The organism is Streptomyces silvae, assembly GCF_016745505.1.
Lineage (GTDB): Bacteria > Actinomycetota > Actinomycetes > Streptomycetales > Streptomycetaceae > Streptomyces > Streptomyces silvae.
Genome location: NZ_JAERUC010000092.1, coordinates 1 through 44,477 on the forward strand (window position 1 = coordinate 1; position 44,477 = coordinate 44,477).

A 44,477-nucleotide genomic window follows, 5' to 3' on the forward strand; every position below is an offset into this window, starting at 1 on the left:
GCCCGGCTCTCCGCAATGAGCCGTACGCCCGGCTCTCCGCCCCACCGCACGAGGAACCTCTGTGAATCTGCTGCTGCTCTCCAACTCCACCCAGTACGGCCGCGGTTATCTGGAACACGCTCTGGACACCGTCACCGCGTTCCTCCCGCCGGAGGCGCGGCTCGCCTTCGTGCCGTACGCGCTGGCCGATCACGACGCGTACACCGCGCGGGTCCGCGCCGCTCTGGAACCGTCCGGGATCCGGGTGCGCGGCGTCCACGAGAACGCCGACCCGGTGGCCGAACTCGCCGCCTCGGACGCCGTGTTCATCGGCGGAGGCAACTCCTTCCGGCTCCTCGACGCCCTCTACCGCACCGGCCTGCGCGAGGCGGTGCGGGACGCCGCGCGCAGCGGGCTGCCGTACATGGGGGCCAGCGCCGGCACCAACATGGCCGCGCCGACCCTCCGGACCTCCAACGACATGCCCATCGTGCAGCCGCCGTCCTTCGACGCGCTGGGCCTGGTCCCGTTCCAGATCAACCCGCACTACCTGGACCCGGACCCGGCCAGCACCCACAAGGGCGAGACCCGCGAGGAGCGGCTCACCGAATTCCTGGAGGAGAACGACGTCCCCGTGCTCGGGCTGCGCGAGGGCTCCTGGCTCCGGGTCCGGGAGGGCGCGGCGACGGTCCAGGGAGCCCGCCCCGCCCGGCTGTTCGCCCGCGGCGCCCGGCCGCAGGAGCTCGCGGCCGGGACCGATGTGTCGTGGCTGCTGGCTACTGAGCCGAGGTTCGACGCTCCGGCGCGCTGACCCGCACCGCCACGGGGGCGGCCTCCGCGGCGGCATGCGCGTCACCGGCGCTGCTGGCCAGCAGCACCGGGCGCGGCTGCCGCTGCGCCGGCAGGAACGCGGCCAGCACCAGGCCGATCAGCACCGCCCCCGTGGCGATCATGAACGAGGTCCGGAAGCCTTCCATGGTGGGGACGTCGACCGCCCCCATCCGCACCGAGGTGTTCGCCAGCACCATGCCGATCACCGCGCTCGACAGCGAGGTGCCGATCGACCGCATCAGCGTGTTCAGACCGTTGGCCGCACCCGTCTCCGACGCGTCGACCGCGCCGATGATCAGGGCGGGCAGCGAGGAGTACGCCAGCCCGATGCCCGCCCCGAGCACCACCGCGATGATCACGGTCTGCCAGGCGGCGCTCATCAGGCCGAGCCCCGCCCCGTAACCGACGGCGATGACCAGCATGCCGAGGATCAGGGTGGTCTTGGGGCCGCGGCGGGCGGAGAGCCGGGCGTACAGCGGGGCCACGAACATCATGGTCAGGCCCAGGGGCGCCACGCAGAGCCCGGCCACCACCATGGACTGCCCCAGGCCGTACCCCGTCGCCGCGGGCAGCTGGAGCAGCTGCGGCAGGACCAGGGAGACGGCGTAGAAGGCCACCCCGACCATGATCGAGACGAGGTTGGTGAGCAGCACCTCGCGGCGGGCACTGGTCCGCAGGTCGACCAGCGGTGCGGACGAGCGCAGCTCGAACAGGCCCCACAGCACCAGGATCACCAGGGACGCGGCGATCAGGCCGAGGGTCAGCGGAGAGGTCCAGCCCCAGTCGCCGCCCTTGGTCACGGGCAGCAGCAGGCAGACCAGGCCGAGGGAGAGCCCCAGCGCCCCGGCGAGGTCGAAGCGCCCCGGCGCGCGCAGCGGCGGCTCCGGCACGACGAGCACGGTCAGCGTCATGGCCAGCACCCCGAGGGCGGCCGAGGCGAGGAAGAGCGCGTGCCAGTCGGCGTGCTGGGCGACGAGCGCGGCCGCGGGCAGCGCGAGTCCGCCGCCCACGCCTATGGAGGAGCTCATCAGGGCCATCGCCGAGCCGAGCTTCTCGCGCGGCAGCACATCGCGCATGATGCCGATGCCCAGCGGGATGGCGCCCATGGCGAAGCCTTGGAGCGCCCGGCCGACGATCATGATCACGAGGTTGTCGGTGGAGGCGCAGATCAGCGAGCCCACCACCATCACGGCGAGGCTGGCCAGCAGCATCCGCCGCTTGCCGTTCAGATCGCCGAGCCGCCCCATGATCGGGGTGGCGACGGCCCCGGCGAGCAGGGTGGCGGTCATGACCCAGGTGGCGTTCGCCGGGTCGGTGCCCAGCAGGGACGGCAGGTCCTTGATGACGGGGACGAGCAGGGTCTGCATGACCGCGACGGTGATCCCCGCGAACGCGAGTACGGGGACGACGCCCTTGCTCCCGCCCTCCCTCTTGCCGCGGCCCGGGTCGGGGAGCTCCCCCGCCTGCGGTTCGTTCGTCGTCCGTTGCATACGTGAGGCCTCCGGGCAGGGAAAAGATGCGGCAGTCAGAGCGGGGTGGAGCATGCGGCAGCGCGCCGAGCGGGCAGCGCCGACCGCCAAGTGTGTGCATGTTGAACGCTTCCGTACGTCCGCGATATTCCGGTGAACGCGGCGTAAAAACAGGGAAGTCGGCGGAGGTCCTACGCCGGGGGGCGGAGAAGTGTCGGGACCGAAGGGGGAGCGGAAACGGATGTACGGGGCACGAGTGGCCTGCGAGTATGACACCCATGGTTGACGTCACCCCGCCCCCGCGGCCTCCCGCCCGATCGAGAACCCGTACGAGAACCCGTACCTGGGCCGTGGTCGCGGCCGCCTGCACCGGCCAGTTCCTGGTCGTCCTGGACGTGTCCGTCGTCAATGTGGCGCTGCCGTCCATGCGCACCGACCTGGGCCTGAGCGCCCCCGGGCTGCAGTGGGTCGTCAACGCCTACTCCATCGCCTTCGCCGGCTTCATGCTCCTCGGCGGGCGGGCCGCGGACATCTACGGCCGCAAGCGGATGTTCCTGACCGGGCTCGCCCTCTTCACCGCGGCCTCCCTGGCCGGAGGCCTGGCGCAGGAGGGCTGGCAGCTCCTCGCGGCGCGGGCCGGGCAGGGGCTGGGCGCCGCCGTGCTCTCCCCGGCGACCCTCACGATCCTCACCGCCGCCGTCCCCGAGGGCCCCGCGCGGAGCAGGGCGATCGGCACCTGGATGGCGGTCGGCGCGGGCGGTGGAGCGGCCGGCGGGCTGATCGGCGGGGTGCTCACCGACGTCCTGTCCTGGCGGTGGGTCCTGCTCATCAACGTGCCGGTCGGCGTCCTCGTCATCGCCGGCGCGGCGGTGTGGCTGGCCGAGGGCCGGGCGGGCGACCGGCGCCGCGTCGACCTGCTGGGCGCGGTGCTCGTCACGGCGGGCCTGGCGACGACGGCGTACGGCATCGTGCAGACCGAGGCCGCCGGCTGGGCCTCGGCCGCCACCCTGGTGCCCCTCCTGGGCGGACTGGCGCTGCTCGGCGTGTTCGTCCTGGTGGAGTGGAGGACTGCCGCACCGCTGATGCCGCTGCGGGTGCTCGGGGTGCGGGCCGTCTCGGCGGCGAACGTGTCGATGCTGCTGCTGGGCTCGGCGACGTTCTGCATGTGGTACTTCATGACCGTCTACGCGCAGAACGTGCTGGGCTACACACCGCTGGAGGCCGGCTTCGCGCTCGTACCGAGCTCCGTCGCCGTCTTCGTCGGCGCCAAGGCCGCGCCCGCCCTCATGGCGCGGACCGGCGCCAAGGCCCTGGCCGTGGTAGGCGCCCTGGTCGCCGCCGCCGGTTTCGGCTGGCAGTCCACCATGGGCGTGCACGGCTCCTACCTCACCTCGGTCTGCCTCCCCGGCGTCCTGATGATGGCCGGGGCCGGACTGGCCTCCACCCCGCTGGCCACGCTCGCCACCTCCGGCGCGGCACCCGGCGACGCGGGACTCGTCTCCGGGCTGGTCAACACCTCCCGCACGATGGGCGGCGCGCTGGGCCTCGCGGTGCTCTCCACGGTCGCGGCGGCCCGCACGGCGGGCTCCGGGGGCGCCGCGGAGATCACCGCCGGTTACGCCCTGGCCTTCCGCACCTCCGCCGTGGTCCTGGTCGCCGGGGCGCTGATGATGCTGGTCTGGCTGCCCGGACGCGGGGAGAGGCCCACGGGCACCCGGGCCGGAGGCCGCCCGGGAAGCGCCGGGAAGGAGACGGCGCCCGCGCTGCACTCCCCGGAGGCCTAGGGCGTGTTGTGGAAGTCCCGCCCGCCCGGCGACGCCTCGTCCGCCCCGGGTTCACCTCGTGGGCGGGAACTCCGGCAGGGTGAGGGCCGAGTGGGCGGAGCGTCCCTCCCCGGAGGGCAGGGCGGTGAGACCGCGCAGCCTGTCGTTGCGCTGTCGCAGGGCCTCGGCGGTGGTGGGGAAGAGCGTGGCGCCGCCCTCGCCGACCAGCCCCTGGTTCGCGGTCACGAACGCACGGGTGGCGTGTTCGTAGGCGGCGAAGCCCGGGGCGGGGGCCCGGCCGGCCAGCGAAGCGGCGAGCATGTACGCGCCGACGAGTGCGAGGCTGGTGCCCTGTCCGGTGAGGAACGAGGGCGTGTAGGCGGCGTCGCCCACCAGCGCGACCCTGCCGCTGGACCAACGGGGCATGCGGATCTGGCTGACCGCGTCGAAGAACAGGTCGTCCGTGTCGTCCAGGGCGGCCAGCATGCCCGGGACCTCCCAGCCCGCGTCGGCGAAGACCTCGGTGAGCAGGTCGCGTTGGGCTCCGGGGTCCCCGAACGCGTCGAACGGCGGTTCCGGCCGGGCGAAGTTCAGAAAGGCGTGAACCTCCTCGCCGGCCCCCACGGCGTAGAGCGCCGCGGCCCTGCCCGGGGTGTTCCACATGACGGTCTCGTGGGAGAGGCCGAGGGTGTTGCGCGCGGTGAACACGGCGAAGCAGTAACCGAGGTACCGGTGGAACTGCTCCTCGGGCCCGAACAGCGCCTCCCGGGTACGTGAGTGCGTACCGTCCGCACCGATCACCATGTCGAACGTACGGCTGCCGCCTCCTCGGAAGGCGACGTCGACCCCGTGGGCGGACTGGTCGAAGGTCTCGATGGAGTCGTCGAACACGAACTCGACGTCGTCACGGACCGCCGCGTGGAGCGCGTCGGTCAGATCCCCGCGCCGTACCTCCAGGTCCTGTCCCGCGACACCCCCGGTGACGGCATGCGGGTGGAGCGAGGCCACCACCCGGCCGTCGCCTTCGAGGAAGGTCAGCCGGCGCAGGTCGACGTGCGCCTCCCGGAGCCGCGGCAGGATCCCCATCCGCCGGACGACCTCCAGAGCGGTGCCGCGCACATCGATGGGGTAGCCACCGCTGCGCGGCGTGCCCGCCTTCTCCACCACCGTGACCGCGTGGCCGCACCGGTTCAGCCAGAAGGCGAGGGCGGGGCCCGCGATGCCGGCCCCGGATATCAGGACGGTGCGCCCCGTTGCGTGACGGATGTCCGTCGGCTGATCGGTGCGGGTCATTCGTTGACTCCTTTGCTCATGGTGCGGACGACAAGCAGGGACAGCGCCGCGACGACGCCTGCGATGAGGAAGCCGGTGACGAAGGCCGATTCGGCCGGGACGTCCGAGCCGGAGGGGACCCCGGAGGTGAGGAGCGCGCCGCCGAGCATCCCGCCCACGGCTGACCCCAGCACACGGGTCACCAGGACCAGGCTGGTGGCGATGCCGGTGTCGCTCTCGTCGACGGAAGAGGCGATGCTCGTCACCATGGCCGTGACGCACAGGCCGTTGGCGAGCGCGATCAGCGCCTTGCCGACGACGATGTGCCAGATCTCGGTGTGCGCGACCGACAGGGTGAGCAGGGCGACGGCCATGAGGACGGCGGCGGTCGTGACCACGGCACGAGGGCCGAAGCGCCGCTCGCCGATCCCGCCGGCCGGTCCGGCCAGCGTCGCGGCCACGGCGCCGGGCAGGAGGACGAAGCCGATCGCGGTGGGGCCGGCCCCGAAGCCGTATCCGTCGCCGGACGCGTCGAGCAGCTGCGGAACGAGATAGACCCCCATCGCGGTACCGAGGCACATCACGAACGTCACCACACATGACTTCCAGATCACCGGCCGTGCCAGCATGCGCAGATCGACCAGGGGCGCGGCCGCTCGGCGTTCGACGGCCAGCCATCCGGCCACGAAGGCGGCCAGGAGCACGAGGAGGGCGCCGAGCACGAGCGGCTGCGAGCCGGCATCGGGCGCCAGCGCGAACACGAGCATGAGCGTGACCAGAATCCCGCTCAGGAGAAGCAGGCCGGGCCAGTCGATCCCGGCGCCGTCCGGCCTGCCCGGCGCGTCCGGCGGCATCAGCCTGTTCACCAGCAGGGTGAACCCGATGACCGCGAACGTCGGCAGCGCGAACATCCAGTGCCGCGAGAGTGCTTCCGCCACGGGCCCGGCCGACAGCATCCCCACCATCGAGCCGCCCACGAACATTCCGCTGACCAGCCCGATGGCCACCTTCGACTCTCCGATGGGCAGGTGCTTGCGCACCACGATGAAGGACAGGGGCAGCGCGCCCACCATCGCCCCCTGGAGAATCTGACCGAGCAGCAGCACCGGCAGGCTGGGCGCCAGGGAGGAGACCAGGCCACCGGCCGAGACCACCGTCATCAGCCGGATCAGGACCCGCTTTCCGCCGTAACGGTCGCCGAACTTGCCTGCGAGCGGCGTGACCAGCGCGCCGGTGACGGCGAGCACGATGTTGAGGAGCGCCCCTTCGGCCGGAGTCATGTCCAGCTCCCGTTGCAGGAGCGGGAGCGTCGGCGACACGACCGACTCCAGGGCGCCGGTGGAGACGGCCAGCATGCCGAGGGCCCAGACAGCGGCCTTCCCCATGCGGGCCGGAGGCGCCGGGCCTGTGGTCATGAGCGTCGTTACGGACTCGATGCGGCCGGCCGGTCCGGCGGGCTCGTGCCCGTCCTGTCGCGCCGTCACCCCTGGCCTCCCTGCCGATGGCTCGCTGATCCCATGGGTGGAGCTCCCCTCCGTCTGATGCGGGCCGGACGGGACGGAGTGTGCGGGCACGGCTGCGCGCCGGGCGTCATACCCGGGAGCCAAAGTGGAGGTGCTACCGCGGTAGGGGGTGCGGGAGACGTGCCGGAACGCCGTCGGGCGTCAACTCCGCTCCAGGGACCCGTGATTCAGCGATGGCCGGGGGCGCCTGCGCGGGGGCGGGCCGGACTGACGGCGTCCACCGGGACCGGTCTCGGAGCCGGTCCTGCCGGCGCCCACCGGGACGGTCTCAGAGCCAGCCCTGCCGGCGTGCCGCGCGCATCGCCTCCATGCGGTTACGGGTCCCCGTCTTGCCGATCGCCGAGGAGAGGTAGTTCCGGACCGTCGACTCCGACAGGCTCAGCTTCGCGGCGATGTCGGCGACCGTCGCCCCGTCCACGGACGCGTTGAGCGCGTCCCGCTCCCGCGGGGTCAGCGGGCTGGGGCCCGCGCCCAGCGCGGCGGCGGCCAGCGCCGGATCGATCACCGTCTCGCCGCCCAGCACCTGCCGGATCGCCTTCGCCAGGTCCCCGACCGGCCCGTCCTTCACCAGGAAACCGGACGCGCCGGCCTCCATGGCGCGTCGCAGATAGCCCGGCCTGCCGAACGTCGTCAGGATCAGCACCCGGCAGTCCGGCACCTCCGTACGCAGGTCGGCGGCCGCGTCCAGGCCGCTGCGGCCCGGGAGTTCGATGTCCAGCAGCGCCACGTCCGGGCGCGAGACGAGCGCCTCGTCCACGATCCTGTCCCCGGCGGCCACCTGGGCGACCACCTCGAAGTCCGGCTCCATGCCGAGCAGCAGGGCGAGGGCGCTGCGCATCATCCCCTGGTCCTCGGCGAGCAGGATGCGTACCGGACCCGTGGGCCGGTGGTCCTGCGGCATCTCGTTCACGGGCTCAGATTAGGCCGCCGGGGCCCCGCGCGGGGGCCCGACGGCGCCGCCCGCCCGGTGGGCCGCTGCTCAGCTGCCCGGTCCCGCCCGCCCGGCAGGCCGTTCCTCAGCCGCAGTTCCGCCCGCCCGCACCGTCCCCCGGCCAGGCCGGCAGTTCCGCGGTCACGACGAAGCCGCCGTCCGGGCCGGGGCCCGACTCCAGCGAGCCGCCCGCGGCGGCCAGCCGCTCGGCCAGTCCCCTGAGCCCCGTACCGCCGGCCGTGCCCGCAGGCTGCTCCGGGCCGGGACCCGCGCCGTCGTCCGTCACGGTCAGCCTCACCCGATCGGGTGTGGAGCCGAGCTCGAACACACAGCGGGTCGCGCCACTGTGGCGTACGGCGTTGGTGACGGCCTCCCGGGCGACCCAGCCCAGCAGCGTGTCGGTCTCCGGGTCGGGCGGTGGCCCCGAGCGGTGCACGACCGCCTCGATCCCGGCGGCGCTCAGCACCGGCCCGGCCCGGTCCAGCTCGGTGGCCAGGCTCCCCTCGCGGTAGCCCGTCACCGCCTCACGGATCTCGGTCAGCGCCTGGCGGCCCACCGACTCGATGTCCGAGACCTGGGCGAGCGCCGCGTCGATGTCGAGCGGAGCGATCCTGCGGGCCGCCTCCGACTTGACGACGACGACCGACAGGGTGTGGCCGAGCAGATCGTGCAGGTCGCGCGAGAAGCGCAGCCGCTCCTGCTCGACGGCGCTGCGGGCCAGCTCCTCCCGGGTCGCGCGCAGCTCCATCACCGTCTCGGACAGGGTGAGGATCGCGGCGGTCACACCCCCGGAGATGAAGGTCCCGTAGCCGATGGTCCACGGCTCCGAGACATGGTCCCCGCGCCACACGGCCACCGCGCACGCGCATCCGGCGAGGACGATCAGGCCGACGCCCAGCCGCCGGCCGCGCAGGATCGTCCCGCAGGCCAGCGAGAACAACGGGAAGAACAGCAGCCAGTTGCCGCCGTACCCCATCGCGAGCCCGAACGTGAGGGCCCCCATCGCGGCCAGCAGCACGTACGACGTGACGCTCTCCCGCTTCCTCCGGTCGAAGCCCCGGAACACCACCGAGATGTAGAGGGAGTTGAAGGCCAGCAGCCCGAGGCCGCCGACCCAGGGGTTCGACGTCTCGCCCTGGAGGAGGTTGGAGAACGCGCCGAGCCCCATCAGCAGCACGGGCAGCAGGGCGTACGGGCCGGGCGGGCCGGGCCGCCTGTTCCTCTTCCTGGTCTTCTTCGGCTTCAGCGTCTTCCTGGACACGGTCACTCCACTCACACGGTCCTCGCCGACCGACGGTAGGACATCACGGCGTAACCGCCGAACAGCAGCAGCCACCCGGCCAGTACGGCCAGGGATCCGGCCCCCGGGGCGTGCCCGGCGATCGTCGACCAGCCCAGATCGGCGAACCCGTGCGCGGGGGTGAACCCGCCGACGGCGCGCAGCCACCCGGGGAACACGCCGAGCGGGAACCACAGCCCGCCGACGAGCGCGAAGCCCATCAGGCAGGCCACGTTGACGACACCGGTGCCCTGCGGGGTGAGCCGGTACCCGTTGCCGATGCCCAGCAGGGTGAACGGCAGTGCGCCGAGCCACAGCAGCAGCACCAGCGCGCCCCACTGCCAGGCCGCCAGCCGTACGCCGTTGACGAGCCCCCCGGCCAGCAGGATGGCCAGCACCGTCGGCAGGACCGTCACCGAACTGCTGATCGCGCGGCCGGTCACCGCGCGCCACGGGTCCAGCGGTGTGATCCTCAACTGCTGCAACCAGCCGAGGGACTTGTCCGACGCGATGCCCGTCCCGATCGCCATGGCGGAGCCGAGCGCCCCGTACGCCGCCATGCCGACCATCGACGCGGCCTTCCAGTCGTCGTAGGAACCGCTCCCGCCGAGATTGGTGAAGAGCAGATACATCATCAGCGGCATGCCCGTCCCGAAGACCAGGAACGTGGGGTCACGCAGGGTCCGCCGGATCTCCAGTGCGATGTAGGGGAACATCACGCGGCCTCCTTCACCTGGTCGGCTGCTGCTGTCGGTGCGGTGAGCGAGAGGAACGCGTCCTCCAGGGTCGCCCTGCCGACCTGGAGCCCGCGTACGGCCCCGATCCGTGCCAGCTCGACGACGGTCGCGTCCGAGTCGTCCGTACGCAGCAGGGCCCGGCCGCCGCGCACCTCGACGCCCACGACACCGGGGAGCGACTCCAGCCCGGCGGTGGAACGGCCGGCCAGGTCGATGGAGACCAGGCCGCCGCCCGCAGAGCGCTTGATCGCCTCGCCGCTGCCGTCCGCGACGACCCGGCCGCGGTGCAGGACCACGATCCGGTCGGCGTTGCCGTCGGCCTCCTCCAGATGGTGCGTGGAGAACAGGACGGTCCTGCCGCGTTCCGCGAAGGACCGGATCGAGACCCAGAACGCGCGCCTCGCCTCCACGTCCAGCGCGGCCGTCGGCTCGTCCAGCACGACCAGTTCGGGGTCCCCGGCCAGCGCGACGGCGAACCGGACGCGCTGGACCTGGCCGCCCGACAGCTTGTCGACGCGCCGGTCCGCGTACTCCGTCACCCCCGCGAGGGCGAGCGCCTCGGCCACCGGCAGCGGGCGCGGGTAGAGAGCCGCGACGAAGCGGATCAGCTCACCCACCGTCACCCGGGGGATCGGGCGCCCGTCCTGGAGCATCGCCCCGGCCAGCCCGGCGCGGACCGCCCGGTCGGGCGCCCGGCCGAGGAGGCGCACCGTGCCGGAGTCGGGATCGTTCAGCCCCAGCAGCAAGCTGATGGCCGTGGACTTCCCCGCGCCGTTGCGGCCCAGCAGCGCGACGGTCTCGCCCCGCCCGACCGTCAGATCCATTCCGTCGACCGCCCGGACGGTGCTCCCCGCCCGGCCGAACGTCTTGACCGCCGCGGTGAACTCCACCGCCGGTCCGTTCCCCTTGCTCCCCGTTGTCCGTGTCATGCCGATGACGCTACGGACCCGGCGGATCCCGCGGCAGGGGCGTGCGTACGGACTACGCGGTGACAAATGTCCTGGGTGCGGTCCCTGTCGGGGGAGGGGCGAGCCCGCCGCAACGCCGAGGGCCGCCGCTGCCGGACGGCTGCGACGGCCCTCGTGTCGTGCGGAGCGGTTCAGGCCGCCGCGCTGCCACCCCCTTCGGAGGGACGCCGGTGACGGCCGTGCGGCTGCACGGTCACGTTCTCCGCGGATGCGCCTCCTCGGTGCTTTCCGTAGCCGCCGGCTTCGGCCCGTTCCGTGTCCGCTTCCGGCGGACGCGTCTGGGTCGTGTCGGTTCGGGCTTCAGACATGTGGGAAGTCTCCCCGTTGCAATCGCTTACGTGTGTGTCGCGGCCACCCGGCACGGTCACCGTCGGCGTCCGAACGGAACGGCTGCGTAGCCCCGGGCCGAGTTTATCCAGGTGCGATGCGACCCGTGAGAGGCGCCTGCCCCAGAGGTACGGGTGTGCAGACCCCGCGCGGAGGCGTGGCCCCGGACGCGTTCGTTCCGGTCGTGACGGCCGGATGGGGTTCGTCCACCGGAGCCTCCATCAACGCCACGGCGCAGGGCGCGTCCTCCTGCGAGTACGGCAGATGGAGCACCCCTTCCCGGGTCCAGAAGCCCGATCCGGCGAGCCATCCGCCGGGCGCCGCGAACTGGTGCAGCCGGCGCCCCGCCGGACGCCACAGCCCCACCCAGCTGCCCCCGGCCCCGTCGATCCGCAGCGCCACCGCGCAGCTCTCCGGCATCAGCATCTGGCCGGGCTGCACGGCGAACGGCGTCAGCGTCTCGTCCGGGGCGCGCAGACACTCGGGGAACCGCACCGGGAGGCAGCTGCCGAGCACGCCCCAGCCGAGCCGGTCGTGGCCGGGTGCGTCCGAACGGACCAGCAGGAGCCCGCTGTCGGCGTCGGCCAGCAGCAGCCGGTCGTTGCTCTCCGGCGCGATCTGGAGCAGGGGGGTCACCTCGCCGCCGCGGCCCAGGTCCACGACCACCGCCTTCACGGGGCCGCCGCCCGTCATCTGCCGGTCCAGGGCGAGCAGCCGGCCCTCGCGGTCCAGCCAGACACCGCCGGAACAGCGGCCCGGGACGTCGGCCACCTGCTCGGGACCGAACGCGCCGCCCGCCACCAGCCACACGCCGGTGGAACGTTTTCCCGGGAGCAGGGCATAGGCGCTCATGCCGTCCGGGGACGGCGGGAGGAGCGTCAGCTCCGGGCAGTCGAGGGCGCCCAGCGGGACCTCGCCCGTGCCGGGGCCCGTCGGGTAGAGCAGCGAGAACGTGTGCCGGCCCGCCGCCACCTCCCGCCGGATCAGCACCCGCCCGTCCGAGAGCGGCAGTACGTCGGAGGCGGCCTCCTCGGGCCGGTCCAGGGGGAGGGGAACGGCGTACGGCTCGGGGCCGTCCAGCGTCCAGCGCTCGGGGAACCAGCCGGGCCCGGTCGCCTCCCCGGCCGGGGTGAGCCGCGCGGCGTACGTGTGGCCGGCGCCGAGGGTGAGCGCGGGCGGCACGAGACGTGGCGGGGCCGGAGGGAGAGCCGCCTCGACCGTGCGCGCGGGGGCTTCCGGGGCCGAGGGCGGAGCGGACGAGACGGCGGGCGGGGCGGACGGCATGGGCGGCAGGGGAGGAACGGCAGCCGCCCCGGGCGCCTGCACCTCGGGCGCTCTCACCTGGGATGCCCTCACCTCGGGCGCCTCGACCTCCGGCGCCCTCACCTCGGGGGCCCTCGCCTCAGGCGCGCCCACCTCCGGTGCGCCCCCTTCGCGCGGCCCGGCCGGGGAGGCTGCCGGGTCCGCCTTCGCCTCCGCCGCGCCCGCACCGGTGTCCCCCTCGGACGCGCCCGCTCCGGCCGCACCCTCCCCGTCCGCGTCCGGGTCCCCGGCCGGCGCACCCCCGGCGCGCGGTTTCACGGGCTCCGCCGGCCCGTCCGGCTCCGCCGCTTCGGGTGCGGATCCGGCCGCCGCAGCGGTCCCCGCGACTCCGGCGGTCATGTCCTCGATGGCACAGGCAGTCATGGTCCGGTCACCTCCGGCAACCGAAGCTAGGTTTCGCACTCCCCACCGGACAACACGAGCCACGCCACTTCACACATAAGGGTGCCGATGTCCTGATTCGCCTGCGGGGGTGGGGGTGACTGTGCTGTCGATTCCCTGTGAATTAAGGTGAGCCTTCCCTAAGAATTCCCTGTGTACGTCCCGAACCGGAGCAGAAACATGTCCTTCAGACGCCGCGGCACCGCCGCGATCGGTCTCGCGGTCGCGGCCGCCCTCTCCCTCTCGGCCTGTGGAGGCGACGACACCGCCGACGCGTCGGGAAGCGGTGCGGGCGGCGACAAGAAGGCGGCGGTCGCCACGGGCGGCAAGGACTTCGCCGACGCGGCGAAGAAGACCGCGGCGTACGGGACGGACGCCGAAGCCGGCGAGTTCCCCCGTACGCTCACCCACGCCATGGGCACCACGAAGATCGAGCACGCTCCCGAGCGCGTGATCGTGCTGGACGTCGGCGAGTTCGACAACGTCGTCTCGCTCGGTGTGAAGCCCGTCGGCTACGCCCCCTCCGAGGGCGACGCCGCGATCCCCTCGTACCTGAAGAAGGACGCCGGCGCCCCGGTGAGCGTCGGGACGATCAACAGCCTCAACCTGGAGGCGATCGCCGGTCTGAAGCCGGACCTGATCCTGGGCAGCCAGCTGCGCGCGGCGGACATGTACGACGAGCTCTCGAAGATCGCGCCGACCGTGTTCTCCATCCGCCCCGGCTTCACCTGGAAGGAGAACTACCTCCTGAACGCCGCCGCGCTCGACAGGACCGCGAAGGCGGAGTCCGAACTCGCGGCGTACGAGGCGAAGGCGCAGAAGCTCGGCACCGACATCGGCCCGGACAAGCCCACCGTCTCCATGGTCCGCTACATGCCGGACAAGATCCGGCTCTACGCCAAGGCCTCCTTCATCGGCACGATCCTCCAGGACGTGGGCCTGCCGCGGCCCAAGAACCAGCAGATCGACGACCTCGCCGCGGAGATCAGCCCCGAGAACATGGACCAGGCGGACGCCGACTGGATCTTCACCGGTGTCTACGGCGACGCGAAGGCCACCAAGCGCGACACCGCCCGCGCCAACCCGCTGTGGAAGAACCTCGCCGCGGTGAAGGCCGGCCAGGCCAAGGACGTCTCCGACGAGACCTGGTACCTGGGTCTCGGCGTCACCTCCGCGAACCTGGTCCTCGACGACCTCCGCGCCGACCTCGTCACGTGACGAGCCGGGTACGGACCGGGTAACGATTCGCACCGGCCGCCGGTCCCGCAGTACGGGCCCCGGCGGCCAGGGGCGCCGGGGCACGGCGGACAGGTAGCCTTTCCCCCGTGCCCCGTCTGTCTGAAGTCATCGCCGAGCTCGACGCCCTCTGGCCCCCCGAGCGGGCCGAGGGATGGGACGCCGTCGGCACGGTCTGCGGCGACCCCGGAGCGGAGATCGACCGGGTCCTCTTCGCCGTCGACCCCGTCCAGCAGATCGCCGACGAGGCCCGCACCCTCGGCGCCCAGCTGATCGTGACCCACCACCCGCTCTATCTGCGCGGTACGACCACGGTCGCGGCCACCACCTTCAAGGGCCGGGTCGTCCACGGGCTCATCAAGCACGACATCGCCCTGCACGTCGCGCACACCAACGCCGACACCGCCGATCCCGGGGTCTCCGACGCCCTCGCGGGCGCCCTGGACCTGCGGGTCACCGGCCCGCTCGTGCCGGACCCCACCGACGCCTCCGGACGCCGCGGACTCGGCCGGATCTGCGAGCTCGACCACCCCGAGACCCTCCGCGACTTCGCCGCCCGCGCCGCCGCCCGGCTCCCCGCCACCGCGCAGGGCATCCGGCTGGCCGGCGACCCCGACGCCCTCGTGCGCCGGGTCGCGGTGAGCGGCGGCTCCGGCGACAGCCTCTTCGACGCGGTGCGCGCCTCCGGTGTGGACGCCTTCCTCACCGCGGACCTGCGCCACCACCCGGCCTCCGAGGCCGTCCAGCACTCGCCGCTCGGCCTCGTCGATGCCGCACACTGGGCGACCGAATGGCCTTGGTGCGAGCAGGCCGCCGCGCAGCTCGACGCACTTTCCGACCGCCACGGATGGGACCTGCGGGTCCATGTCTCGAAGCAGGTCACCGACCCCTGGACCACCCACCACTCTTCTGGAGCCCCCAACTGAACGCCGCGCCCGCCGACCAGATCCGACTCCTCGAAGTCCAGGCACTCGACGTACGTCTGTCGCAGCTCTCCCACAAGCGCACCTCGCTGCCCGAGCACGCCGAGCTCGACTCGCTCAACAGCGACCTCGCGCAGCTCCGCGACCTGCTCGTCGCCTCGCAGACCGAGGAGAGCGACACCACCCGCGAGCAGACCAAGGCGGAGCAGGACGTCGACCAGGTGCGCCAGCGCGCCGTCCGCGACCAGCAGCGGCTCGACTCCGGCGCGGTCTCCTCGCCGAAGGACCTGGAGAGCCTCCAGCGCGAGATCACCTCGCTGGCCAAGCGCCAGGGTGACCTGGAGGACGTCGTCCTCGAGATCATGGAGCGCCGTGAGTCCGCCCAGGAGCGCGTCGCCGAACTGACCGAGCGCGTCAGCGCGGTGCAGGCCAAGGTGGACGACGCGACCGCCCGCCGGGACGCCGCGTCCCAGGAGCTGGACGCCGAGGCCGCCACCGTGGCCAAGGACCGCGAGGTCGTCGCGGGTGCCGTCCCCGCCGACCTGCTCAAGCTGTACGACAAGCTGCGCGCCCAGCAGGGCGGCGTCGGCGCCGCACGGCTCTACCAGCGCCGCTGCGAGGGCTGCCGCCTGGAGCTGAACATCACCGAGGTCAACGACGTGAAGGCCGCGTCCCCCGACACGGTGCTGCGCTGCGAGAACTGCCACCGCATCCTCGTCCGCACCTCGGAGTCGGGCCTGTAATGTCCGCTCCCCGCCAGCTGGTCGTCGAGGCCGACGGGGGCTCCCGGGGCAACCCGGGACCCGCGGGTTACGGCGCGGTCGTCATCGACCCGGCCGACGGACAGACGCTCGCCGAGACCGCCGAGTACATCGGCGTCGCGACGAACAACGTCGCCGAGTACAAGGGTCTGATCGCCGGTCTGACGGCGGTGAAGGAGCTCTTCCCGGACACGGACGTACAGGTCCGTGTCCGGATGGACTCCAAGCTGGTGGTCGAGCAGATGTCGGGCCGCTGGAAGATCAAGCACCCCGGCATGAAGCCTCTCGCCGAGGAGGCCGCGCGGATCCTTCCCGGCTCCTCGGTCACGTACGAGTGGATCCCGCGCGCCGAGAACAAGCACGCCGACCGGCTCGCCAACGAGGCGATGGACGCCGGCAAGCGGGGCGGGCAGTGGGACCCGGCGGCCTCGACGGCCGACCAGGACACCCCGCGCACGCTCGTCGTCCCGGACGCGCCGCCCCGCTCGGGACCGCCCGGCGACGCGGCGGCGGGCGCGGCGAAGGTCCGCGCCGCCCTGGCCGCCGCCCGGCCCTCGGAGACCGCCCCGGGGAGCGCGTCCGCGACCCCGCAGGTGGGCTGGGGGAGCGCGCCCGACCTGGGTGATCCCGCCACCTTCATCCTGCTCCGGCACGGCGAGACGGCCCTCACGCCCGAGAAGCGGTTCTCGGGCAGCGGCGGCAGCGACCCCGCGCTCTCGGAGACCGGCCGCCACCAGGCCGCCTGCGCGGCGGAGGCGTTCGCCGCCCGGGGCACGGTCCAGGAGATCGTCAGCTCCCCGCTGCGCCGCTGCCGTGAGACGGCGGAGGCCGTGGCGGCCAGGCTGGGCCTCCAGGTCCGTATCGAGGAGGGCCTGCGCGAGACCGACTTCGGGGTCTGGGAGGGGCTCACCTTCGGCGAGGTCAGGGAGCGCTACGGCGCCGACCTCACCACCTGGCTGGCGTCACCCGACGCGGCGCCCACCGGCGGCGGCGAGAGCTTCGCCGAGGTGGCGGAGCGGGTGTCGGCCGCGCGCGACCGGCTCATCGCCCGTTACGCGGGCCGCACAGCCCTGCTGGTCACGCACGTCACCCCGATCAAGACCCTGGTCCGGCTCGCGCTGGGGGCCCCGCCGGAGTCACTGTTCCGTATGGAGCTCTCGCCCGCGTCCGTCTCGACGGTGGCGTACTACGCGGACGGGAACCCCTCGCTGAGGCTCCTCAACGACACCTCGCACCTGCGTTAGCGGCCCAGCGCCGACGCCTCGGCGGCCAGCCGCTCCACGCGGGCCCAGTCCTTCGCCGCCACCGCGTCGCCGGGCACCATCCAGCTGCCGCCCACGCAGCCGACGTTGGGGAGGGCCAGGTACGACGGCGCGGAGGCGAGCGAGACGCCGCCCGTCGGGCAGAACCGTGCCTGGGGGAGCGGGGAGGCCAGGGCCTTGAGGTAGGCCGTTCCGCCGGCGGCCTCGGCGGGGAAGAACTTCATCTCCGTGACCCCGCGCTCCAGCAGCGCCACGACCTCGGACGTCGTGGAGACGCCCGGCAGGAACGGCACGCCCGACGCCTTCATCGCGTCCAGCAGGGCGTCCGTCCAGCCGGGGCTGACCAGGAAGCGCGCTCCGGCCGCGACGGTCGCGGTCACGTGCGCCGGGGAGATCACCGTGCCGGCGCCGACCACGGCGTCCGGGACCTCCTCGGCGATCGCCCGGATCGCGTCGAGGGCGGCGGCCGTCCGCAGGGTGACCTCGATGGCGGGGAGCCCGCCCGCGACGAGCGCGCGGGCCAGCGGCACCGCGTCGGCCGCGTCCTCCAGCACGACGACGGGGACGACGGGGGCGAGGTCCAGCACGGAGGTGGACACGGCGGCGGGCACGGAGGAGGTCATGGACTCATCCTGCCGCGAGAACCGCACACTGCGCAACGCACGTTGCGCATGATGCAACGCAAGGGTCTGTGGGGCTACGACCCGACGGACCGGCCGATCAGTGGATCTCGGTGACCACCACGTCGAGCGCCCACGGCCGCCCCGCCCGCTCCGGGGCCTTCGCCTCCACGACGTGACCGAGGTCGCGCAGCACCTCCACCAGCTCGGCCGGCCCCTTCGGCCGGGCCCCCGCCACCAGCAGATCGCGGACCATCCGGCCCTTCGTCGCCTTGTTGAAGTGGCTGACCACGGACCGCTTCTCCACCCCGTCGACCATCCGGGACTGGAGCACCCGCACGCTCGCCGTGCGCTCCGCGACCTCGCCCGAGGGCTTCCACGCCGCGGCGTACGCGGACGAGCGCAGGTCCAGGACCAGCCCGTCCCCGGCCGCCTCCGGCATGACCGACGCCATCGGCGCGCGCCAGTGCGCGTTCAGCGCGCCCAGACCCGGCAGCTTCACGCCCATCGAGCAGCGGTAGGACGGGATCCGGTCGCCCACCCGCACCGCGCCCCACAGCCCGGAGAAGACGACCAGCGACTGCCCGGCCCGCCGCTTGGCCGCCGCGTCGAGCGTGGCCAGGCCGAGCGCGTCGTACAGCACCCCGGTGTAGATCTCCCCGGCGGGCCGGGTGCCGGCCGTACGCAGCTCCGCGTTCTTCGCGACCTCGCCGCGCAGCCCCTCGCTCAGGCCCAGCACCTCACGGGCCTTCTCCTCGTCCGCCAGGCACAGCTCGACCAGCTCGTCGAGGATCGCGGCCCGGGCGTCGGCCAGGCCCGGCAGGGACAGGGACTCCGGCTTCAGCGGTGCCCCGCGCCCCGAGGCGGCCTTACCTTCGGAGGGCGGCAACAGCACGAGCACGGGCGTTCTCCTTCATACGCGGCACAGGGCCCCGCGCACACGGGAGCCCCCGCCAAGGGTACGGGCGCCGGCCTGCCCGGAGCCCCGGAGACCGGGATGCCGACCGCACCGCCCCGGCCTACGCTCGATGGCATGCCCCGCCGCCACCTGCACCTGACCGGCGCGGACGGAACCCCGCTGCGGTCGGCCCTGCACACCCGGCGCACCGGGCTCGGCCTGCCCGCCGGCTTCCCGCCCGCCGTCCTCGCCGAGGCAGTGGAGGCGGCGAAATCCCCGGACGTCTCCGGCCACCTGGACGCCACGGACCTGCCGTTCCTCACCATCGACCCGCCCGGCTCCACGGACCTCGACCAGGCGATGTACCTGGAACGGCGCCCGCACGGTTTCCGCGTGCTCTACGCCATCGCCGACGTCGCCGCCTTCGTCCGCCCCGGCGGCGCACCGGACGCCGAGGCCCACCGCCGGGTGACGACCCTCTACTTCCCCGACGGCAGGATCCCCCTCCACCCCCCGGTGCTCTCCGAGGGAGCCGCCAGCCTCCTCCCGGGCGAGACCCGGCCCGCCGCCCTCTGGCGGATCGACCTCGACACGGAGGGCCGTACGGTCGCCGCCGAGGTGCGCCGCGCCCTCGTACGCAGCCGCGCCAGGCTCGACTACGCGGGCGTCCAGCGGCAGATCGACGCGGGAACGGCCGAGGAGCCCCTCGCCCTGCTCAGGGTCATCGGGCTGCTGCGCCAACAGCAGGAGACCGCCCGGGGCGGCATCTCGCTCGACGTACCCGAGCAGGAGATCGTCGCGCGCGGCGGCACCTACGGTCTGGAGTACCGCGCGCCCGTGCCCGCCGAGAGCTGGAACGCCCAGATCTCCCTGCTCACCGGCATGGCGGCCGCCGCACTCATGCGCGACTCCGGCACCGGGATCCTCCGTACGCTGCCCGTCGCCCCCGACGGCGCGGTCGCCCGGCTCAGACGCTCCGCCGAGGCCCTGCGCATCGACTGGCCGCACCACGTCCCGTACGCCGAGGTGGTGCGCTCCCTCGACCCGGCCAAGGGCAGCCACGCGGCGTTCCTCCAGGAGTGCACCACGCTCCTGCGCGGCGCCGGCTACAGCGCCTTCACCCACGGCGACCTCCCCGTACCCGCCGTGCACGCCGCCGTCGCCGAGCTCTACACGCACTGCACCGCGCCGCTGCGCCGCCTCGTCGACCGTTACGCCGCCGAGCTGTGCCTGGCCGCCACCGCCGAGCGGGAGCCCCCGGAGTGGGTGCTCAGGGCGCTGCCCGGCCTGCCCGCGGAGATGGCCGAGGGCACCCGCCGCGCCAACACCGTGGAGCGCGCGTGCGTCGACCTCGTCGAGGCGGCGCTGCTCGGGGACCGGATCGGCGAGGTCTTCGACGGGTACGTGATCGACGTCAAGGACGGCGAACCCGGCGTCGGCACCGTCCACATCGAGGACCCCGCGATCGTCGCCCGCATCGAGTCCTCCACCCCGCTGCCCCTGGGCGAACGGCTGCGGGCCCGCCTCACCCGGGCCGACCCCGGCTCCTCGAAGGTGCTGTTCGCACCCGCGTGAACCCGGCCCGCCGGCCCCCGGCCCAGCACCCGCGTGAACCCCGGTCCTTCGCCCCCCGGCGACCGGCTTGTCCGTATCTCGTACGATCACGTCCTCGGCTACGGAACGCGTAGCGACTCCGTACCAGGGAAGGTCTCCCGCGTGACTGACCTCGCCACCGCCCCAGCGACCGGCCGGCCCCGGCAGATCGTCGCCGCGGCACGCGCGCTGCTGGAGGCGGAGGGCCCCGAGGCGCTCACCATGCGCCGGCTGGCGGACCGGGTGGGCGTCACGGCACCGTCCCTGTACAAGCACTTCCCGGACAAGTCGTCCGTGGTGGAGGCGCTGGCCGACGAGATGCTCAGGGAGACGGCCGGAGTCCTGGAGGCCGCCGAGGCGGCGGCCCCGGGCTCCTTCTCCGCACTCGCCACCGCCTACCGCGCCTACGCCCTGGCCCACCCGCACCTCTACCTCCTCACCATGGGCCGGCCGCTCCCCGCCTCGGGACCCGCGGCCGCCGCCTCGGCCCCGCTGTTCCGGGCCGCCGGGGGCGACGAGGACCGGGCCAGGGCGGCCTGGGCCTTCGCCCACGGCATGGTGGTCCTGGAGCTGAACGGCCGCTTCCCACCGGGCGCGGACCTCTCGGCCGCCTGGGAGGCGGGCATCGCGGCCTTCACCCCCGGACCCGCCGGGTAGCATGGTCACCACGGCAGACGAGCCGGGCGGACGGCCGCGTGAGGATCCCCGGATCCTCCCGAGGAACGTCCGGGCTCCACAGGGCAGGGTGATGGCTAACGGCCACCCGGGGTGACCCGCGGGACAGTGCCACAGAAAACAGACCGCCGGGGACTTCGGCCCCCGGTAAGGGTGAAACGGTGGTGTAAGAGACCACCAGCGCCTGAGGCGACTCAGGCGGCTAGGTAAACCCCACCCGGAGCAAGGTCAAGAGGGAGCACCCCGGTGCTCCTGCGCGAACGTCCGAGGGCTGCCCGCCCGAGTTCGCGGGTAGACCGCACGAGACCGGCAGCAATGCCGGTCCTAGATGGATGGCCGTCTCCCCGGCCGCCGCGAGGCGACCGGGCGACAGAACCCGGCGTACAGCCCGACTCGTCTGCCGCCCCCAGGTCCCCGACCAGCGAAAATGCTGGGCAGGGGGCTTTTTTCGGTTTACCCACCCTTTGTGCGCGTGATCCCGGCCGCATCGTGACCATCATGCGGACAAGCTGAAGAACACATTCCGCTTGGTGTCTACGATCCGTCGGGACGTCCCCCACCGTCCTCCGGTCCCACAGTCCCCGCAGCACACCAGAAGGCGCTCGTGAGCTCCACCTCCCCCCTCCCCGCCGGAACCTCCCCGGCGACGGCCCCGGGCACGGTTCTGATCCGCTCCGCGGCCGACGTCTCCGACCTGGTCAATTCGGGTACGGCACGTGGCAGTCACGCCAAGATGATCGTGATCATCGCGCTCGGCGGCATCTTCCTCGACGCCTACGACCTGAGTTCCCTCGCCTACGGGCTGCCCGACATCACCCGGCAGTTCGGCCTCAGCTCCGCCATGGCCGGTACGGTCATCGCCTCGATCAGCGTCGGTTCGCTGATCGGCGCCCTCGTCGGCGGTTGGCTGGTGGACCGGATCGGCCGCTACCGGGTCTTCATGGCCAACATGCTCTTCTTCGTCGTCACCGCGCTGGTGTGCGCGCTGGCGCAGGACGTGTGGACGCTGATCGCCGCGCGCTTCGTGATGGGCATCGGCGTCGGTATGGACATCCCGGTCGCCATCGCGTTCCTCGCCGAGTTCTCCCGGCTGCGCGGCAAGGGCAGCAAGGGCTCGCGCACGGCCGCCTGGTCGCCCGCCTGGTACACCGCGACCAGTGGCTGCTACCTGGTGATCATGCTGCTGTACTTCGTCCTGCCCGACGCCCAGCTGGGCTGGCTGTGGCGGTTCACCGTCGGCTTCGGCGCGGTGCCCGCGGTGGTCGTCCTGCTGCTGCGCCGCCGCTACATGAACGAGTCCCCGACCTGGGCCGCCGACCAGGGCGACCTGGAGAGCGCCGCGAAGATCCTCCGGCAGTCCTACGGTGTGGACGCCCGCGTCGCCGACGACGTGCCCGCGACGGCGCCCCGCCCGCCCCGGCCGGGCCTCGCCTCGTACGCCCGGCTCTTCGCCCCGCCCTACCGCGCCCGCACGGTCCAGTCGGTGACGGTCGGCGTGGCCGAGACCTTCGGCTACAACGCGGTCGCGTTCGGGCTGCCGATCATCATCGCCACCCTGATGACCCAGGGCCCGCTGACCACGATCGCCTCCTCCTTCGCGCTGAACCTCGTCTTCGCCCTGACCGGTGGGCTGCTCGGCATCCGCTGGGCGTCGACCCGCGGTGCCTGGCCGATGATGACGCTCGGCTTCGCGATCCAGTTCGTCGCCATCACGGTGCTCGGGCTCATCGGGGACCCGTCCGGGACGGCCTACGTGACGGGCGGGATCCTGATGCTGGGCGCGTTCATGTTCGCCCAGGGCTTCGGCCCCGGCGCGCACATCATGAGCTACGCCTCGCTGGGCTTCCCGACCTCCATGCGCGGGGTCAGCATCGGCTTCAACCAGGCCGTGCTGCGCCTCGGGTCCACGCTGACCCTGTTCTTCTTCCCCATCCTCAGCAGCGGCCTGGGCACCCATGTCTACTGGGTCATCCTCGCCGCCCCTGTTCTCGGCCTGATCGCGCTGCTGGTGAAGCGCTGGGAACCGGTCGGCTTCGACGCCGACGCGGAGGAACGGGAGCTGTCCGGGGCGGCCTCAAGGGGCTGACCCCCTGGTCGTACGCGAGGCGCGTCAGCCGTACCACACGGCCTGCCGCGCCTCGCTGCCGTTACGGAGACCGGAAGGTTCCGGCCAGACCCGATCACGTACCTGTCGGTATGCGGAGGGGAGTTGATCACTTCTGCCTCTGACCCGATAGGCTCCTTTGCGGCGCGGCGAGTTGACTCGAACTCAACCGGCCGCCGCCGCGCTGCCCGCTCGGCGTGTGCGGCGCCCCGCGACCCCCTGTTCGATTGTGTTGCTCTCGAAGGATGCAGATGGAACTTGCCACTCCACCCCCGGCGGCACGTGCTCCGGTCGCCTGGTACGGCTGGTGGCTGATGCCGCTGGCCTTAGGAGCCGGAACCGTCGCCACCGCAGTGGCGGGACCTGATCAGGTCCAGATACCCGCGACCTTCGCGGGTGCCGCGGTCACCGTCGCCGGCGCCGCCTGCGTACGGCTCCTCGTCCGGTCCCGGTCCCAACTCCGCCGTGCCAACGACGACTTCCGCGCCGCCCAGGCCGAGCAGTCCCAGCAGCGGTACGCCGAGGTGCGCGGCCGGGAACAGAGATTCGCCGCCGAGCGCTCCGCCCTGGAGGCGCAACTCGGTGAGCAGGCCGCCCTCTTCGAGGCCCGGCTCGCCGAGCACACCCAGGCGTACGAGGCCGGCATCGCCGACCGGGCCCGCGCGACGGAGGAACGCATCGCGCTCCAGCAGGCCGTCGTCGTCAGGCTCGGCGACAGCTACCTCCCCGAAGCTGTCGCGCGACTGCGTGACGGTGAGGCCATCGACGACATCCTGGCCGAGGCCGGCCAGGAGGGCGACGCGAGCCCGGAGCTGCGCGCCGCGCTGCGCAAGGTCCTGCGGACCGCGCTGCTCTCCGTGGAGGAGGAGCTCAACCGCTCCACATCGGCCGAGCAGGCCGTCGTCGGCATCGGCAGCCGGATCCACGTGCTGACGGGCCGGCTGCGCGGCCGGCTGCACGAGATGCAGGGCGAGCACGGGCGGCTGCCCGCGGTGGCCCAGGGCCTCATGGAGCTGGACCAGGAGATCGGCCCCGCCGACTGCCTCGCGGCCAGCATCGGCGTACTCGGTGGTTCCGACCGGCCGGGACGCCAGTGGCAGGAGCCGCAGCGGCTGCTCAGCGTGGTCCGCGGCGGCATCGGGCGGATCAAGGACTTCAACCGCATCCAGGTCCGTCACCTGCCCGAACTCGGCGTCGACGGCGGTCTGGTGGACCACCTCACGCTGATCTTCGCCCACCTCCTCGACAACGCGGCACGCTACTCGCCGCCCACCGAGCCCGTGGTCGTCTCCGGCAAGGAGGTGCCCAACGGCGTCGGCATCGAGATCCAGGACGCGGGCAAGGGCCTGACCGACGAGCGCAAGCGCGAGGCGGAGCAGTCCATCGCGGGTACCTCGAAGGGCCCCGGCCTCGGCGGTATCTCGGAGGACGCCAACCTGGGCCTGCGTGTGGTCGGAGCCCTGGCGCGCCGCTACGGCATCCGGGTCACCTTCGCGGACTCGCCGTGGCTCGGCACCTCCGTGGTCGTGGTGGTGCCCCACAAGTACTTCAGCCATCTGCCCGCCCCCGTCACGGAGCCGGCCAGGCCCGCGGTGGAGAGGGCCGAGCCGGTCCCCGAGCCGGCCGTGGCCGCCGCGCCCGTGGCTGCCGCGCCCGTGGAAAGCACCGAAGCGATCGACACCATGGACACCACGCCGGGCGGTCTGCCGCGGCGCAGGAGCAGGCGGGCCGACGCGCCCACCGCCCGGCCGGCCGGCGCCGACCGGACCGCGGAGTCCATGGCCGCCGTGCCGCCGGACGCGTCCTTCGCCGGTCTCGCCGCCTTCGCCACGGCGGGGCGTGAGAGCGGTCCACCAGGGGGTACTGACGCGGACGCCGCCCCGGGCGCCCGCGAGACGACTGCCGGCCGCGAGTCCAACCGCACTGAAGAGAGCGACTAGTCCACATGACGCAACAGGGAACCGACGTGAGCTGGGCGCTCCGGGATCTGACGGAGAGCATCCGGGAGATCCGCTTCGCCCTCGTGGCCTCCAGCGACGGGAAGGCCATCACCTCCTACGGCGCCGACGACCCGGACGACGTGGACCGCTTCGCCGCCGTGGTCGCGGGGCTGCAGGCGCTCGCGCAGCCGGTGGCCGAGCAATTCCCGACGTATGCGGGGCAGTTGCGCCTGGCGATGATCGAGGTCGACGGCGGTCATCTCTTCGTGGTGCGGGCCGGTGTGGAGACGTACCTCGGGGTGCTGGCCAGGGAAGGGCTCGACCAGGGCCTGCTCGGACACCAGATGAGGGACCTGGCGCGGAGGATGGGTGAGCTTCTCGGCACCAGTCCGCGCCTGGAGGAGCAGCCTGGATGAGTGGTCCCCGCCGGCCCACGGACCCGCCCGGTCTCGAGCGCTACTACGTCCTCACCGGGGGGCGCAGCGGACCGGGTGGTTCGGCGTCGACCCTGGACGTGGCGACCCTCATCATCTCCCGTGCCGCAGCCGAGCCCGGCCTGCAGCACGAGCACGAGGAGATACTGCGGCGCTGCCGCGATCCGTTGTCGGTGGCCGAACTCGGCGCCCACCTCGGACTGCCCTTCAACATTCTCGCGGTACTCCTGGCCGATCTGCTGGACGCAGGCCGCGTGGAGGCCCGCGATCCCATCCCGGCGTCAGGCGCCGGCCGCGGGCCCGACCTCGCGCTCCTTGAGGAGGTACTCAGTGGACTTCAAAGGCTTTGACCATCCCGACCGGCAGACCGCCGGAGGCGGCACCCGCTCGGTGAAGGTGATGATCGCCGGTGGTTTCGGTACCGGGAAAACCACTCTCGTGCGGTCGGTCAGCGACATCAAGCCCCTCACCACCGAGGAGACGCTGACCCAGGCCAGCGTCGACGTCGACGACCTGATCGGGGTGGCGGACAAGCAGCAGACCACCGTCAGCCTCGACTTCGGGAAGATCGGCATCAACGAGGAGCTGGTGCTGTACCTGTTCGGGACACCGGGCCAGGAGCGGTTCTGGTTCCTCTGGAACGGCCTGTTCAAGGGCGCCCTCGGGGCGGTCGTCCTGGTGGACACCCGGCGGCTGGCCTCCAGCTTCCGGGCCATCGAGGAGATGGAGCGGCAGGACGTGCCCTTCGTCATCGCCCTGAACGTGTTCCCGGACTCCCAGGACCACCCGGTCGAGGAGATCCGCGACGCCCTGGACATCCCCGAACACACCCCGGTCGTGACCTGCGACGCCCGTGACCGCAACTCCAGCCGTGATGTGCTGATCGCGCTGATACGTCACCTCAAGGCACGCTCCGCCGTCGCTCTGGAGCCCCGATGACCGATCACCCGGCCGACGAAGAGGGCGCTCCCCGGGGCTGCCCCGTCATGCACGGCGGCGCCGACGACCTGACCCGGCTGTACGGGCCGGACGCGGCGGTCGACCCGCAGGGCATCTACGGGCGGCTGCGCAAGGAGTACGGAGCCGTGGCACCGGTGCTCCTGGAGGGGGACGTCCGCGCCTGGCTGGTCCTCGGCTACCGCGAGAGCAGGCGCGTGCTCGACAACCCCCTCCAGTTCAGCCGGGACTCGCGCATCTGGCGGGACTGGCAGGAGGGGGGCGTCGAGGAGACCTCGCCGCTGATCCAGATGCTCGGCTGGCGTCCCGACTGCGTGTCCCAGGACGGTGAGCCGCACCGCAGGCTGCGCCGGGCCGTCACGGACAACCTGGACAGCCTGGCGGGGCGCGGCATCCGGCGCCACGTCACGCACTTCGCGAACAAACAGATCGACGCGTTCGCCGGGAGGGGCAGCGCCGACCTGGTCGGCGAGTACGCCGAGTACCTCCCGATGCTGGTGCTGACCAGGCTGTTCGGGCTCCCGGCGGCCGAGGGGCGCAGCCTCGCGGCCGCCTGTGCCCAGGTCCTCAAGGGCGGTCCCGACGCCCTCGCGCACAACGACCGCATCATGGAGATCCTCGGGGAGCTCGCCGAGCGCAAGCGGCTCGAACCCGGCCCGGACTTCACCACCGGGCTGCTCGGGCACACCGCCGGACTCGACGAGGGCGAGATCGTCAGCCATCTCCGGCTGGTGCTGATCACCGCGCACACCACGACCAGCAACCTGCTGGCCCGGGTGCTGGAGCTGATCCTCACCGACGCCTCCCGTCTCGCGGGACTCGTCAGCGGCCAGCGGGCGGTCTCCGAGGTCGTCGAGGAGGTCATGTGGAACACCCCGCCGCTGGCGGTCCTCCCGGGGCGTTTCGCGACCGCGGACCTCGAACTCGGCGGTACGCAGATCAAGGAGGGCGACCTGCTGGTGCTCGGGCTCGCCGCGGGCAACCTGGACCCGGACATCCGTCCGGACTCGGGAGTCTCCGTACACGGCAACCAGTCGCACCTGGCGTTCAGCGGCGGTCCGCACGAGTGCCCCGGCCAGAACATCGGCCAGGCCATCATCGAGACCGCCGTCGACACCCTGCTGCACCGGCTGCCCGGGCTGCGCCTGGCCGTGCCGGCCGATGAGCTCACCTCGACCGCCTCCACCTGGGAAGCGCGTCTGGACGCCCTTCCGGTCGAGTTCGCCGCGTAGTCCGCGCGGGCCCTCACCGCACCACACGTTCCCGCCCGGCCTCCACGGCCGGGCGGGTTCCGTGCGTCAGACGGCGAGCAGGTCGTCCAGCGATCCGCGGCCGGCCAGCTCGGCGGTGGCGGCCGGGCCCTCCTTCGCGGCGGCGTACCGGCCCGAGGTCAGCGCCCACTCGTAGTTGCCGCCGATCCAGTGCTGGATGGCCTCCACGCCCAGCCGGACCTGTTCCCGCTGCTCGGCGCCGAGGCCCAGCTCCTCGCACATCCTTGGGACGAGCGCCTCGAGCGCCAGGTACTCGTCGAGGCACACCGTCGTCATCCGGTACGCCTCGGCGGCGGCCTCCTCCCAGGTGCAGCCGCGCTCGCGGTGCAGGACGGCGATGAGGTTGTGGCCGTCGCCCCGGCGCTTCTCGCGCTCGAAGGAGTGGATGTCGTTCATGAACCCGATGGTGTCCGCGGCCAGGTCCCGCATCCGGACCATCAGCGGGTGCGCCTGCACCTGCGCCGGGACCTCGAAGCCGCGGCTGCGCTCACCCGCGTCGATGCTGTGGTGGATGCCCACGGTGCGGCGGCGGAACTCGGCGTACTCCTCGACGCCGAGCGTCCCGGCGCGGCCCTCGGCCGCCAGGTCGACCTCCTCGGTGTGCGCCACGAGGAAACGGCCCCAGGAGGCGGCGAACCGTGTCTGCCAGGTCAGGGACATGCCATCCGAGAGGTGGGCCCACACCTGCGCCCAGGCCACGGTGATCGGGCAGACCACGCGCGGGGCCGTCCCGGCCGGGCGCAGCGGCGTGGCTATCAGCTCCCGCGCGACCTCCGCTATGCGGTCCGCGCGGTCGGGGCTTCCGGAGTCGAACTGGTCGTCGAAGAGGAAGGCCAGCGAGAACCAGTTCATCAGGACGACCATGTCCTCGGCCGAGGCGTACGGGTAGGTCCGCGCCGCCGCCTGGGGCAGGTCCCAGGACTGGTATTCCTCGAACCCGGCCTGGCTGCGTACCAGGCCCATCTCCCACACCCAGCGCAGGTGGTGCTCCCGTGCGTACGCGAGGTGTGCGCTGACCGGGGTCTCGAAGGGGAGGTCGAATGTGACGTCCTGCGGCATTGGCGTCCTTTCTTGCGGCGATTCACAGGCCCCCGCCCCGTGACAGGGCGATCAGGATTGACGCCCATTGACTCGAAGTGCACGTTTTGAGTCCAGAATTGACGGCTCATCATGTGCGCCCTGATGCTGCCCAGACCCTAAACGATCTATGCAACAAGATCCGCTCGAAGGAAATCTTCCGGAACGACGCGTTCAGCATCGCCGGCCGGGACCCGAACCGGAACGGGAACCTGATCCGAACCGGAACCTGATCCTGCGCAGGCACCTGGTCCCGAACCGGATCCCGGGCAGCCGTCAGCCGCTCAGGGCCGCCGCGGTGGCCCGGACGAACGCCTCGGGGTTGTCCAGCATGATGTTGTGCCCGCAGTCGGGGACCGGGACCACGGTGACACCCGCGCTCCGGAGCTCCCCGGCCCCCGCGAGCGGACCGTCGGCCTCGGGGAAGAGGAAGGCCCGGGGAATGGTCAGGCGCAGCAGCAGCTCACGCATCATGGGGGAGGTCCCACGGGCGAGGTGGACCGCGCTGCGGTACAGGGCCTCCCGGCCCGCCAGGCGCATCGTCGCCCACCAGTGGGCTCCCGCCCGGTCCCGCACCTGCTCCCAGCCGCCCCGGAGGAACTCCTGCTCCGTGTACGCGGCGATCCCCGCGCTGCCCGGTGCGCCGATCGCGGGTGTGACCGGGTCGAGGTTGGCGTCGGCCAGGACCAGACGGGAGACCAGGTGCGGATGGCGGGACGCCAGGACGAGGGCGACCGAGCCTCCCATGCTGTGCGCGATCACCTCGGCGCCGGTGACCCCGGCCCCGCCGAGCGCGGCGGCCAGGGCATCGGCGTGCGATTCCAGGGTGTAGTCGAAACCCGTCGGCCGGTCGCTGATGCCGTGGCCCATCAGGTCGACGAGCAGCGAGCGGTGGCCGGCGAGCGCGGGATGGGAGGCGGTCGCCGCGAAGTACGCGGGCGAGGTGGCCCCGAGCCCGTGCACATAGACGCGGGTGGGCTCCCGGCCGGGCAGTTCGGCCCAGCGGATCCGGCCACCCTCCGCTGTGACGGCGGCGTCGCGCACTCTCTGCTCCCTGGGGTCGTGGCCGGGTGGGAGGTGAGCGTAGCCGCCGGGGACCCGGCCGTATGACGCCGGGTCAGACCTGGCCCAGGTCCGAGCTGAGCCAGCGCTGCGGGCGCATGTGGATGACGACCTGCTCGCCGTGCTCCTTCCAGGCGAAGTCGACGTAACCCGCGACCTTCTCGGCGGGGAGGTAGCGCGACGAGATCTCCACCAGCTGCTCGCGGGTGGCGGGGAGCGTGGCGACGACCGGGCCCTCGACGGAGACGTAGCGGATGGTCGGCGAGACGCGCTCCACCATGATGCTGAAGCGGCCGGCGGCGGCGATGGCGGTCCCCTTGCGGGAGTCGCGCCCCGTCATGACCCACAGGTCGCCGCCGGGCGCGTACTGGTACCAGATCGGCACGGTGAGCGGGGCCCGGCCCTCCTCCGGTGCGTCCACCGCGAGTGCGGCGATGTGCGGTTCGGCCAGGAACAGCTCGCGCTCCGTACGGGTCAAAGCCATGGTCGGGCTCCTCAGGTGGGCGGTCGGTGTTGCCTCAGGGCCGCATTATGCAACGCCCTCCCCGGCCCGGCGGGGGAGTCACACGCCCTCCCGGTCCGCGTGTTCCGGGCGCGGTACCGGCGGACGGCCTTGGTATACCTGGGCGTTCACCGGCGAAGGGGGAGCGACGGCATGGCTCAGGACACATCCGTACGGCTGCGGGAGGCGACCGCCGGGGACGCGGAGGAGGTCACCCGGGTCTACCTCGCCTCGCGGGCCGCCGCGCTGCCGTATCTGCCCCGGGTGCACAGCGACGCGGACACGCTCGCCTGGATCACCCATGTCCTGCTGCCCGGCGGCAGGACATGGGTGGCCGAGGGGGAGGCGGGGGAGCTGCTCGGGTTCGCCTCCCTGGACGGGGGCGAGCTCGACCAGCTCTATCTGCGCCCCGACGTCCGGCGGCGGGGCATCGGCACGCTGCTGCTGGAGCGGGCGAAGGAGGCCTCGCGCGGGGAGCTGAGCCTGTACACGTTCCGGCGCAATGCCGCCGCGCGCGCCTTCTACGAGCGGCACGGCTTCGTCGCCGAGGCGTACGACGACGGCGGCCGCAACGAGGAGAGGGAGCCGGACGTGCTGTACCGGTGGACGGCGGCGGGCCGGCCGGCCGACGGCTCCGGCAGCCGCGGGACCGCCGGGCCGGTCTGAGCGTCCGGAAGACCGGCAGCCCGGGGCCGCCCGAGCGATCAGATGACCGGCGGGCGGCCCAGGCGCGTCATCCGCCACACCGTGCGCCAGCGCATCGGCTTCCGTACGCCGCACTCGGTGCGCACCCCCTCGGCGAAGCCCGCACCCCAGGCGCGCAGCCCGGAGGCCGAGCGGGTGCGGGCGGCGGTGAGCAGGATCCAGGTGCCGAGGTAGGCGGGGACCAGGGGGAGGGGCAGGTTGCGGCGCGCCAGCCAGACGCGGTTGCGGGCGGTCATGCGGTAGTAGACCGCGTGCCGGGCCGGGGACGTCCTGGGGTGCTGGAGCAGCAGGCCGGGCTCGTAGAGGATCTTCCAGCCCGCGTCCAGTGCCCGCCAGGACAGGTCCGTCTCCTCGTGCGTGAAGAAGAACTCGGCCGGCCAGGGCCCCGTCTCGGCGAGCATCCGCATCGACAGCGCGTGGCCGCCGCCGAGGAAGGCGGTGACCGGGCCGGGGCGCATCGGGTCCTTGGCGCGCAGCCGCGGGACGTGCCGGCGCTGGGTCTCGCCGTGCTCGTCGGCGATGCGGAAGCCGACGATGCCGAGGTCCGGGTCGGCGGCGTACAGCTCCTGGACCGTACGGAAGACGTCCTTGTCCACCAGGAGTCCGTCGTCGTCCAGCTCGATCACCACGTCCACGTCACCGAAGCCGGCGAGTGCCTCCAGGGCCTCGTTACGGCCGCCGGGGCAGCCGAGGTTCTCGTCGAGTTCGAGCATCGTGACGCCGCCGGCCAGGTCCTCCAGGCCGGGGAAGGAGCCGTAGTCGGGGAGCGGTGAGCCGTTGCCGACGACGACCACCCGGGCGGGGCGCACGTCCTGCATGGCCACCGACGCCAGGAGGGCCTCGACCTGCTGCGGGCGGTCTCCCATGGTCACGACGGATACGCCGATGCGTGGTTCGGACAAGGCTCGGCTCTCCCGGGTGATTTCGGTGGATCGGGCACCGCGGTACACCGCGGTGCCCGCGATCGTAACGTCCGGTGTTCAGGCGCCGGCGGGGGCCCGGTCACCGGAAGGACGGTCGCCGTTCAGCTGCGCGTACATCAGCATGTCCCGGCGCCGGCCGCCGATCTCCTGCCAGCCGCGCATTAGGCCCTCGCGCCGGTAACCGGCGCTCTCGGCCGTCCGTACCGAGGCCGTGTTCCACGGCTCGACGAGGAGCTGCACCCGGGGGATGCGCAGCTCGTGCAGGGCCCAGGTGGTGACCGTGCGCAGGGCCGCCCCCGCGACGCCCTGGCCGCGCACCGGGGCCGTCATCCAGTAGCCGAGTGTGGCCCGGCCCTGCGCCACGTCCGTCAGCCAGAGCCCGATGGAGCCGACGGGCCGCCGGTCCCGGGTGCGCGCGATGGCGAACGGATAGCCCTGCCCGCGCGCCGCCCGCTCCCACTGGCGCCTGACGTAGGCCTCGGCCGCCTCGTCGGAGTACGGCGAGGGGATCGTGGTGACCAGCGGGATGTAGTCGTCCTGGGCCGCCTCGCGGACGAGGGGCAGATCGCTCATCTCCCAGGGCCGAAGGACGAAGTCGGCTCCGGCGGTCATGCTGGGGACGGTCAGCGGTTGTGCCATGCCCGTCATCCTGCCGCGCCCACCTCCCGCGACCCGGGCCCGACTCACCCACCGGACCGCCCGGAGAACACCCCCGGTGCATAGCTACGGGAAGAGCTAACGGCCCCATGGTTCCGTTAAAATGGTGCGGTCGTGGCAGGACAAGGGCGGTCGGCAGCCGGTCGGCGGAACGGGAGACACCGATGGAGCCAGGGGCAGGGGACGCGGTGGACGTCGAGCCGGGCACGGTCCGGCCCGGCGGGCGCACGGCCCGGGTGCGGGAGGCCGTGCTGCGCGCGGCCGGTGACGCCCTGGTCGAGCAGGGCTTCGACCGGCTCGATCTCGCCGACGTCGCCCGCCGCGCCGAGGTCGGCAAGACGACGGTCTACCGGCGCTGGTCCACCGCGGCGGGACTGGTCGCCGACCTGCTGACGGAGATGGCCGAGCAGTCCGTGCCGCGCACGGACACCGGGTCCCTGGACGAGGACCTGCGGTCCAACGCACGGCTGGTGGTGCGGACGCTGACCGACCCGCGCCAGGGCCCCCTCTTCACCGCGGTCGTCGCGGCGGCGACGTGCGACGACCGGACGGCCGAGGCCCTGCACCGCTTCTACGCGGTCCGCATCGAGGAGTGGGCGGGCTGCGTCGACGCGGCGGTCGCCCGGGGTGACCTGCCGCCGGGGACCGACGCCCGGGAGGTGATCCGCGCCGTGTCGGCCCCCCTCTACTACCGGCTGCTCGCCAGCGGCGACCCCCTCGACGAGACGGTCGCCGACCGCGCGGCCGAAGCGGCGGCGGTGGCCGCGCGGGCGGGCGTGTACGCGCGCTGAGGCCCGGAGGGGGCCGCGCTTGACTTCTCGTGCACTCCAACTCGTAGCTTCTGCGCCCATGCAGACAGACATGGATCGACGGAAGAGGACGCAGGGCCGCGGCGGGTTCGAGGCCGGTGCGCTCGGCTTCGGGTGCTGGGCGATCGGCGGGGAGTGGTCGGCCCCCGACGGCAGCCCGCTCGGCTGGGGCAAGGTCGACGACGACGAGTCGGTGGCCGCGGTCCGCCGGGCGCTCGACCTCGGCGTCACGTTCTTCGACACCGCGGACGTGTACGGGGCCGGGCACAGCGAACGCGTGCTGGGCAGGGCGCTCGCGGGCCGGCGGGACGAGGCCGTCATCGCCCGAACTGCGCGACGCCTGCGAGGAGTTCGTGGCGGAGGGGCTGATCAGGGCCTACGGGTGGAGCACCGACGACCCGGAGCGTGCCGCGCTCTTCGCCGACGGTGAGCACTGCGCGGCCGTCCAGCACGCCTGCAATGTGCTGGAGGACGCCCCCGGGATGCTGAATCTCAGCGAGGAGCGGGGCCTGTTCAGTTTCATCCGGAGCCCGCTGGCCATGGGCCTCCTCACCGGCGCCCGCGATCCGGGCCGGCGGGCCGCCGCGGGCGACCTCCGGTCCACCCCGCCCGCCTGGCTGAGCTGGTACGAACAGGGCGGGGTCCCGGCGCGGCACTGGGCGGCACGGGTCGAGGCCGTACGCGAGGTGCTGACCGCCGACGGCCGCACGCTCGCCCAGGGGGCCCTCGGCTGGCTGTGGGCCCGCAGCGGGCGGGCGGTGCCGATCCCCGTCTTCCGTACGGTCGCCCAGGCCGAGGAGAACGCGGCGGCCCTCACCCACGGCCCGCTGCGGCCCGCGCAGCTGGAGGAGGTGGCCGCCCTGCTCGCCTGAGCTGCCGCTGCTGCTGCTGCCGCTGCCGTGCGCGAGGCCGGGCCGTCCCCAGGTCAGCCCTTCCGGGCGACCGCCACGTACTCCCCGCTGTGCGCGCTCTCCTGGCCCGGGACCGGTTCGCCGAGTTCCGGGTGCCACTCCTCGGCGGCCACGACACCGGGGGCGACCAGGTCGAGCCCGTCGAAGAAGCGGGTGAAGCGGTCGCGGTCGCGCATGTCCAGGGTGAGGCCGTTGGCCTTGTACATGTCGCGGACCTTCTGCGACGCCTCCTCGGGGTGGAAGTCCGGGGTGAGGTGCGAGATCACCAGGTAGCTCCCCGGGGCCAGCGCGGCCGTGAGCTGTTCCACCACCTCGTACGCCCCCATCTCGTCGCTCAGGAAGTGCAGCAGCGCGTTCAGGGAGAGGGCGACCGGGCGGCCGAGGTCGAGGACCCCGGCCGCCTCGGCCAGGATGCGGTCCGTCTCCCGGGCGTCGGCCTGTACGTAACCGAGCGCGCCCTCGTCGGAGCCGTTGAGCAGGGCCTGTGCGTGGCTGAGGACGACGGGGTCGTTGTCGCAGTACACGACCCGGGCGTCCGGGACGGTCGTCTGGGCCACCTGGTGGAGGTTGGGTTCGGTCGGGATCCCCGTGCCGATGTCCAGGAACTGACGGATCCCCTGACCGGCGAGCCACCGGGTGGCCCGGTGGGTGAACGCCCGGTTCATGCGGGCCATCACCGGTATGACGGGGGCGAAGGCGGTCAGCCGTCTGCCCAGCTCCTCGTCCACCGGGTAGTTGTCCTTGCCGCCGAGGTACCAGTCGTACAGCCGTGCGGGGTGCGGCTTGGTGGTGTCGATGTCGATGGAGGTCATGTCCGTCCCGTTCTCCGATGCGGCATCACCGGCCGTACGAGGACGGGATGTCGAGCAATTGATCAACCTGCCGGAAGCATAAGCAGGTTGGCCCCGGAGCGCGGAGGGATCCCTCAGCCGATCCGGGTACCCGTTCCGGTCACCCTGACCCGCGGGTCACCCGTCCGCAGCCCGACGGTGAGGGTGCCGGGCCGGCCCATGTCGGCGCCCTGGTGCAGCGTGAGCACCGCGTCGTGCGGGACCAGCCCGAGCTCGCGCGCGTACGCCCCGAAGGCCGCCGCCGCGGCGCCCGTCGCCGGGTCCTCGACGACGCCGCCGACCGGGAACGGGTCGCGGACGTGGAAGACCGTGGCCGACTCCCGCCACACCAGCTGCACGGTCGTCAGGCCGAGCCGCTGCATGAGGGCCTCCAGCCGGGCGAAGTCGTACGACAGGTCCGCGAGCCGTTCCCGGGTCGCGGCGGCCAGCACCAGGTGGCGGGCGCCCGCGTAGGCGATACGGGGCGGCAGCGCCGGGTCCAGATCGGCGGCCGGCCAGTCCAGCGCGGCCAGCGCCTCGGCCACGTCCTCGGGGGCGGCGTCCTCGGTGTGCGGTTCGACGCTGGTCAGGGTGGCGCGCAGCTCGCCGTCCTCGTGTACGACGCTGACCGGGACCTGGCCCGCGAGGGTGGAGAACACCAGATCGCCCGGGCCGTCCCGCTCGGCGAGCGCGAGGGCGGTGGCCACCGTGGCGTGACCGCAGAAGGGGACCTCGGCCTTCGGGCTGAAGTAGCGGACCGTGTGCCCGCCGCGGCCGTCCGAGGCGGTGAGGAACGCCGACTCGCTGTACCCCAGCTCCACGGCGACGGCGAGCATCGCCGCGTCGTCGAGTCCGGAGGCGTCCAGCACGACACCCGCCGGGTTGCCCCCCTCGGGATCGGCGGAGAACGCGGTGTACCGGAGGACCTCGGAGTCGGCGTGTGTGCTCATGTCGCAGGTCAACCGGGAGGCGTCGCCGCTCATTCCCGCCCACGCCCACGAGCGTGCCCGCGGGGTGGTGGCCCGGGTCCTGACCCCCGGACCACCACCCCTGGCCGCTCCCACGGACCCCCCGGCCGCGGCGGCCCCTTTCACTGCGGTCAGTGGCAGACCTTCACGCCGGTGCCCTTGCCCCAGGAGCAGGAGTCCAGGAGCGCACCGCTCGGCTTGATCAGCCGGGCCTTGTCGCCGGTGTTGTTCCAGACGTACGAGCCGCGGTTCCAGTACACGTGGGCTGCGGAGTTCTTGCCCTTGCCGGTGTGGACCCGGACCGTCTTCCCCGCCGCGATGCCGAAGCTCGGGAAGGTGTACGTGTAGCCGGTGTTGTCCTTCAGCTTGTAGCCCTTGAGCTGGAGCTTGGACTTGCCGTTGTTGTGGATGTCCACGTACTCGGCGACCAGGGACGTGTTCGTCCGGGTGTCCTTGCCGGGGCTGTCGTACTGGATCTTGCCCAGGTGCAGCCCGCCCTGGTGGGAGGCCGCGGAGGCCGGGACCGAGGCGAGGAGCGAGCCGGCCAGTGCGGTGGCGGCGGCCAGGGCGAGGGGCGCGGCGGTGCGTATGCGCATGCTGTGTGGTCCTTCTGTGTACATCCGGTGAAGGTCAGTAGCATACGGGCAGCACGCGCTTGCCCGGACGCATCGCGGGAAACTCGCAAATTCTGTCATTCGAGAGCGAGTTACAGCGCGTTCCGATGCGTTCCGGGCAAGCGTGGGGTGAAGTGGATCAGCCTCGGCCGACGTACGGCATGGCGGTCGCCATCACCGTCGCGAACTGCACATTGGCCTCCAGCGGCAGCTCCGCCATGTGCAGGACCGTCCGGGCCACGTCGTCCGCGGCCATGACCGGCTCGGCGGCCAGCTCGCCGTTGGCCTGGAGGATCCCCGTACTCATGCGCTCGGTCATCTCGGTGGCCGCGTTGCCGATGTCGATCTGCCCGCAGGCGATCCGGTACGGCCGCCCGTCCAGCGACAGCGACTTCGTCAGGCCCGTCACCGCGTGCTTGGTCGCCGTGTAGGCGACGGAGTGCGGGCGCGGCGCATGGGCCGAGACGGAGCCGTTGTTGATGATCCGGCCGCCCTGCGGGTCCTGCTCCTTCATCAGGCGGTACGCCGCCTGCGCGCACAGGAACGTCCCCGTCAGATTGACGTCCACCACCGTCCGCCAGTCCTCGTACGCGAGGTCCTCGACGGGCGTCGCCCCGGGCCCGAACGTCCCCGCGTTGTTGAACAGCAGGTCCAGCCGCCCGAAACCCTCCCGTACGGAGGCGAAGAGCGCGGCCACCGAGTCCGGGTCGCCCACATCGGTGGGCAGGCACACCGTGGCGCCCGGGCCGGCCGCGGCGGCCGTCTCCTCCAGCGCCCCGGCCCGCCGCCCCGCCAGGGCCACCGTCCAGCCCGCACCCGTGAGGGTGAGCGCGACGGCCCGGCCGATCCCCGATCCGGCACCTGTGACGACAGCGATTCTCTGCTCAGCGTTCATGGCCCGGCAGCGTACGGGAGGTTTCACGGCGGCCGGCACCCGGTGCTCATCGCACCGCCATACGGATGTGGTGTACGCGCCGACGGGACGTCGTCGCCCCGCACTCCAATGCCTCTGACAACATCCGGCAGGGGAGGGGCATATGACACCCGCACAGATCAGCAGGACGCCCGGTCAGCACGGCCATTCCGCCGAGCTGCGCCTCGCCGCGCAGAGGATCGGATCCGGCGTGGGCCGGCGCCGTTTCCTCACGGTCACCGGCGCCGCCGCCGCGCTGGCCTTCGCGGTCGGCCTGCCCGGTGCGGGCACGGCGGCGGCCGCCGAGCTCGACACCCGGAAGATCACCGAGGACCCCTTCACGCTCGGGGTGGCGTCCGGGGACCCGTTGCCGTCGTCCGTCCTCCTGTGGACGAGACTCGCGCCCCGCCCCTACGAGGCCGACGGCGGGCTGCCCGCCCGGCGCGTCGAGGTCCGCTGGGAGATCGCCGGGGACGAGCGCTTCCGGCGGATCGTCCGGCGCGGATCCGCGACCGCCCACCCGGAGTTCGGACACAGCGTCCACGTCGACGTGGACGGCCTCGACTCCGACCGGAACTTCTACTACCGCTTCCGCGCCGGCAGCTGGACCAGCCCCACCGGCCGCACCCGCACCGCCCCCGCCCGCAACGCCCGCAACAGCTCCCTGAGCCTGGCCGCCGTCTCCTGCCAGGCATACCACGACGGCTACTTCACCGCCTACCAGCACCTCGCGGACGAGGACGTCGACGTGGTCTTCCACCTCGGCGACTACCTCTACGAGTACGCCGTCACCGCCACCGGCGGCGCCCGCGGCTACACCGACCGCGTCCTGCCGGACCACTTCAACCGGGAGACGCTCACGCTGGAGGACTACCGCATGCGGTACGGCCTCTACAAGTCCGACCCGGACCTGCGCGCCGCCCACGCCGCGCACCCCTTCGTCGTCACCTGGGACGACCACGAGACCGAGAACAACTACGCGGGAGACACCCCGGAGAACAGCGTCCCCCCGGAGGAGTTCCTGCTGCGCAGGGCCGCCGCCTACCGCGCGTACTGGGAGAACCAGCCGCTGCGCACCCCGCAGCGCCCCACCGGCCCCGACATGCGGCTCTACCGCCGGCTGCGCTTCGGCCGGCTCGCCCAGTTCGACATCCTCGACACCCGCCAGTACCGCAGCAACCAGGCGTACGGCGACGGCTGGAAGGTCCCCGGACCCGAGTCCGAGGACCCGTCGCGCACCATGACGGGCGCCGCCCAGGAGCGCTGGCTGATCGACGGCTGGAAGGCCTCCGCCGCCCGGTGGAACGTCGTCCCGCAGCAGGTCACCTTCGCCCAGCGGCGCGATGTACCCGGCGACGCCTACAAGCTGTCCATGGACTCCTGGGACGGCTACCCCGCCTCCCGGCAGCGCGTCATGGACGGTGCCGAGGCCGCCGGGATCGAGAACCTGATGGTCCTCACCGGAGACGTGCACGTCGGCTACGGCTTCGACCTCAAGAAGGACTTCGACGACCCGGCCTCCCGGACCGTCGGCACGGAGGTCGTCGCCACCTCCATCGCCAGCGGCAAGGACGGCTCCGAGAAGCCGGCCAACTGGGACAACCTGACCCGGGCCAACCCGCACATGAAGTTCTACAACGGCCGCCGCGGCTACGCCCTCGTCACCCTCGGCACGCAGCAGGCGCGCGCCGACTTCCGTACGGTCCCGGCGGTCACCACACCGGGTGCGCCGGTCGCCACGGCCGCCTCCTTCGTGACCGAGGCCGGGAACCCGGGGCTCACCCCCGCGTAACCCGGCCCCCCGGCCCACGAGGTCAGGCGCGGTCGTCCGCCGGATAGCGGACGCCGACCCGGTCACGTACCGCGTCGAGCGTCCGCATCACGGCGAGCGACCCCTCCAGCGGCACCAGCGGCGACTCCTTCTCACCGGCCAGCAGGGCGCGCGTCACCTCCGCCGCCTCGTACTGCATGCCCGAAAGGCCCTGCGGGCCCGGACCCGTGACGACCTTCTCGGGCTCCCGGCCCGGCCGGTGCAGGACGAAGTGCTCCGGGTGGAAGAAGCCCTGCGGGAAGTCGATCCGCCCCGCCGTGCCCGTCACCGACGCGACGGTCGGCAGGTCCCCGACGATCGAACAGCTCAGCAGCGCCGTGGCGCCCGAGTCCCAGCCCAGCAGCATCCCGGTGTTCAGGTCGACGCCCTCCGGGGACAGCAGCGCGTCCGCCTGCACCCGGTCCGGCTCACCCAGCAGCAGCTGCGCGAACGACACCGGGTACACCCCGAGGTCCAGCAGCGCGCCGCCGCCCAGCGCGGGATCGCGCAGCCGGTGCTCCGCCCCGAAGGCACCCGCGAAGCCGAAGTCGGCCTGCACCGTGCGGATCTCACCGATCGCGCCGTCCCGCACCAGCTCGGTCATCCGGCGGATGAGCGGATTGCAGTACGTCCACATGGCTTCCATCAGGAACAGCCCGCGCTCCCGGGCCAGATCCACCAGCTCCCGCGCCTCCCGCGCGTTCAGCGTGAACGCCTTCTCGCACAGCACGTGCTTGCCGGCCTGCAGGGCGAGCCCGGCGGCCTCCCGGTGCGCGGAGTGCGGAGTGGCGACGTACACGACGTCGACGGTGTCGTCGGCGACGAGCTCCGCCCAGCTGCCGTACGCCCGGCCGATCCCGAACCGCTCGGCGAACGCCCGCGCGGAGGCCTCCGTACGGGACGCGACCGCCACGACCTCGGCCCCGGAGTCCTTCATCGCCAGCAGGTCCCCCGTGAAGGTCGCTGCTATGCCGCCCGTCGCCAGTACACCCCAACGCACAGTCCCGCTCATGCCCGCCCGCCCCACACAAAAAGGTATCGACCACTCCGACTGACCTGAGAGCATAGATGCGGATTCAACGAAGCGGAGACGAGGATGCCGGACAACGGCGTGAGCCGGGCCCAGCAAGAAGACGAGCACATACCGACGAGCAACAAGGGCGCCGCACCCAGCGCCCAGGCCACCGCCACCCCCACCGCTGCGGGTGTGCCGGCCATCTCCACCCCCATCGCGCCGGGACTCCCGGCCGCCTCCACGACCACCGCACGACGGGCCGGACTCCTGGTCACCCTCGTGCTGGGCGGGCTCACCGCACTGCCGCCCCTCTCGATGGACATGTACCTCCCGGCACTCCCGGAGGTCACCGACGCGCTGCACGCACCGGCCGCGACGGTCCAGCTCACCCTGACGGCCTGCCTCACCGGCATGGCACTCGGCCAGCTCGTCGTCGGCCCCATGAGCGACCGCTGGGGCCGGCGCACGCCGCTGCTCCTCGGCATGGTCGTCTACGTCCTCGCGACCGCGATCTGCGCCGTCGCCCCCACCGCGGAACTCCTCATCGGCTTCCGCCTCCTCCAGGGCCTCGCCGGTGCCGCCGGCATCGTGATCTCCCGGGCCGTCGTACGCGACCTCTACGACGGCGACGAGATGGCACGGTTCTTCTCGACCCTGATGCTGATCTCGGGGGTCGCCCCCGTCATCGCGCCGGTGATCGGCGGCCAGGTGCTCCAGTTCACCGACTGGCGCGGCATCTTCGTCGTGCTCACCTTCGTCGGGGTGCTGCTCACCTTCGTCGTCTGGAAGTGGCTCCACGAGACGCTCCCGGCCCAGGCGCGGCACACCGGCGGTGTCGGTGACGCGCTGCGCACCATGCGCGGACTGCTGGCCGACCGGGTGTTCACGGGCTACATGGTCGCGGGCAGCCTCGCCTTCGCCGCGCTCTTCGCCTATGTGAGCGCCTCGCCGTTCGTCGTCCAGGAGATCTACGGGGCGTCCCCGCAGACCTTCAGCCTGCTCTTCGGGATCAACTCCATCGGGCTGATCGCCGTCGGCCAGATCAACGGCAAGCTGCTCGTCGGGCGGGTCAGCCTGGACAAGGCGCTCGGCTTCGGCCTCGCCGTCATCACCGTCGCGGCGGTCGCGCTGCTGCTGATGACCTCCGGGGTGTTCGGCGAGGTCGGCCTCGTGCCGGTGGCCGCCGGGCTGTTCGTGCTCATGTCGGCGATGGGCCTGGCGATGCCCAACACCAACACCCAGGCCCTGATGCGGACGAGGCACGCGGCCGGCTCGGCCTCCGCGCTGCTGGGGACGTCCCAGTTCCTGATCGGCGCCATCGCCTCGCCCCTGGTCGGGATCGCCGGGGAGAAGACCGCCGTGCCGATGGCCCTGGTGCAGGTGGTCTGCGCCCTGTCCGCGACGGCGTGCTTCCTGCTGCTGTGCCGGCCGTGGCGGAACAAGAGCGCCGCGCAGGAGCGGCTCACGACGTGAGCCGGGAGCGGCCCGGCCGGTGTGAAGTCCGGCCGGGCCGCCGGTGAGGAACGGCCGGGCCGCCCGCTCAGCCCACCCGCGGATAGCCCAGCAGGTGCAGCCGGTCCTTGCGGTCGGTCCAGCGGAACAGACCGATGCCGGAGGCCTCCGCCTCCGGCAGCCGCGTGTTCGGGGGCAGTTCCGCGACGTCCCAGGTCGTGAAGCTCATCACGACCGGGTTGACCCCGTCGCCCTCCAGCGCCTCGTCCGCGTCACGCGCGGTCGTCGCGCCGTAGGCACTGCCCCCGTCCGTCACCGACGCGAGCGTCAGCGCCGCCGCACCGCTCCTGTCCTCGTAGCAGAACCCCTTCTTCGCCTTCAGGTCGAAGGCCAGGTTCCCCGCGACCAGGTAGGTGTCCGACGGTGAGACGACGGCCCGCGGGTAGCGCCCCGGCTCTATGGCCGGGGTGTGGCACTCCACCGTGGCGACCGGCTTCCCGCTCACCGCGTCGTGGACCGCCCACATCTGGTGGGTGGCGGCCCGCTTCGCCCCCTTGGCGAGCTGCCACTTCGCGAGGATCAGCCCCGGTGCCACGGAGGTCGGCACCCCGGTCGCCGGGTTCGCGCCCTTCGGCGCGTTCCTCCTGCTGAACCAGCCGCCCCGCACCCAGAATTCGCGCGCCCCGCTCAGCAGCAGGCCCTTCGCCGTCTGCCCGCGTACCTCGGTGAGCTGCTTGCAGGCCGTGCAGCCCGCCGGATACGCCACCGCGGACGCGGCGATCTCCGACACCGCGCCGCTGACCGGGTCCACGACCGCGCTGTTCGCCCGGGCGTCGCTGATCAGGATGTCCGGCCCCGTCGCCGTGACGGTCGGTGCCCCGGACCACGGCACCTCGACCCGCCGGCGCTCGCCGTCCACCACGTCGTACATGTCGAGGGAGACGAAGGTCCCCGCCGGAGCCGGCCCGTCGCCGGTCTTCCCGTACGACCAGGTCACGAAGAACTGCCGGTCGTCCTTGGCGACGGTGAGCAGCTTCGGGAAGGCCGCCGGGTCCGGGGGCCGCCAGGCCTCACCGCTCCACCCGGCGCGGCCGGTCTCCGTGTCGAGGGTCCGCAGCCGGTAGCGCTGTCCGGGGGCCCGCACCAGATACGCCAGCCGGCCCGTCGTGTGCGAGAGGGCGTAATCGGGCCCCACGCCGACGACCTCCCAGCCGCGGTCCGTCGTGTACTCCGGCGGTACGTTCAGCCGGGTCGCGGGGCCGGTGCTCTTCTTCACCGGCTTCTCCGGCTCGCCGTCGTCCCCTCCGCCCGTCCCGCCGCCCCCGCAGGTCGCGAGCAACAGCAGCAGGGCGAGGACGAGCACCCCGCCCACCAGAGCCAGACGTACGATCCTCTGTCGCATGGTCCCCCCGTGTCGCATGGTCCCCCCGACCCGTCCGGCCCCTGGGCGATCCCCGACGCGGCGTCGGTCAGCGTAGCAACGGGCGCCTACCGGTGAGCAGTTCGGTGGTGCAGCCGTTCTGTCCCGGTTCCGTACCGGAGCACCGGGCTGCGGGGGCGGGGCCCGCTGCGCCTACAATTCGGCGGTGAACGCCTCCCTCCCCACCGCGGAAGCCCTGCGTGCCGCGCTGGCCGCCCTGCTCGACGGGCTGCCCCCGACGCAGGCCGCGCAGGCCGTCGACCGGCTGATCGCCAGCTACCGCGGGACCACCCCCACCGACGCCCCGATCCTGCGGAACCGCTCGGACGTCGCCGCGTACGCCGCGTACCGGATGCCCGCCACGTTCGAGGCCGTACGGTCCTGCCTCGCTGCACTCCGCGAGGCCGCCCCGGACTGGGTCCCGGCCACCCACACGGACATCGGGGGCGGCACGGGCGCGGCGAGCTGGGCCGTCGCCGGAGCCTGGGACGGGCCGCGGACGACGGTCCTGGACTGGTCCGAGCCGGCCCTCGCGCTCGGCCGTGAGCTGGCCGGGGCCTCCGGCATCCCCGCGCTCCGGGAGGCCACCTGGGAGCGGGCGCGGATCGGTGTGTCACCGGCCCCGGCGCCCGCGGACCTGGTGACCGTCTCGTACGTGCTCAAGGAGCTCACCCCGGGAGACCGGGCCGCCGTCGTGGACGCGGCGGCGTCGGCCGCGCAGGCCGTCGTGATCGTGGAGCCCGGCACCCCCGACGGCTACGAGCGTGTCATCGAGGCCCGCGACCGGCTGATCGCCGCGGGGCTGAGCGTCGCCGCTCCCTGCCCCCACGACGAGGCGTGCCCCATCGAGCGCGGCACGGACTGGTGCCACTTCTCGGCGCGGGTCAGCCGCTCCTCCCTGCACCGCCAGGTCAAGGGAGGCTCGCTCAGCCACGAGGACGAGAAGTTCAGCTACGTCGTGGCGACCCGGTTCGCCACCGCACCCGCCACCGCGCGCGTCACCCGCAGGCCGCAGATCCGCAAGGGGCAGGTGCTGCTGGAGCTCTGCACCCGGGACGAGGGCCTGCGGCGCGCCACGGTCACCAAGCGGCACGGCGCGCTCTACCGCGCCGCCCGGGACACCGCGTGGGGCGACGCCTGGCCGCCGCCCGAGGAGGGTTAGGGCCTCTCGTTTGGATCATGCCGGGCTCGCGGGGTCTGGCACGCCCTCCCCCGAGCTCTCGGCTTCGCTCGAGCAGGGGGGACCCCCAGCGGCGCTGTCGTCAGTCGGCAACGCTCCGCGTTGACTCCCTCCTCCGCCTTGCAGCTGCACGCACCAGACCCCGCTCCCTGATCCGGCCTGATCCAAACGA

The 44,477-nt window shown here is 72.9% G+C and carries 40 protein-coding genes, 1 other RNA gene and 1 pseudogene; 21 read left to right on the forward strand and 21 right to left on the reverse strand.

Annotation, left to right across the window (positions count from 1 at the left end; translation table 11 throughout):
- Positions 1-61: 61 nt before the first annotated feature.
- Positions 62-790, forward strand: a complete 729-nt coding sequence (gene pepE / locus JKV81_RS14240; RefSeq protein ID WP_202076212.1) for a dipeptidase PepE — start codon at positions 62-64, stop codon at positions 788-790.
- Here pepE and JKV81_RS14245 read toward each other — a convergent pair.
- Complete coding sequence (locus JKV81_RS14245; protein ID WP_202076213.1) at positions 756-2,300, reverse strand: MFS transporter; 1,545 nt, start codon at positions 2,298-2,300, stop codon at positions 756-758. The genes pepE and JKV81_RS14245 overlap by 35 nt on opposite strands.
- A gap of 248 nt (positions 2,301-2,548) precedes the next feature.
- Here JKV81_RS14245 and JKV81_RS14250 point away from each other — a divergent pair, with 248 nt between their 5' ends.
- Positions 2,549-4,063: an MFS transporter gene (locus JKV81_RS14250; protein ID WP_202076215.1), complete on the forward strand. Its 1,515-nt coding sequence runs from the start codon at positions 2,549-2,551 to the stop codon at positions 4,061-4,063.
- Positions 4,064-4,114: 51 nt separating this feature from the next.
- Here JKV81_RS14250 and JKV81_RS14255 read toward each other — a convergent pair whose 3' ends face one another.
- From JKV81_RS14255 to JKV81_RS14285, 7 genes are all read right to left on the reverse strand, one after another.
- Positions 4,115-5,335 (reverse strand): FAD-dependent monooxygenase, encoded by a 1,221-nt coding sequence (locus JKV81_RS14255; RefSeq protein WP_202076217.1) that lies wholly within the window; start codon positions 5,333-5,335, stop codon positions 4,115-4,117.
- Positions 5,332-6,729 carry an MFS transporter gene (locus JKV81_RS14260; protein ID WP_202076249.1) on the reverse strand — a complete coding sequence of 466 codons (1,398 nt, stop codon included), beginning with the start codon at positions 6,727-6,729 and terminating at the stop codon, positions 5,332-5,334. Before JKV81_RS14260 ends, JKV81_RS14255 begins: the two co-directional genes overlap by 4 nt.
- A 376-nt stretch (positions 6,730-7,105) precedes the next feature.
- Positions 7,106-7,738: a response regulator transcription factor gene (locus JKV81_RS14265; RefSeq protein ID WP_124277218.1), complete on the reverse strand. Its 633-nt coding sequence runs from the start codon at positions 7,736-7,738 to the stop codon at positions 7,106-7,108.
- A 115-nt stretch (positions 7,739-7,853) separates the two neighbouring features.
- A complete protein-coding gene (locus JKV81_RS14270) occupies positions 7,854-9,029 on the reverse strand; it encodes a sensor histidine kinase (protein WP_307820538.1) in 1,176 nt (391 codons plus the stop codon).
- Positions 9,030-9,040: 11 nt separating this feature from the next.
- A complete protein-coding gene (locus JKV81_RS14275; RefSeq protein ID WP_124277220.1) occupies positions 9,041-9,763 on the reverse strand; it encodes an ABC transporter permease in 723 nt (240 codons plus the stop codon).
- Entirely contained in the window at positions 9,763-10,713 is a 951-nt protein-coding gene (locus tag JKV81_RS14280) for an ABC transporter ATP-binding protein (protein ID WP_236056637.1), read from the reverse strand. The genes JKV81_RS14275 and JKV81_RS14280 overlap by 1 nt, the downstream gene beginning before the upstream one ends.
- 450 nt (positions 10,714-11,163) lie before the next feature.
- On the reverse strand, positions 11,164-12,765 hold the full coding sequence (locus tag JKV81_RS14285; RefSeq protein ID WP_202076219.1) for a hypothetical protein: 1,602 nt from the start codon (positions 12,763-12,765) through the stop codon (positions 11,164-11,166).
- 198 nt (positions 12,766-12,963) lie between these two features.
- Between JKV81_RS14285 and JKV81_RS14290 the strand changes: the two genes are divergently transcribed.
- From JKV81_RS14290 to JKV81_RS14305, 4 genes are all read left to right on the forward strand, one after another.
- On the forward strand, positions 12,964-14,001 hold the full coding sequence (locus JKV81_RS14290; RefSeq protein ID WP_202076221.1) for an ABC transporter substrate-binding protein: 1,038 nt from the start codon (positions 12,964-12,966) through the stop codon (positions 13,999-14,001).
- Positions 14,002-14,108: 107 nt separating this feature from the next.
- A complete protein-coding gene (locus tag JKV81_RS14295) occupies positions 14,109-14,945 on the forward strand; it encodes a Nif3-like dinuclear metal center hexameric protein (protein WP_202076225.1) in 837 nt (278 codons plus the stop codon).
- Positions 14,942-15,685, forward strand: a complete 744-nt coding sequence (locus JKV81_RS14300; RefSeq protein ID WP_187282016.1) for a zinc ribbon domain-containing protein — start codon at positions 14,942-14,944, stop codon at positions 15,683-15,685. Before JKV81_RS14295 ends, JKV81_RS14300 begins: the two co-directional genes overlap by 4 nt.
- Positions 15,685-16,947, forward strand: a complete 1,263-nt coding sequence (locus JKV81_RS14305; protein WP_202076227.1) for a bifunctional RNase H/acid phosphatase — start codon at positions 15,685-15,687, stop codon at positions 16,945-16,947. The genes JKV81_RS14300 and JKV81_RS14305 overlap by 1 nt, the downstream gene beginning before the upstream one ends.
- Here the strand turns inward: JKV81_RS14305 and eda are convergent.
- Both eda and yaaA read right to left on the reverse strand, forming a co-directional pair.
- Entirely contained in the window at positions 16,944-17,588 is a 645-nt protein-coding gene (eda, locus tag JKV81_RS14310) for a bifunctional 4-hydroxy-2-oxoglutarate aldolase/2-dehydro-3-deoxy-phosphogluconate aldolase (protein WP_129262505.1), read from the reverse strand. The two genes, JKV81_RS14305 and eda, sit on opposite strands and share 4 nt — an antisense overlap.
- Before the next feature lie 97 nt (positions 17,589-17,685).
- Positions 17,686-18,486: a peroxide stress protein YaaA gene (gene yaaA / locus JKV81_RS14315; protein ID WP_129262503.1), complete on the reverse strand. Its 801-nt coding sequence runs from the start codon at positions 18,484-18,486 to the stop codon at positions 17,686-17,688.
- Positions 18,487-18,618: 132 nt separating this feature from the next.
- Here yaaA and JKV81_RS14320 point away from each other — a divergent pair, with 132 nt between their 5' ends.
- The 9 genes from JKV81_RS14320 to JKV81_RS14360 all read left to right on the forward strand — a co-directional run bounded on the left by JKV81_RS14320 (position 18,619) and on the right by JKV81_RS14360 (position 27,418).
- Positions 18,619-20,058 carry an RNB domain-containing ribonuclease gene (locus tag JKV81_RS14320; protein ID WP_202076231.1) on the forward strand — a complete coding sequence of 480 codons (1,440 nt, stop codon included), beginning with the start codon at positions 18,619-18,621 and terminating at the stop codon, positions 20,056-20,058.
- A gap of 141 nt (positions 20,059-20,199) precedes the next feature.
- A complete protein-coding gene (locus tag JKV81_RS14325; RefSeq protein WP_129262499.1) occupies positions 20,200-20,733 on the forward strand; it encodes a TetR/AcrR family transcriptional regulator in 534 nt (177 codons plus the stop codon).
- Between the two features lie 18 nt (positions 20,734-20,751).
- Positions 20,752-21,151: RNase P RNA component class A (gene rnpB / locus JKV81_RS14330), an RNA gene on the forward strand.
- 204 nt (positions 21,152-21,355) lie between these two features.
- A complete protein-coding gene (locus JKV81_RS14335; RefSeq protein WP_307820539.1) occupies positions 21,356-22,837 on the forward strand; it encodes an MFS transporter in 1,482 nt (493 codons plus the stop codon).
- Between the two features lie 269 nt (positions 22,838-23,106).
- Positions 23,107-24,795: a sensor histidine kinase gene (locus tag JKV81_RS14340; RefSeq protein ID WP_124276761.1), complete on the forward strand. Its 1,689-nt coding sequence runs from the start codon at positions 23,107-23,109 to the stop codon at positions 24,793-24,795.
- 5 nt (positions 24,796-24,800) lie between these two features.
- The gene (locus JKV81_RS14345) at positions 24,801-25,211 is read left to right on the forward strand and encodes a roadblock/LC7 domain-containing protein (protein WP_099172315.1); all 411 of its coding nucleotides are present in this window, start codon (positions 24,801-24,803) and stop codon (positions 25,209-25,211) included.
- A complete protein-coding gene (locus JKV81_RS14350; protein ID WP_031096986.1) occupies positions 25,208-25,579 on the forward strand; it encodes a DUF742 domain-containing protein in 372 nt (123 codons plus the stop codon). Before JKV81_RS14345 ends, JKV81_RS14350 begins: the two co-directional genes overlap by 4 nt.
- On the forward strand, positions 25,560-26,168 hold the full coding sequence (locus JKV81_RS14355; RefSeq protein WP_129262495.1) for a GTP-binding protein: 609 nt from the start codon (positions 25,560-25,562) through the stop codon (positions 26,166-26,168). The genes JKV81_RS14350 and JKV81_RS14355 overlap by 20 nt, the downstream gene beginning before the upstream one ends.
- Positions 26,165-27,418: a cytochrome P450 gene (locus JKV81_RS14360; RefSeq protein ID WP_129262493.1), complete on the forward strand. Its 1,254-nt coding sequence runs from the start codon at positions 26,165-26,167 to the stop codon at positions 27,416-27,418. Before JKV81_RS14355 ends, JKV81_RS14360 begins: the two co-directional genes overlap by 4 nt.
- A 66-nt stretch (positions 27,419-27,484) precedes the next feature.
- Here JKV81_RS14360 and JKV81_RS14365 read toward each other — a convergent pair whose 3' ends face one another.
- From JKV81_RS14365 to JKV81_RS14375, 3 genes are all read right to left on the reverse strand, one after another.
- A complete protein-coding gene (locus JKV81_RS14365; RefSeq protein ID WP_124276763.1) occupies positions 27,485-28,516 on the reverse strand; it encodes a 7-epi-alpha-eudesmol synthase in 1,032 nt (343 codons plus the stop codon).
- A gap of 294 nt (positions 28,517-28,810) precedes the next feature.
- On the reverse strand, positions 28,811-29,578 hold the full coding sequence (locus JKV81_RS14370) for an alpha/beta fold hydrolase (protein WP_202076232.1): 768 nt from the start codon (positions 29,576-29,578) through the stop codon (positions 28,811-28,813).
- Positions 29,579-29,651: 73 nt separating this feature from the next.
- Complete coding sequence (locus JKV81_RS14375; RefSeq protein ID WP_124276765.1) at positions 29,652-30,080, reverse strand: pyridoxamine 5'-phosphate oxidase family protein; 429 nt, start codon at positions 30,078-30,080, stop codon at positions 29,652-29,654.
- Between the two features lie 171 nt (positions 30,081-30,251).
- Between JKV81_RS14375 and JKV81_RS14380 the strand changes: the two genes are divergently transcribed.
- Positions 30,252-30,764 carry a GNAT family N-acetyltransferase gene (locus JKV81_RS14380; RefSeq protein WP_202076233.1) on the forward strand — a complete coding sequence of 171 codons (513 nt, stop codon included), beginning with the start codon at positions 30,252-30,254 and terminating at the stop codon, positions 30,762-30,764.
- A 38-nt stretch (positions 30,765-30,802) separates the two neighbouring features.
- Here JKV81_RS14380 and JKV81_RS14385 read toward each other — a convergent pair whose 3' ends face one another.
- Entirely contained in the window at positions 30,803-31,705 is a 903-nt protein-coding gene (locus JKV81_RS14385; RefSeq protein WP_202076234.1) for a glycosyltransferase family 2 protein, read from the reverse strand.
- A 78-nt stretch (positions 31,706-31,783) separates the two neighbouring features.
- On the reverse strand, positions 31,784-32,365 hold the full coding sequence (locus tag JKV81_RS14390; RefSeq protein ID WP_202076236.1) for a GNAT family N-acetyltransferase: 582 nt from the start codon (positions 32,363-32,365) through the stop codon (positions 31,784-31,786).
- 182 nt (positions 32,366-32,547) lie between these two features.
- Here JKV81_RS14390 and JKV81_RS14395 point away from each other — a divergent pair, with 182 nt between their 5' ends.
- Both JKV81_RS14395 and JKV81_RS14400 read left to right on the forward strand, forming a co-directional pair.
- A complete protein-coding gene (locus JKV81_RS14395; protein WP_202076238.1) occupies positions 32,548-33,174 on the forward strand; it encodes a TetR/AcrR family transcriptional regulator in 627 nt (208 codons plus the stop codon).
- Positions 33,175-33,232: 58 nt separating this feature from the next.
- A pseudogene (locus JKV81_RS14400) lies at positions 33,233-34,064 on the forward strand (aldo/keto reductase).
- A gap of 53 nt (positions 34,065-34,117) precedes the next feature.
- Here the strand turns inward: JKV81_RS14400 and JKV81_RS14405 are convergent.
- The 4 genes from JKV81_RS14405 to JKV81_RS14420 all read right to left on the reverse strand — a co-directional run bounded on the left by JKV81_RS14405 (position 34,118) and on the right by JKV81_RS14420 (position 37,410).
- A complete protein-coding gene (locus JKV81_RS14405; protein WP_129262482.1) occupies positions 34,118-34,915 on the reverse strand; it encodes an SAM-dependent methyltransferase in 798 nt (265 codons plus the stop codon).
- Positions 34,916-35,028: 113 nt separating this feature from the next.
- On the reverse strand, positions 35,029-35,883 hold the full coding sequence (locus JKV81_RS14410) for a PhzF family phenazine biosynthesis protein (RefSeq protein WP_202076244.1): 855 nt from the start codon (positions 35,881-35,883) through the stop codon (positions 35,029-35,031).
- Between the two features lie 149 nt (positions 35,884-36,032).
- Positions 36,033-36,497 carry a lamin tail domain-containing protein gene (locus JKV81_RS14415; protein ID WP_129262477.1) on the reverse strand — a complete coding sequence of 155 codons (465 nt, stop codon included), beginning with the start codon at positions 36,495-36,497 and terminating at the stop codon, positions 36,033-36,035.
- Positions 36,498-36,654: 157 nt separating this feature from the next.
- Positions 36,655-37,410, reverse strand: a complete 756-nt coding sequence (locus tag JKV81_RS14420) for an SDR family oxidoreductase (protein ID WP_129262475.1) — start codon at positions 37,408-37,410, stop codon at positions 36,655-36,657.
- Between the two features lie 142 nt (positions 37,411-37,552).
- Between JKV81_RS14420 and JKV81_RS14425 the strand changes: the two genes are divergently transcribed.
- A complete protein-coding gene (locus JKV81_RS14425) occupies positions 37,553-39,220 on the forward strand; it encodes an alkaline phosphatase D family protein (RefSeq protein ID WP_202076245.1) in 1,668 nt (555 codons plus the stop codon).
- Between the two features lie 22 nt (positions 39,221-39,242).
- On the opposite strand, the gene JKV81_RS14430 is transcribed toward JKV81_RS14425, so the two are convergent.
- The gene (locus JKV81_RS14430; protein ID WP_202076246.1) at positions 39,243-40,250 is read right to left on the reverse strand and encodes a Gfo/Idh/MocA family protein; all 1,008 of its coding nucleotides are present in this window, start codon (positions 40,248-40,250) and stop codon (positions 39,243-39,245) included.
- Between the two features lie 84 nt (positions 40,251-40,334).
- On the opposite strand from JKV81_RS14430, the gene JKV81_RS14435 reads away from it, so the two are divergent.
- Complete coding sequence (locus JKV81_RS14435) at positions 40,335-41,726, forward strand: multidrug effflux MFS transporter (RefSeq protein ID WP_129262469.1); 1,392 nt, start codon at positions 40,335-40,337, stop codon at positions 41,724-41,726.
- A gap of 67 nt (positions 41,727-41,793) precedes the next feature.
- On the opposite strand, the gene JKV81_RS14440 is transcribed toward JKV81_RS14435, so the two are convergent.
- On the reverse strand, positions 41,794-43,107 hold the full coding sequence (locus JKV81_RS14440; protein ID WP_202076247.1) for a hypothetical protein: 1,314 nt from the start codon (positions 43,105-43,107) through the stop codon (positions 41,794-41,796).
- 184 nt (positions 43,108-43,291) lie between these two features.
- On the opposite strand from JKV81_RS14440, the gene JKV81_RS14445 reads away from it, so the two are divergent.
- Positions 43,292-44,287 (forward strand): small ribosomal subunit Rsm22 family protein, encoded by a 996-nt coding sequence (locus JKV81_RS14445; protein ID WP_124276777.1) that lies wholly within the window; start codon positions 43,292-43,294, stop codon positions 44,285-44,287.
- The last annotated feature ends 190 nt before the right edge of the window (positions 44,288-44,477 follow it).

What these genes read in the sequence shown, in the direction of transcription:
- JKV81_RS14435 (WP_129262469.1), top strand. Translation starts at nt 40,335, where the DNA reads ATGCCGGACAACGGCGTGAGCCGGGCCCAGCAAGAAGACGAGCACATA.
- JKV81_RS14265 (WP_124277218.1), bottom strand. Translation starts at nt 7,738, where the DNA reads ATGCCGCAGGACCACCGGCCCACGGGTCCGGTACGCATCCTGCTCGCC.
- JKV81_RS14420 (WP_129262475.1), bottom strand. Translation starts at nt 37,410, where the DNA reads ATGAACGCTGAGCAGAGAATCGCTGTCGTCACAGGTGCCGGATCGGGG.
- JKV81_RS14280 (WP_236056637.1), bottom strand. Translation starts at nt 10,713, where the DNA reads ATGACACGGACAACGGGGAGCAAGGGGAACGGACCGGCGGTGGAGTTC.
- JKV81_RS14290 (WP_202076221.1), top strand. Translation starts at nt 12,964, where the DNA reads ATGTCCTTCAGACGCCGCGGCACCGCCGCGATCGGTCTCGCGGTCGCG.
- JKV81_RS14255 (WP_202076217.1), bottom strand. Translation starts at nt 5,335, where the DNA reads ATGACCCGCACCGATCAGCCGACGGACATCCGTCACGCAACGGGGCGC.
- JKV81_RS14410 (WP_202076244.1), bottom strand. Translation starts at nt 35,883, where the DNA reads ATGAGCACACACGCCGACTCCGAGGTCCTCCGGTACACCGCGTTCTCC.
- JKV81_RS14285 (WP_202076219.1), bottom strand. Translation starts at nt 12,765, where the DNA reads ATGACTGCCTGTGCCATCGAGGACATGACCGCCGGAGTCGCGGGGACC.
- JKV81_RS14345 (WP_099172315.1), top strand. Translation starts at nt 24,801, where the DNA reads ATGACGCAACAGGGAACCGACGTGAGCTGGGCGCTCCGGGATCTGACG.
- JKV81_RS14275 (WP_124277220.1), bottom strand. Translation starts at nt 9,763, where the DNA reads ATGTTCCCCTACATCGCACTGGAGATCCGGCGGACCCTGCGTGACCCC.
- JKV81_RS14440 (WP_202076247.1), bottom strand. Translation starts at nt 43,107, where the DNA reads ATGCGACAGAGGATCGTACGTCTGGCTCTGGTGGGCGGGGTGCTCGTC.
- JKV81_RS14415 (WP_129262477.1), bottom strand. Translation starts at nt 36,497, where the DNA reads ATGCGCATACGCACCGCCGCGCCCCTCGCCCTGGCCGCCGCCACCGCA.
- JKV81_RS14375 (WP_124276765.1), bottom strand. Translation starts at nt 30,080, where the DNA reads ATGGCTTTGACCCGTACGGAGCGCGAGCTGTTCCTGGCCGAACCGCAC.
- JKV81_RS14430 (WP_202076246.1), bottom strand. Translation starts at nt 40,250, where the DNA reads ATGAGCGGGACTGTGCGTTGGGGTGTACTGGCGACGGGCGGCATAGCA.
- JKV81_RS14305 (WP_202076227.1), top strand. Translation starts at nt 15,685, where the DNA reads ATGTCCGCTCCCCGCCAGCTGGTCGTCGAGGCCGACGGGGGCTCCCGG.
- eda (WP_129262505.1), bottom strand. Translation starts at nt 17,588, where the DNA reads ATGACCTCCTCCGTGCCCGCCGCCGTGTCCACCTCCGTGCTGGACCTC.
- JKV81_RS14260 (WP_202076249.1), bottom strand. Translation starts at nt 6,729, where the DNA reads ATGACCACAGGCCCGGCGCCTCCGGCCCGCATGGGGAAGGCCGCTGTC.
- JKV81_RS14395 (WP_202076238.1), top strand. Translation starts at nt 32,548, where the DNA reads ATGGAGCCAGGGGCAGGGGACGCGGTGGACGTCGAGCCGGGCACGGTC.
- JKV81_RS14365 (WP_124276763.1), bottom strand. Translation starts at nt 28,516, where the DNA reads ATGCCGCAGGACGTCACATTCGACCTCCCCTTCGAGACCCCGGTCAGC.
- JKV81_RS14360 (WP_129262493.1), top strand. Translation starts at nt 26,165, where the DNA reads ATGACCGATCACCCGGCCGACGAAGAGGGCGCTCCCCGGGGCTGCCCC.
- JKV81_RS14245 (WP_202076213.1), bottom strand. Translation starts at nt 2,300, where the DNA reads ATGCAACGGACGACGAACGAACCGCAGGCGGGGGAGCTCCCCGACCCG.
- JKV81_RS14390 (WP_202076236.1), bottom strand. Translation starts at nt 32,365, where the DNA reads ATGGCACAACCGCTGACCGTCCCCAGCATGACCGCCGGAGCCGACTTC.
- JKV81_RS14405 (WP_129262482.1), bottom strand. Translation starts at nt 34,915, where the DNA reads ATGACCTCCATCGACATCGACACCACCAAGCCGCACCCCGCACGGCTG.
- JKV81_RS14320 (WP_202076231.1), top strand. Translation starts at nt 18,619, where the DNA reads ATGCCCCGCCGCCACCTGCACCTGACCGGCGCGGACGGAACCCCGCTG.
- JKV81_RS14425 (WP_202076245.1), top strand. Translation starts at nt 37,553, where the DNA reads ATGACACCCGCACAGATCAGCAGGACGCCCGGTCAGCACGGCCATTCC.
- JKV81_RS14350 (WP_031096986.1), top strand. Translation starts at nt 25,208, where the DNA reads ATGAGTGGTCCCCGCCGGCCCACGGACCCGCCCGGTCTCGAGCGCTAC.
- JKV81_RS14250 (WP_202076215.1), top strand. Translation starts at nt 2,549, where the DNA reads ATGACACCCATGGTTGACGTCACCCCGCCCCCGCGGCCTCCCGCCCGA.
- JKV81_RS14380 (WP_202076233.1), top strand. Translation starts at nt 30,252, where the DNA reads ATGGCTCAGGACACATCCGTACGGCTGCGGGAGGCGACCGCCGGGGAC.
- JKV81_RS14340 (WP_124276761.1), top strand. Translation starts at nt 23,107, where the DNA reads ATGGAACTTGCCACTCCACCCCCGGCGGCACGTGCTCCGGTCGCCTGG.